This window comes from Cobetia sp. D5 (assembly GCF_035666195.1).
Classification (GTDB): domain Bacteria; phylum Pseudomonadota; class Gammaproteobacteria; order Pseudomonadales; family Halomonadaceae; genus Cobetia; species Cobetia amphilecti.
This window is the reverse complement of the sequence record NZ_CP142020.1, coordinates 2015108-2072778: the sequence shown is the minus strand read 5'-3', so window position 1 is coordinate 2072778 and position 57671 is coordinate 2015108. Positions and strand designations below refer to the sequence as shown.

At 60.8% G+C, this 57671-nt stretch carries 44 protein-coding genes (2 of these 44 running past the window's edge); 30 read left to right on the top strand and 14 right to left on the bottom strand.

Features of this window, described 5'->3' with window-relative positions:
- The 4 genes from U0O11_RS08635 to metH all read right to left on the bottom strand — a co-directional run.
- Positions 1–125, bottom strand: the start of a protein-coding gene (locus tag U0O11_RS08635; RefSeq protein WP_324692453.1) for an ABC transporter substrate-binding protein. 1096 nt of this gene lie to the left of the window's left edge; 125 of the gene's 1221 nt are visible here — the first part of the coding sequence; the start codon lies at positions 123–125; the stop codon falls past the left edge of the window.
- Between the two features lie 76 nt (positions 126–201).
- Positions 202–1500, bottom strand: a complete 1299-nt coding sequence (locus tag U0O11_RS08630; RefSeq protein WP_324692452.1) for an ABC transporter substrate-binding protein — start codon at positions 1498–1500, stop codon at positions 202–204.
- 244 nt (positions 1501–1744) lie between these two features.
- Positions 1745–3073, bottom strand: coding sequence for an MATE family efflux transporter (locus tag U0O11_RS08625; RefSeq protein WP_324692451.1), 1329 nt, complete (start codon positions 3071–3073; stop codon positions 1745–1747).
- Positions 3074–3451: 378 nt separating this feature from the next.
- Positions 3452–7177 (bottom strand): methionine synthase, encoded by a 3726-nt coding sequence (metH, locus tag U0O11_RS08620; protein WP_324692450.1) that lies wholly within the window; start codon positions 7175–7177, stop codon positions 3452–3454.
- A gap of 392 nt (positions 7178–7569) precedes the next feature.
- Here metH and nfuA point away from each other — a divergent pair, with 392 nt between their 5' ends.
- The 6 genes from nfuA to U0O11_RS08590 all read left to right on the top strand — a co-directional run bounded on the left by nfuA (position 7570) and on the right by U0O11_RS08590 (position 15488).
- Positions 7570–8160, top strand: a complete 591-nt coding sequence (nfuA, locus tag U0O11_RS08615; protein WP_054556652.1) for a Fe-S biogenesis protein NfuA — start codon at positions 7570–7572, stop codon at positions 8158–8160.
- 354 nt (positions 8161–8514) lie between these two features.
- Positions 8515–10314, top strand: coding sequence for a sensor domain-containing diguanylate cyclase (locus U0O11_RS08610; protein WP_324692449.1), 1800 nt, complete (start codon positions 8515–8517; stop codon positions 10312–10314).
- Positions 10315–10659: 345 nt separating this feature from the next.
- Entirely contained in the window at positions 10660–11217 is a 558-nt protein-coding gene (gene ectA / locus U0O11_RS08605; RefSeq protein ID WP_442872651.1) for a diaminobutyrate acetyltransferase, read from the top strand.
- 281 nt (positions 11218–11498) lie between these two features.
- Positions 11499–12764: a diaminobutyrate--2-oxoglutarate transaminase gene (gene ectB / locus U0O11_RS08600; RefSeq protein ID WP_043334231.1), complete on the top strand. Its 1266-nt coding sequence runs from the start codon at positions 11499–11501 to the stop codon at positions 12762–12764.
- 159 nt (positions 12765–12923) lie between these two features.
- The gene (locus tag U0O11_RS08595; RefSeq protein WP_043334232.1) at positions 12924–13316 is read left to right on the top strand and encodes an ectoine synthase; all 393 of its coding nucleotides are present in this window, start codon (positions 12924–12926) and stop codon (positions 13314–13316) included.
- A 276-nt stretch (positions 13317–13592) separates the two neighbouring features.
- Complete coding sequence (locus tag U0O11_RS08590; protein ID WP_324692447.1) at positions 13593–15488, top strand: EAL domain-containing protein; 1896 nt, start codon at positions 13593–13595, stop codon at positions 15486–15488.
- Positions 15489–15565: 77 nt separating this feature from the next.
- Here the strand turns inward: U0O11_RS08590 and U0O11_RS08585 are convergent, their stop codons facing one another.
- Complete coding sequence (locus tag U0O11_RS08585; protein ID WP_324692446.1) at positions 15566–16192, bottom strand: DUF3833 domain-containing protein; 627 nt, start codon at positions 16190–16192, stop codon at positions 15566–15568.
- Between the two features lie 1229 nt (positions 16193–17421).
- Between U0O11_RS08585 and U0O11_RS08580 the strand changes: the two genes are divergently transcribed.
- The 3 genes from U0O11_RS08580 (at position 17422) to U0O11_RS08570 (ending at position 20935) form a co-directional block, all read left to right on the top strand.
- The gene (locus U0O11_RS08580) at positions 17422–18252 is read left to right on the top strand and encodes an ATP-dependent zinc protease family protein (RefSeq protein WP_043334233.1); all 831 of its coding nucleotides are present in this window, start codon (positions 17422–17424) and stop codon (positions 18250–18252) included.
- A gap of 102 nt (positions 18253–18354) precedes the next feature.
- Positions 18355–19917, top strand: coding sequence for an inactive transglutaminase family protein (locus tag U0O11_RS08575; RefSeq protein WP_279833638.1), 1563 nt, complete (start codon positions 18355–18357; stop codon positions 19915–19917).
- A gap of 1 nt (position 19918) precedes the next feature.
- Positions 19919–20935, top strand: coding sequence for an alpha-L-glutamate ligase-like protein (locus tag U0O11_RS08570; protein WP_043334235.1), 1017 nt, complete (start codon positions 19919–19921; stop codon positions 20933–20935).
- A gap of 141 nt (positions 20936–21076) precedes the next feature.
- Here U0O11_RS08570 and U0O11_RS08565 read toward each other — a convergent pair whose 3' ends face one another.
- Positions 21077–21790 (bottom strand): DUF1826 domain-containing protein, encoded by a 714-nt coding sequence (locus tag U0O11_RS08565; protein WP_324692445.1) that lies wholly within the window; start codon positions 21788–21790, stop codon positions 21077–21079.
- 283 nt (positions 21791–22073) lie between these two features.
- Between U0O11_RS08565 and U0O11_RS08560 the strand changes: the two genes are divergently transcribed.
- From U0O11_RS08560 to U0O11_RS08520, 9 genes are all read left to right on the top strand, one after another.
- Positions 22074–22541, top strand: coding sequence for a Fur family transcriptional regulator (locus tag U0O11_RS08560; protein ID WP_043334236.1), 468 nt, complete (start codon positions 22074–22076; stop codon positions 22539–22541).
- Positions 22542–22600: 59 nt separating this feature from the next.
- Entirely contained in the window at positions 22601–23938 is a 1338-nt protein-coding gene (locus U0O11_RS08555; RefSeq protein WP_107334788.1) for a dihydroorotase, read from the top strand.
- A 76-nt stretch (positions 23939–24014) separates the two neighbouring features.
- A complete protein-coding gene (locus U0O11_RS08550; protein WP_324692444.1) occupies positions 24015–25187 on the top strand; it encodes a metal ABC transporter solute-binding protein, Zn/Mn family in 1173 nt (390 codons plus the stop codon).
- 112 nt (positions 25188–25299) lie between these two features.
- On the top strand, positions 25300–26130 hold the full coding sequence (locus tag U0O11_RS08545; RefSeq protein WP_082388762.1) for a metal ABC transporter ATP-binding protein: 831 nt from the start codon (positions 25300–25302) through the stop codon (positions 26128–26130).
- Between the two features lie 78 nt (positions 26131–26208).
- Positions 26209–27033 carry a metal ABC transporter permease gene (locus tag U0O11_RS08540; RefSeq protein ID WP_043334239.1) on the top strand — a complete coding sequence of 275 codons (825 nt, stop codon included), beginning with the start codon at positions 26209–26211 and terminating at the stop codon, positions 27031–27033.
- Positions 27034–27129: 96 nt separating this feature from the next.
- Positions 27130–27576, top strand: a complete 447-nt coding sequence (hisI, locus tag U0O11_RS08535) for a phosphoribosyl-AMP cyclohydrolase (RefSeq protein ID WP_043334240.1) — start codon at positions 27130–27132, stop codon at positions 27574–27576.
- Positions 27577–27613: 37 nt separating this feature from the next.
- Positions 27614–27895, top strand: a complete 282-nt coding sequence (yidD, locus tag U0O11_RS08530; RefSeq protein WP_324692443.1) for a membrane protein insertion efficiency factor YidD — start codon at positions 27614–27616, stop codon at positions 27893–27895.
- A gap of 149 nt (positions 27896–28044) precedes the next feature.
- Entirely contained in the window at positions 28045–28446 is a 402-nt protein-coding gene (locus tag U0O11_RS08525; RefSeq protein ID WP_052384668.1) for an MbcA/ParS/Xre antitoxin family protein, read from the top strand.
- Positions 28443–29177: an RES family NAD+ phosphorylase gene (locus U0O11_RS08520; protein WP_324692442.1), complete on the top strand. Its 735-nt coding sequence runs from the start codon at positions 28443–28445 to the stop codon at positions 29175–29177. The genes U0O11_RS08525 and U0O11_RS08520 overlap by 4 nt, the downstream gene beginning before the upstream one ends.
- Positions 29178–29372: 195 nt before the next feature.
- Here U0O11_RS08520 and U0O11_RS08515 read toward each other — a convergent pair whose 3' ends face one another.
- Together U0O11_RS08515 and U0O11_RS08510 are read right to left on the bottom strand one after the other, a co-directional pair.
- On the bottom strand, positions 29373–29804 hold the full coding sequence (locus U0O11_RS08515; RefSeq protein ID WP_054556665.1) for a SufE family protein: 432 nt from the start codon (positions 29802–29804) through the stop codon (positions 29373–29375).
- 111 nt (positions 29805–29915) lie between these two features.
- Positions 29916–31178: a tyrosine-type recombinase/integrase gene (locus U0O11_RS08510; RefSeq protein WP_324692441.1), complete on the bottom strand. Its 1263-nt coding sequence runs from the start codon at positions 31176–31178 to the stop codon at positions 29916–29918.
- A gap of 477 nt (positions 31179–31655) precedes the next feature.
- Here U0O11_RS08510 and U0O11_RS08505 point away from each other — a divergent pair, with 477 nt between their 5' ends.
- Positions 31656–32621: a DNA-binding protein gene (locus U0O11_RS08505; RefSeq protein WP_248378283.1), complete on the top strand. Its 966-nt coding sequence runs from the start codon at positions 31656–31658 to the stop codon at positions 32619–32621.
- Between the two features lie 189 nt (positions 32622–32810).
- On the opposite strand, the gene U0O11_RS08500 is transcribed toward U0O11_RS08505, so the two are convergent.
- From U0O11_RS08500 to gorA, 4 genes are all read right to left on the bottom strand, one after another.
- Complete coding sequence (locus U0O11_RS08500) at positions 32811–34217, bottom strand: PhoH family protein (protein ID WP_324692440.1); 1407 nt, start codon at positions 34215–34217, stop codon at positions 32811–32813.
- 395 nt (positions 34218–34612) lie between these two features.
- A complete protein-coding gene (locus U0O11_RS08495; protein ID WP_324692439.1) occupies positions 34613–37195 on the bottom strand; it encodes a TRAP transporter permease in 2583 nt (860 codons plus the stop codon).
- Positions 37196–37693: 498 nt separating this feature from the next.
- Entirely contained in the window at positions 37694–38677 is a 984-nt protein-coding gene (locus U0O11_RS08490) for a TAXI family TRAP transporter solute-binding subunit (protein WP_215824541.1), read from the bottom strand.
- Between the two features lie 522 nt (positions 38678–39199).
- Entirely contained in the window at positions 39200–40588 is a 1389-nt protein-coding gene (gorA, locus tag U0O11_RS08485) for a glutathione-disulfide reductase (protein ID WP_043334248.1), read from the bottom strand.
- A 399-nt stretch (positions 40589–40987) separates the two neighbouring features.
- Between gorA and can the strand changes: the two genes are divergently transcribed.
- The 10 genes from can (at position 40988) to U0O11_RS08435 (ending at position 54378) form a co-directional block, all read left to right on the top strand.
- Positions 40988–41641 carry a carbonate dehydratase gene (gene can, locus U0O11_RS08480; RefSeq protein ID WP_043334249.1) on the top strand — a complete coding sequence of 218 codons (654 nt, stop codon included), beginning with the start codon at positions 40988–40990 and terminating at the stop codon, positions 41639–41641.
- 956 nt (positions 41642–42597) lie between these two features.
- The gene (locus tag U0O11_RS08475; protein WP_107334799.1) at positions 42598–44193 is read left to right on the top strand and encodes an ABC transporter substrate-binding protein; all 1596 of its coding nucleotides are present in this window, start codon (positions 42598–42600) and stop codon (positions 44191–44193) included.
- A gap of 323 nt (positions 44194–44516) precedes the next feature.
- Entirely contained in the window at positions 44517–45563 is a 1047-nt protein-coding gene (locus tag U0O11_RS08470; protein WP_054556671.1) for an ABC transporter permease, read from the top strand.
- Positions 45560–46543 (top strand): ABC transporter permease, encoded by a 984-nt coding sequence (locus U0O11_RS08465; RefSeq protein ID WP_052384673.1) that lies wholly within the window; start codon positions 45560–45562, stop codon positions 46541–46543. The genes U0O11_RS08470 and U0O11_RS08465 overlap by 4 nt, the downstream gene beginning before the upstream one ends.
- 20 nt (positions 46544–46563) lie before the next feature.
- On the top strand, positions 46564–47616 hold the full coding sequence (locus U0O11_RS08460; RefSeq protein WP_215824418.1) for an ABC transporter ATP-binding protein: 1053 nt from the start codon (positions 46564–46566) through the stop codon (positions 47614–47616).
- A gap of 50 nt (positions 47617–47666) precedes the next feature.
- On the top strand, positions 47667–48692 hold the full coding sequence (locus tag U0O11_RS08455) for an ABC transporter ATP-binding protein (protein WP_240548801.1): 1026 nt from the start codon (positions 47667–47669) through the stop codon (positions 48690–48692).
- 351 nt (positions 48693–49043) lie between these two features.
- A complete protein-coding gene (locus U0O11_RS08450; protein ID WP_107334801.1) occupies positions 49044–49955 on the top strand; it encodes a LysR family transcriptional regulator in 912 nt (303 codons plus the stop codon).
- 133 nt (positions 49956–50088) lie between these two features.
- Positions 50089–51453, top strand: coding sequence for a Xaa-Pro dipeptidase (gene pepQ / locus U0O11_RS08445; RefSeq protein WP_215824416.1), 1365 nt, complete (start codon positions 50089–50091; stop codon positions 51451–51453).
- Positions 51454–51800: 347 nt separating this feature from the next.
- A complete protein-coding gene (locus tag U0O11_RS08440; RefSeq protein ID WP_215824415.1) occupies positions 51801–52859 on the top strand; it encodes a hydrolase in 1059 nt (352 codons plus the stop codon).
- A gap of 349 nt (positions 52860–53208) precedes the next feature.
- Positions 53209–54378, top strand: a complete 1170-nt coding sequence (locus U0O11_RS08435; RefSeq protein ID WP_131432039.1) for a dicarboxylate/amino acid:cation symporter — start codon at positions 53209–53211, stop codon at positions 54376–54378.
- A gap of 164 nt (positions 54379–54542) precedes the next feature.
- Here the strand turns inward: U0O11_RS08435 and msrA are convergent, their stop codons facing one another.
- On the bottom strand, positions 54543–55181 hold the full coding sequence (gene msrA / locus U0O11_RS08430; RefSeq protein WP_153635761.1) for a peptide-methionine (S)-S-oxide reductase MsrA: 639 nt from the start codon (positions 55179–55181) through the stop codon (positions 54543–54545).
- A gap of 49 nt (positions 55182–55230) precedes the next feature.
- On the opposite strand from msrA, the gene U0O11_RS08425 reads away from it, so the two are divergent.
- Positions 55231–55707: a YchJ family protein gene (locus tag U0O11_RS08425; protein ID WP_153635760.1), complete on the top strand. Its 477-nt coding sequence runs from the start codon at positions 55231–55233 to the stop codon at positions 55705–55707.
- A gap of 148 nt (positions 55708–55855) precedes the next feature.
- Here the strand turns inward: U0O11_RS08425 and tamB are convergent, their stop codons facing one another.
- A protein-coding gene (gene tamB / locus U0O11_RS08420) for an autotransporter assembly complex protein TamB (RefSeq protein ID WP_324692438.1) crosses the window boundary here: on the bottom strand, positions 55856–57671 show its end. 2357 nt of this gene lie beyond the right edge of the window; only the last 1816 of its 4173 coding nucleotides appear in the window; the start codon falls outside the window, past its right edge; its stop codon occupies positions 55856–55858.

Genomic DNA, 57671 nt, shown 5'->3' with positions numbered 1-57671 from the left:
AAAGGAATGATGCTCTCCGCCTCTGCCTGATGAGCTAGCAAAGTGGGACATATCAATGTGGTTACGATGCCTACCCTAGCCATTTTGAGGAAGCGTTGCGGGTAGAGTAGGTGCGTTAGTCTCATTATGGCCCCATGATTTCGTCATCGTAGCGAAGACCAATAGCAATAAAATTGCCATGCGACCTATCAGTGATTATTCTCACTGGGAGGCGCCCATTGATTCACTGTAACGTGAAACCTTCTTCTGGGTGGAAGGGGCACGTGGATTCAATTTGGAGGCTTCTTCCTGCTGCCCAGCCATCTGTATCAGTACCGCCATCGGATCGAAGTCATAGATGCCCCGAGACTCTTGTAATCCAAAGGCTTTGAAATTTGCAGTTCTCCAGTCGGGGACTTCCAGAAGAGGGCCGTAAAGCTCTACATTGTCATGGGTGATGGCGCTCATCGGGAAGTTGACATTCCTGGGAGCCCATCCCTCGATATCGGCATGATCCCTCACCATCACCATTGCCCATGCACCAGCCATAAAATGCCCACCGTCCGTTAACAGCATGCGTCGGTCTGACACCATGCTGATGCCCTCCGGCGACCAGTTGAGTCCAGCCACCAATACGTCCTCACCCGGCGTTAGCCCAGCAGCTTCGATCGCAAGGATTGCCCCCTGAGCCATGGCATCGTTCGATGCCCAGACCAGATCATTTTGGCGGCTAGAGCCGTTGATCCACTTGAGATATTCCCCAGTAAGGTGTTGAGCATCCTGAGTATTCCAGCGCGCTTCGAGGATGCGGTCTACCTGAACGGTCTCGTCTAGTGCAAATCCGGCCACCATACCGTTGTTTCGTGCGATCGAGGCCGGGGTCAGTGTATCGCCGATCAGGGCGAGTCCACGCAGCGGCCTCGTGGGGTCTATCTTTCGAGCTTCTTTGATCAGCTGGGTAGCCATGCGCTTGCCAGCAGTATAGTTATCAGGGATGACACTGCCGATCCACGCAGGATGGATAGTTCCAGGCGTTCCATGTACCAGTTCCTGCTCACGTGTTAAGCCATTCAACAGCATTATAACATGCGTGTGATTGCTATCCGCTGTCGTCAACAGCTCAGTCGCAGCCTGCTCTTCATTGACCAGCACCAGATAATCAGGGGGAGTTGGGCCCTCTAAAGCTTCAAGAGCAAGCTTCTTGAGAAGAAATGGGTTGCGCTGTGCATAGACGACTTCCAGGGTGATATTTAGATCGTTGGCAGCTGCCTGCATGGTGTCGGTCACCATATCCCAGAAACGTTCTCCCTGAAGTCCGGGATTGACGAAGGTGACTGCAAGTGAGTCTTGAGGCTTCGTAGCCTTTTTGCCAACTAGGTTAAGTGTGTTGTCTTTGAGAGCAAGCGGGTTGTTTATAGGATAGGCATTGACCATTCCGCTTATGGCCAAACAGCAAAATAGGGTTAAAAGTCGTCGCGAACCTTGCTGCAGCCATCTGGTGCTGTTGGTTAAAGTGGTCATATCCCCCCCCCTCTCTCTCTTTTTGTTACACTTCCTTACATTTCAGTCATGATACGATAACCTGATACCAATTTCTGCCCCATATTGAAGCCTGTCATCTACCAGTCTTCAACGATTAAGAAACGCATATCACTGTATTAGAAATTTACGTTATGATGCAAAAAAGAGAGTTAATCAGGGACATTGTGGAGACACATAGACGGTTGAAGCGTTAGTCAAGAACTGAAGTGGCTCTTGTAAGACCTCAAATGCGCAGTGTCTGCCACGACCTACGCTGCCAGATAAGCCCGAAGACGAGCGAGTTGAGCAGGCGATAGGCGAGCTGTATCGCCCAGATGGCGACGAGGCCACCTTCCTGATGGACGCCCCACCACCAGGCCGCGGGCAGAAAGATCAGCCACTGCAGGCTCAAGGTGGCAAGCATCACGGTGCGATGGGCGCCGGCGCCCAGCAGTGCCTGGGCCAGCACGATGGCGGTGCAGTCGAGCACGATCATGGCGGCCGTCATCTGCAGCGGCAGCAGGCCCAGCTCGATCAATTGGGGGCGATGCAGGAACAGCCCGAGCACGCTTTCCGGCGCGACCCAGAGCGGCAAACCCAGCAACAGCAGACACGGCAGTGCCACGCGCACGGTGTCCCACCCCCAGCGATGGGCCTCTTCATGCTCGCCGCTGCCCAGTGCCTGGCCCACCAGACTCATGGCGGCCAGTCCAAGCCCGACCCCGGGCAAAATCAGCAGCAGGGAGAGATTCACCAGCACATGGCCGACCGCGACACTGGCCGCATCGATCTGACCGAGTATCCAGAACAGCATCGCGTAGCCCGCCGCGAACCATAGCTGCTGAAAGGAGTGGGGCACCGCTAGCTTGAGCAGCGTCAGGTAATGCGTCATCGGCGGCCAGGCATGCAGGACACCGTGCAGACTGCGCTCGCTCAGCGTCGCTTTGATCCACAGTGCCAATGCGACCAGCAGGGACAGCGTCGTACCGGCCCCGGCGCCATCGGCGCCCATCTGCGGGGCGCCGAACAGACCGTGGATCAGAATGATGCTGAGCACGACATTGACCGCCTGGGTGATCAACATGATGCGCAGATAGATGCCGGTGCGCTGCAGGCCATTCCAGAAACCTCGGAAGCAGAACGCCATGGCGATCGGTATCAGCCCCAGCACGCGCCACTGGAAATACGAGGCGGCGGTTTCATGCACGCCGGACTGGTCATTGATCAGCGACAGCAGCGGCTCAGCCCAGTGATGGCAGGCGAGGGTGACGGGGATGCCGATCGACAACGCCAGCACCAGACCGGCATTCAGGCCTTCACCACAACGCTCAGGCGCTTCCTCGCCCAGGCGTCGCGAGGTCTGTGCCTGGACGGCGGAGGACAGCCCGAAGATCAGCGCCGTGACCATGAACATGGCATAGCCACCGATCCCTACACCCGCCAGCGCCGTCTCGCCCAAGCTACCGACCAGTGCCGCGTCGATCAGGTTGAGCAGACTCTGCGACAGCATCGCCCCGATGATCGGCAGAGCCAGCTTCAGAATTCGTGTGTTGCGCGCAAGATCCCCCAGCATCAGACGCTCCCACGCGGGGAGTCGGAAAGGTGACAGGAGCAGGAAGGGGCAAAAGCCTCGAAGGCGGCTGACAAGCGGGAAACCAGTGAACGGGGCTGCGATGAACAGAACAGCGAGAAACCGAGCAGTGATAGACAGGACAGTGACAAACAGTGCAGTGATAAACAAAGCAGCGATAAAAAAAGCAGCGATAAACAAAGCAGTGACAACGGCAGCACGGGCGACTCACGACAGCAGACAAGGAAGAGCGCCATGATAGCGCGCTCGGCAAACTGAAGACATCGCCTCTCAGATGACAGCGCGCCCCATCTCCTGAGAGGTGAGGCGCGTAAAGCTGTCATTGGCTGCATCAACCGGCGGAGCGGCTGATGGAGGGGATCAATCGGCGTCGGGATCGTAGCTCAGCACCGGCGACAGCCAGCGTTCCATCTCGGAAAGCTCCATTGCCTTGCGGCTCGCCAGGGACTGCACCTGATCGCGGGTGATCTTGCCGGTGGAGAAGTATTTCGACTCCGGGTGCGCGAAGTACCAGCCAGAGACGGCGGCCGCCGGCCACATGGCGAAGCTCTCGGTCAGCACCATGCCGACATGGGTCTCCGGTTCGAGCATACGGAACAACGTGGCCTTCTCGGTATGGTCCGGACAGGCTGGATAGCCAGGCGCCGGGCGAATGCCGCGATACTTCTCGGCGATCAATGCCTCGTTGTCGAGCACTTCCTGGCTATCGTAGCCCCAGAACTCCTTGCGTACGCGCTCGTGGAGGCGTTCGGCAAAGGCTTCGGCGAGACGGTCCGCCAGCGCCTTGACCATGATGGCGTTGTAATCATCGCCAGCCGCCTCGTACTCCCCGGCCAGTTCATCCGCGCCATGCCCGGTGGTCACGGCGAAGCCACCGATCCAGTCCGGCTTGCCGCTGTCACGCGGGGCGATGAAGTCGGCGAGACTGTGACAGACGCCATCACGGTTCTTGGTCATCTGCTGACGGATGTGATGCAGGCGCTCGACCACCTGGGTGCGTGATTCATCGGCGTAGACTTCCAGGGTGTCGTCGTCGACACAGTTGGCCGGCCAGAAGCCGATCACGCCACGCGCCAACAGCACCTTGTCATCGATCAGCTTGCGCAGCATCACCCTGGCATCGGCAAACAGCGAACGCGCCGCTTCCCCGACCGTCTCATCCTGCAGAATCTTCGGGTACTTGCCCGCCAGCTGCCAGCTCATGAAGAAGGGCGTCCAGTCGATGCGCTCGACCAGTTCATTCAGATCGTAGTCATCGAAGACCTTGAGGCCGGTGAAGCTGGGTGCCGGCGGGGTGTAATGCTCCCAGTCCGGCTGGAAACGACGCTTGCGCGCCTCGCGGTAGTCGAGATCCGCGGCCTTGGGGCGGCGCTTGGCATTGCGCTCGCGCACCACGGCATACTCGGTGCGAATCTGATCGACATAGGCTGCCTTGAGTTCCGGCGACAGCAGGCGCGAGGCCACGCCCACCGCGCGCGAGGCGTCGGTGACATAGATGACCGGCTGCTCATACTGCGGTTCGATCTTGACCGCGGTGTGTGCCTTGGACGTGGTCGCACCACCGATCAGCAGCGGCAACTCGAAGCCACGGCGCTGCATCTCCCTGGCGACATTGACCATCTCGTCCAGCGACGGAGTGATCAGCCCGGAAAGCCCGATGATGTCGGCCTTCTCGTCGATGGCGGTCTGCAGAATCTTCTCCGCCGGCACCATCACGCCCAGATCGATCACCTCATAATTATTGCACTGAAGCACCACGCCGACGATGTTCTTGCCGATGTCGTGGACATCGCCCTTGACGGTGGCCATGACGATCTTGCCCTTGGCCTGGGTCTCGCCGCTCTTCTCGGCCTCGATGAAGGGGATCAGATGTGCGACCGCTTGCTTCATGACGCGCGCTGACTTCACCACCTGGGGCAGGAACATCTTGCCCGCGCCGAACAGATCGCCAACCACATTCATACCGTCCATCAACGGCCCTTCAATGACCTCGATGGGTCGGGCAGCCTGCAGGCGTGCCTCTTCGGTATCTTCCTCGATATGGACAGTGATGCCCTTGACCAGCGCGTGCTCGATACGCTTGTTGACCGACCAGCTACGCCATTCGAGGTCTTCCTTCTTCTCACCGCTGCTGCCATCGCCCTTGTACTTGTCGGCGATGTCGAGCAGACGCTCTGTGCTGTCATCGCGGCGGTTGAGCACCACGTCCTCGACGGCGTCGCGCAGCTCCCGGGGCAGGTCATCATAGAGCGCCAGCTGGCCGGCGTTGACGATGCCCATGCTCAGGCCTGCCTGGATGGCGTGATAGAGGAACACCGAGTGGATCGCTTCGCGGACCGGATTGTTGCCACGGAACGAGAAGGACACATTGGAGACGCCACCGGAAATCATCGCGTGGGGCAGGTTGTCATGAATCCAGCGCGTGGCCTCGATGAAATCAACACCGTAGTTGTTGTGCTCTTCGATGCCGGTGGCGATGGCGAAGATGTTGGGGTCGAAGATGATGTCCTCGGCCGGGAAGCCGATGTCATCGACCAGCATCCGGTAGGCGCGCTCGCAGATCTCGATCTTGCGCTGATAGGTATCGGCCTGGCCGACATCATCAAAGGCCATGACCACCACGGCGGCGCCGTGACGGCGACAGATCTGCGCCTGCTGCCGGAAGCTTTCCTCGTCTTCCTTGAGCGAGATGGAATTGACCACCGCCTTGCCCTGGATGCACTTGAGCCCCGCCTCGATGATGTCCCACTTCGAGGAGTCGACCATGATCGGCACTCGCGAGATGTCCGGCTCCGAGGCGATCAGATTCAGGAAGCGCACCATGGCCTCCTGTGACTCCAGCATGCCCTCATCCATGTTGACGTCGATGACCTGGGCGCCGTTCTCGACCTGCTCGAGGGCGACTTCCAGCGCGGTGGTGTAGTCCTCCTCCTTGATCAGGCGACGAAAGCGCGCGGAGCCGGTGACGTTGGTGCGCTCACCGACATTGACGAACAGCGAGTCCGGCTGGATGTTGAAGGGCTCAAGCCCCGACAGGCGGCAGGCCGGCGCGATCTCTGGCACCTTGCGCGGCGGGTACTGGGCCACCACACGCTTGACCGCCTGGATGTGCTCTGGGGTGGAGCCACAGCAGCCGCCGATGATGTTGAGCAGGCCTGCCGCGGCGAAGGAACCGATGATCTCGGCCATCTCGTCCGGGGTCTGGTCGTACTCGCCGAATTCGTTGGGCAGGCCGGCGTTGGGGTGCGCGGAGACGAAGGTATCGGCCTTCTCGGACAGCTCACGCAGATAGGGGCGCAGCTCCTCGGCGCCTAGCGCGCAGTTGAGACCGATGCTCAGCGGGCGCGCGTGACGCACCGAGTTCCAGAAGGCTTCGGTGGTCTGGCCGGACAGCGTACGTCCCGAGGCATCGGTGATGGTGCCGGAGATCATCACCGGCAGCCGCGGATGGCCTTCGTCGAACAGCTCCTCGAGGGCGTAGATCGCCGCCTTGGCATTCAGGGTGTCGAAGATGGTCTCGATCAGGATCAGGTCCGCGCCACCCTCGAAGAGCGCCAATGCGGCCTCGCGGTAGTTGTCGCGCAGGATATCGAAGGTGACGTTGCGCTTGGCGGGGTCATTCACGTCCGGCGAGATGGAGCAGGTGCGGCTGGTCGGGCCGAGCACCCCCGCGACGAAGCGCGGGATGCCGGTCTCGGCGGCTACGGCGTCCGCCGTCTTGCGCGCCAGGCGTGCCGATTCGAGATTGATCTCGTGGACCAGCGCCTGCATGCCGTAATCGGACTGCGACAGCTGAGTGGCGTTGAAGGTGTTGGTCTCGACGATGTCGGCGCCGGCCTCGAAATAGGCGCGGTGGATCGCCTCGACGATGTCCGGCCGGGTCAGCGCCAGCAGGTCGTTGTTGCCCTTGATGTCGCTGGGCCAGTCGGCGAAGCGCTCGCCACGGAAGTCTTCCTCCTCCAGCCCATAACTTTGCAACATGGTGCCCATGCCGCCATCTAGGATCAGGATGCGCTCCTGCAGCGCCTGGCTCAGCGCGTCGGCCAGGGGCAGAGAATAGGGAACAGCGGATTGGGCTTGCGCCATGACGGACTCCAGCGTGCGTGACCTGTCGCGTTGTCTCCCGAACGTGTAACTCTCTTTGCCAAGCCAGTACTTTGCCAAGCCAGTACCTTCTGAGCCCAGTACCCTGCCGAGAAAGTCACACGCCACAGGTGCGAACTCATTGCTATTGAGAGGCGCTGGCGAGGGATCCGCTCACGAAATCCTCGCCTGGCCAGATGGAGCTATCGTATCAGACTGCAGAATCGTCACGATGAGCATGATTCATGCGCAACATGAGTCAGTCAGGAGTGCCCGCACGGGAGTGGTCGCTCGCAGGACACCAAACCCGAGTGATTTGCTCAGGATTGCGAGTGCAGCAGGTTTTCCTTAACATGGAGCCATTAGTCACCTGACATCAAGAGAGTCTCTGCGCCATGAGTGAGAGCATCCAGATTACCGATAGCGCCCAGGAGTATCTTGCCGAGCTGCTCGAGAAGCAGAACGTCGAAGGTATCGGCGTGCGCATCTTCATCACCCAGCCGGGCACGCCGTATGCCGAGACTTGTCTCGCCTACTGCCGCCCGGGCGAGGAAGAGCCAACGGATGAAATCCTGGATCTGCCGAAGCTGAAGGTCTATCTCGACACGCACAGCGTGCCGTTCCTGGAAGAAGCGACCGTCGACTTCAATGCCGATCGCATGGGTGGTCAGCTGACCATCAAGGCGCCGAACGCCAAGATGCCCAAGGTCAACGCGGACAGCCCGCTGGAAGACCGCATCAACTACCTGCTCTACAGCGAGATCAACCCGGGTCTGGCAGCTCACGGTGGCGAGATCAAGCTTGTGCAGCTGACCGAAGAGCAGGTCGCCGTTCTGCAGTTCGGTGGCGGTTGCCAAGGTTGTTCCGCCGTCGATCTGACACTGAAGGATGGTGTCGAGAAGACGTTGATGGAGCGTATCCCGGAACTGACAGGTGTGCGTGACGTCACCGATCACACCGACACGACCAACGCCTACTACAGCTGATACCGCTGAGATCGGGCCTGACTTCAGGCTCGTGGCCATGCCCATGATGAGGGCCGAGGCCAGAGTCGATCCAAGTACAGGACAGAAACGCAATCTCCCATCGACTTTCGGTGGGAGATTTTTTTATGGGCGCGACGTCAGCCTTTAACCGCCTGAGTCGACCTGACGCGAGCTTGTGACATCCAGGTCAGGGCATTTGGCGTATGAAGGCAGGCGCGGGGAAGTTGCTGCGTAAAGCATTAGAGTTATCTGGTATCGTGGCAGTATCTTTCTCATGCTGGCCGCGCCCATCGGCTGTCCGGCGTGACGAGTTTTCCGTCGAATGTTTCCTCCCATCGTCAAGAGATAGCCTTCATGAGTCTGGCCAACCTGCGCTTTCGCACCATCAACATCATCATCTGTGTACTCTCTGCCTTGGCGGGCCTGGTGTTGCTGGTCGTGTTGGCATTCATTACCAATAACGTGTCGGACCTGCAGCGCGACTGGCAGGAATATCAGCAGGCGCGCTCTGACAAGCCGCGCCTAGAGGGGCAGCTGACCAAGGCCTTAGGCTATGGCGGCATGGTGCATGATTTCAAGAATCTCGTATTGCGTCAGGACCTTGACTTGCTCGTTGAGATACAAAGTGAGATTGGGGCCGCACGTAGTGCTCTTAACCGCTATCAAAACCTCGGGTTATCACAAGGAGAGGAAATGGCGGTGGCGGGTCTGCGTGCCACCATCAGTCGCTATGAGCAGATGACTCCTAGAATACGCGAGATGATTGAGCAGGGGCGTTCTAGTGCCGATATCGACAAGGTGGTAAAGATCGACGATTTCCAGGCTGTCTCAGGGCTAGATACCTTGCGCCGTATCTCCATCGCGGAGCTGCGTGACAATGACAATCCGCTCGAGAACGGTATGGGCAAGGCTCGCCTGGTGGCCAACCTGCGCCGTGACCTCGGCTATGGCGAGATGATCCACCACTTCAAGAATTACGTGCTGCGCAGTGACGCCATCTACGGTCAGCAGGCGGCGCAGGACATCGAGTCGCTGCGAGCGACACTGGCGGCATATCGTGAGATGGGCATGAATACTGCCGAGCAGCGTGCTATTCGCGATATTGCCGATGTCATCCAGTCCTACAGTGACCACTTGAACAAGGTCAGCCAGTTGCATGACCAGCAGACAGAGCTTTCGCCGCGTGAGATCGATCAGCAAGTCAGGGTCAATGAAGCACAAGCGCTTGCAGCACTGGCGGTGCTGGATCATGAAACCCGCATGCGGATCGGGGCGACCTCTGCCTCGGTAGGCAAGACGCTCAATCTGTTGGCCACGGTGGCGCCGGTCGTCAATGGCCTGGCGTTGGCGATGATCGTGGTGCTGATCGGCATCTCGATGTGGCTGTTTGGACGTTATGTCCTGGTGCCGATACGTCGTCTAACGCAGACCATGAATACCTTGGCCAACGATGATGTGAGCGTGGTGATCGATAGTACTCAGCACACCAATGAAGTGGGCCAGATGGCGCGGGCGTTGCAGAAGTTCAAGTACAACATCATCGAGAGCAACAACTACAAGAAGCGCATCACGCAACTGGCGATGCATGATTCTCTGACGGGGCTGCCCAATCGACAGCATTTCTATGAGCGGGTCGAGCATTGGCTCGAAAGCGTCAGTGACGAAGGCGGGCAGCTGGCGTGTCTCATGCTGGACATCGACAAGTTCAAGCCCATCAATGATACCCATGGCCATGCTGCCGGGGATGTGGCGCTCAAGGTGATCGCGGAGCGACTCAATCAGGTGGTGCGCAAGGGCGATTTCGTCGCGCGTCTGGGAGGCGATGAGTTCGTGGTGCTGGTCCACAATGCCGACATCCAGGCGAATCTGGGTCGCCACGGGGAACTCGCCCAGCTGGCCCAGCGCATCATCGACAGTCTGGGCAAGCCATTCCTGTATGAAGAGCACAAGCTGGAAGTGGGCTGCAGCATCGGGATTGCCATCGCCCCTCAACATGGCGCCGACCGTGAACAGCTATCACACAATGCGGACATGGCGCTGTACGCCGCCAAGCATGAGGGACGCAATTGCGCGGTGCAGTTCAGCCGCCATGATGAGCTGGGCCAGATTGTCGCGATCGCGAGCAAGAAGCGTGATGTGCAGAAACAGCAGTGACGGAAGCCCTAGGGTTCAAGCACTAGTGCAGAAGCCGCCTCAGCGGCATTGGCAACGATAGCAAGGCTAGATGCCGCATGAGCAGGCAATCTAACGGCGCCCCTCGGGGCGCCGTTTTGCGTCTGGTGGGGACAAACCACCTGCGGGCGGTGGGCAAGGGCGAGTATTGCCCGGTACTGGTACTGGCCACGGCCCCGGCTTGCGCGCACCGATACGGGGCTTGGGATAATTCTACGTTATCCATACGCTTCACGAGAATAATTTATGGTTTGCGACATCCATAACGGTTTGTTATGGTTTATAGCGAATTCGCCAACTGCGAAATATTTTATGAAAACCATGACAATGACTTCCACGATTCAGGGCCTGGCCCACCACACCCACGATGCCGTGATCAACCGCGCCAGCGCGCCGTTGTTCATCCGTCAGCCGACTACCGATGATGGTTGGGGCATCTATGAGCTGGTCAAGGCCTGCCCGCCGCTGGACCTCAATTCAGGGTATTCGTACGTTTTGCTGGCCACGCAGTTCCGTGACAGCTGTGCCGTCGCGACAGATGAGGAAGGTGAGGTCGTCGGCTTTGTTTCTGGTTACACCCGCAACGACGCCCCGCAGACCTTCTTCCTGTGGCAGATCGCCGTCGGTGAGAAGGCGCGTGGTACTGGCTTGGCACGTCGTTTGATTGAAGCCGTGATGAAGCGTCCCGAAATGGCGCACGTGCGTCATCTTGAGACCACCATCACGCCGGACAACGAGGCGTCCTGGGCATTGTTCACTCGCCTCGCCGAGCGCTGGCAGGTGCCGCTTCACTCGCGTGAATACTTCTCTTCAGACCAGCTGGGTGGCGTGCACCTAGCCGAAAACCTGGTGCGCATCGGCCCGTTCCTGCCAAGAGACATCTGAGTGCTCGACGCGCTCAAGGCTCTTGTGCAATCAAGGCCCATGCGCAGCAAGGGCGGGTAGCAAACCGCAAGAAGTCCCGGACGGGACGCCGTCATGATTCTTGTGTCGGTCGTCGAGAAGAATCACGTCCCGTTCGGCAGATGTTCACGACAGGAAGGTTGTGACATCTCCTGCTGACCCCATGTGTTAGCTAGGTGGGGGCAGTGTCATTCGTTGGATCGTCTTTACATTCTGGTATGGCCTTTTAGTACGCGGCCATCCATCACCAGGGAGGTGACAGCATGAATACGCAGATTCTCGAACAGATGGAATCCGAGGTACGCACTTATTCGCGTTCTTTCCCGACCGTTTTCACCAAGGCGCAGAATGCCCACCTGTTCACCGAGGACGGCAAGCGCTACATCGATTTCCTCGCCGGTGCCGGTGTGCTCAACTACGGGCATAATCATCCGGTACTCAAGAAGGCACTGGTCGATTACATCAGCAATGATGGCATCATTCACGGTCTGGATATGTGGACTTCCGCCAAGCGCGATTTCCTCGAAGCGCTGGAGGAAGTGATCCTCAAGCCGCGTGGTCTGGACTACAAGGTCCACTTCCCAGGGCCGACCGGCACCAACGCGGTCGAAGCTGCCATTCGTCTGGCGCGCAAGGTTTCCGGCCGCCACAACATCGTGTCGTTCACCAACGGCTTCCATGGTGTGACCATGGGCGCGCTGGCTACCACCGGTAACGCCAAGTTCCGCGATGCGGCAGGCCTGCCGGCGCAGGGTGCGCAATTCGTGCCTTACGATGGCTACATGGGTGAGGGCATCGACACCGTTGCCTATCTCGACAAGCTGCTCAAGGATTCCTCCAGCGGTCTGGATCGCCCGGCAGCAGTGTTGGTCGAGACCGTACAGGGTGAAGGTGGGATCAACCCGGCCTCCATCGAATGGCTCCAGCGTCTGGATGCGTTGTGCAAGGAGCACAAGATCCTGCTGATCGTGGATGATATCCAGGCGGGTTGTGGTCGTACCGGCAAGTTCTTCAGCTTCGAGCACGCCAACATCGTGCCGGATATCGTCTGCAACTCGAAATCGCTGTCTGCCTCCGGTGTGCCGTTCGCGATGGTGATGATGCGTCCCGAGCTGGACCAGTGGAAGCCGAGCCAGTACAACGGCACCTTCCGTGGCCACGCCCTGGCCTTCGTTACCGGCGCCGCCGCGCTGCGCCACTTCTGGAGCGATGACAAGTTCGAGCGCGACATCCAGCGTAAGGGCCGTATCGTCGAAGACCGCTTCCAGAAGATTGCCGCCAAGGCTCGCGAGAACGGCTTCGAAGCGCACGAGAAGGGCCGTGGCCTGATGCGCGGTATCGATGTCCGTGACGGTGAGCTGGCCGATGCCATCACCTCGCGCTGCTTCGAGCAGGGCTTGATCATCGAGACCAGTGGTCATTCCGGTCAGGTCGTCAAGTGCCTGTGCCCGCTGACCATCCGCGACGAAGATCTGCTGGAAGCCCTCGATATCATCGAGGAAAACGCTGCCGCGGTGCTGTCCAAGTAACGTTGTCTTCCCGCGGGGCGCCCGATCATCGGTGCCCCGCGGGTCGTTGGTGAGCCCTTGGCTTGCCATCCACACCGATTGCCCATCCAGGTCATCCCTTCGTTACGGTAATCGCCATCTGTCAGCTGTCGATGTCAGGCAGCCTAGTGAGGAAAACACATGATCGTTCGCAATCTCGAAGAAGCTCGCAGCACCGATCGTCTGGTCAAGGCTGAGAATGGCAACTGGGATAGCACGCGCCTGCTGCTCGATGAAGATGGTGGCAAGTGTTCGTTCCACATCACCCGAATCTTTGAAGGCACCGAGACCCACATCCATTACAAGCATCACTATGAAGTGGTGTATTGCATGGAAGGTGAGGGTGAGGTCGAAACCTTGGCCGATGGCAAGATCTGGCCGATCAAGCCGGGCGACATCTATATCCTCAACGAGCATGACGATCACCTGCTGCGTGCCACCAAGACCATGCACCTGGCCTGCGTATTCACCCCGGGCCTGACCGGCAAGGAAGTCCATCGTGAAGATGGCTCCTATGCACCTGCCGAAGCCTGATCCTGTCATGTCGTGAGTGAGGCGCGAAGCGTCTGACCTCAAAAGGACAAGCGTTATCCAGAAAGCCCCGTAGTCTTGCTGCGGGGCTTTCTGCTTTGTGGTGGTGAGAAACCGCAGTGTGAGGTTGCCGCGCAGTATTGCTCGCTGGATTTTAAACGCTCAATTATCGTTAGTGGTGCGCAGCTTGCCGGCTCTACCAGTCAACAGTCGGGACGAGTATGCTCAAGTACGAACATGCGGTTATATCTCCTGGAAATTCCAACGAGGCAGTAGGCCATGGCAGATTCCACCCCAAAGGCGACCCTCGCGCCAGGTGGCCGGCCCGGCTTCAGGCCGGCGGCGCCTCATCCGCGTGAAGAAGAGCGTCTCAATAGCCTGCATTCTCTGCATGTATTGGATAGTGATCATGAAAAGCGCTATGACGACCTGACACGGCTGGTCGCTGACATCTTTGATATGCCTATCTGCCTCGTGTCGCTGGTGGATGAAGACCGCCAGTGGTTCAAGGCCCATTGTGGGTTGGATGCACGGCAGACGGGCAGGGATCTCGCCTTCTGCGCTCACGCGCTGCATGAAGAGCGCTTTCTGGTCATCAAGGATGCGCGCCAGGATGAGCGCTTCTTTGATAACGCCCTGGTGACGGGGTCACCGCATGTCTGCTTCTACGCGGGTGCCGTGCTGCGCGACAGCAGCGGCCTGCCGCTGGGCACCCTGTGCCTGATCGATCACAAGCCCCGTGAGATGGATGCAGCTCAGCTGGAGCGTCTGGAGCGTTGTGCGGTATTGGTCGAGAACGAACTCATCCAGCGTGATGCGCTGTTGGCAGAGCGCGCACGTGCCACCCTGCAAGCCAATATCGACCCGATCACCGGCTACAGTCTGCGTAGGCGCTTTCTTCAGAAAATGGCTGCTTGGCTAGAAGAATATGCAAGCCAAGGGCCGATACAAGTCATTCTGATTAAGCTACAAAATGCTGAAAGACTGCGCAGGCAGCAGGGTGTCGATTTCTACGAAGGCGTACTGCAATCATTGTCCCACCAGCTCAATGAAAACTTCGATGATGAGAGCCTACTCAAGGGGCGCATTAGCGAAGATACCCTGATGATTTTGTTACCTCGTGACCAGGCCTTACACGGCATGCGCTGGCATCGTTTCGTGGAACAACCTTGGCTATTGCACCTCTCCGCCAACACCCGACCTGATTTACTGATCGGAGCAGGCACCTTCATCAGCGATGACATGTCAGGGGCGGAACTGGTCGACGTGGTGGAAGAGGAGCTTGATTGTGCTAGTGAGTGGGCGCCGAAAGATAAGAGCGTTCAGTTCGCAGATCTTACTAACAATCTCAATCTGCGCTTGGAGATGAACAACCGCTTTGCCCAGGCGCTGCGCGACAATGAGCTTTGCATCCACCTGCAGCCCATCGTTACTGCTGGCCGTCAAAGCCTCAGTGGTCAGGAAGTGCTACTGCGCTGGCAGGACAAGGATCGCTGGATTACACCCCATCAGATGTTGCGCATCGCCAGACACGCGGGGCTGGATGAGGAGCTTGATATCTGGGTCTTGCGCAGAAGTTGCGCTTTGCTGAGCCATTGGGTTTCGACTAGGGAGGAGGGGGCTACCGTGTTGCCGCTGTCGTTGAACGTCACGGCGTCGCGTCTCGTTGAAGCCGAGTATATGGATGTTCTGCGGCGCGTTCTTCGCCTCTACAGACTCAAGGGAGATTGCCTTCGCCTTGATATCAGCGGTGTCGAGAGTTTTGTCGCGACGCCTGAGCCATTGGTCTCGGCGATGAAATCCCTGGCCAATGACGGCATCAGCTTCTGTGTCGATCGTTTCGGCCCTGAGCATGACAGCCTGCGTCTGTTAAGCATGCTGCCCATCGCTAGCGTGAAACTGCATCCTCGCTGGATCAGTCTGTTGCAGACCGATACGCGTCAGGGGCGTCTATTGAAAGCCTGGACGGCGGCATTGCATGCCCTGGATATATCCGCGATCGCAGTTGGCATCGAACACTCACGCCAGCGCCAGGCAATGGTTGATCTGGGCTTTGATCAATTGCAGGGATACGCTTTCGGAGAGCCGATGGCGCCAGATGAAGATTACGGTAAATGGAAGGCTAGGGTGGAAAGCTCTCTTGAGCCGCAAGCTGACAAATCCGCCGACACATGATGGCTAGGCTTTCAGATGCTGGCGCTTATCAAGGACTGGAGCCATTAAGGGCTCAAGTTATTGCCGCGCAAGAGCTGTCATTTCGGCTCAGATGCTGGTGAGTCACAGGGACAGCGCTGAAACGCCAAGGTGATATTGGCGGCTTCGAGGCCCAGTTTGCGCATCGAGGTCCGGTTCAGGATGCGACCATCCGGTTGCAGGTACATCCAGTCATCCATGTTGAACTCCCAGGTACTGTCGTCGATCGGCACCTGGAGCACGTAGTTCATGCGCAAGGCGTTACCGCGGGTCGTCGCCGTCGCTTCGCCCGTCACATCTCCCGCTCGCCCAGTCCATTGGCGATCACCCGCCGGGGTAAAGGTCCAGCGGCGGTGTTGCGTCTCGCCATCGGCATAGACGAAGTCTTCCTCCAGAATCAGCTGGTTGCCTTGCATGCTGCCGATGACATCGACCACGAACCGCCGCGTCACCTCACCACGGTAATCCTGCACCATGCCCCAGCCACGTGTGTGGCCCAGGAAGTAGTCATCGATGCGCAGCTCAGGGCCGCTGCCCGCGTAATCCTCTATCTGAGGCCCGCTACAGGCTGACAATCCCGCTGCCATGATCAACACGGCTGCGCGGCCGCTGATGCGCTGAAGGCGTCGAATGCCGCTGTGCACGAATCCAGAGGTTGCTGACAGGCAGGACGGGAAGGAGGGCATCGCTGACTCCGGTTCGCGCCGACCCGTGAGTCATCACGGTGCGCGGCAAGGTTGAGTGACAAGGTGTGCGGTGTGGGTCACATGTGGCCCGAATTATTCTACAACACTTATGCATGAATACTATCAAGAATAAGTTTGTTCTCGCTCCTGGGCAACGGGCTGTTTGGCACTTGGATCGTGAAACAGGCCATCGCTGATGCAAGCCGACAGGTTCAACTCGCTGGACTTGGCCCGACGACTCGACCTGATTGACCTGACCTGATGGATCAAAGCAACTGACTCTACGGGCGCACAGGATCACTGATGAAACCTGCCTACCCTTTAGTTCGTATAATATATATTATGTTAAATTCAGTAGTTTGTGAGGATGCTCAAGCTGTGTACGTAAATGCTCGTGCGTCGATCGCTAGGTGCCAAGCCTCCTCCGCGCGAATGTCAGCTTCTGCATGCCTGCCTCTGAATCTCAGGTTCTGCCTGTCGATAAAGTCAGCCGATGGAGTCAATCGACGTTCCCGCCTATCTTTTGCTGAGTGTCCTGCATTTGATCAGTTGAGCAACAACCTGCCCATAAAGGGTTTTGGTTGGCATAGTTCTTGGCTGGCATGGCGTGAACGGCAGCCGCTGAGACAGAAAGCGGATGTCATTGAGTGTGCTGACGTCGTCTCTTTTGGCGTGCCTTGTCAGTTTGGCGACAGTCTGACTCCCTGTGTCGGCGTGCTCTCATCCGAGGGTCGTGTCGCTGCCGTGCTGTGATCACGCGCTGAAGTTGCGGTGACACCCTGAACAATGCGCAAACAGTGAGATCTGGCTGTGCAAACTGCCGAGAAGGCTGCTTCTGCCTGGAGGCTGGGTTCCATCAAGGTTTTCGTCACCTGACGGCGACGCAAGCCAAGCTGCCGTTATAGGCCCAGCCGGCTGACAGCGGCCCTGACCCACGCCTGGTGGGCCGTCGTGTGGTCTGTCCTCGACTGGCGACAGAAAGTGATCGCTACGTTGGTGAATCGCAGGAAATGGCTCGGCGTCAGGTGCTGAAACATGGACAGTTACCATTCGGGCTACGTATGATCGCCCCCAGTAACGCTTCGGTGCTAGAACGCCCAAGCTATACAAGGGAATACCCAGGCATCGTCGGGTCAGTGTGCTAACTGACTGACGATGGACAAGAATTATGTCTGCCGTTCACACAGGTTGTAGAGCGGCAGCAAGGCTGAACAGGAACCTTCTCCCCTATGCTGATCCGCAAGCTGCTATTGCCTGTTACCTTGACCAGTGTCGTCGTCATGGCCGGCTGCGTCCCGGCACAACCGCAACCGCAGAAACCGGTATTGACACCAGATGCCTTCTCGCAGCGCATCGACGCCCTGCAGGAACAGCTGGCAGGCCAATGCAACGTCCAACAGCAGCAACTTGCCGACCAGCAGGCGCTGAGCCGCTCTCTGCGTCGCGACGTGCGGGAAGTCGGCAGTCAGCTGCGCCAGATCCATGCCGAGATGGAACAGCCCGCACAGCCGCAGGCCGTGGAAGCCTGCAAGGCCGTGACCGACAACCCCATCCTCGACAAGACCCTGCTTGGGCGCGTCGAGTGGGTCGGCTTCCCGACCATCAGCAGCTACTTCAAGGCACGTATCGACACCGGGGCCAACACCTCGTCGCTGTCCGCGCGTGATATCACCGAATTCGAGCGCGATGGCGCCAAGTGGGTCAAGTTCAAGCTGGCACTGCGGGATGACGGCAAGTATTTCGTGGCGGGCGACCGTGACAAATGGGTCGAAGCCCAGGTCAGCCGCACCGTGACCATCATCCAGGCCTCCGGTCGCGAAGAGCGTCCCGTCGTCAGCCTGCTGATGACGCTGGGTGACATCAAGCAGAAGGTCGAGTTCACCCTCAATGATCGTCGTGATCTCACCTATCCGGTATTGCTTGGCCGTCGCTTCATGATGGACATCGCTGCGGTGGACGTCAGCCGTACCTTCATCAATGCACGTCCGGAATATCCGGGCAGTGCACCCAGTAACGAAGCGGCCAAGGACGAGGACCCGAACGAAGGCAACCGTGACTGAGTGGCAAGCGCCCTCCTGTCTCCTCTGCCCGGCTTCGCTGCCTGACATGGCTCGGTGCTCCACCGAGCCATCATGACTGCTCCAGACATTTCAAGGACTCCCATGTCGCGTTTTGCTTTCTATCTTCTGGTCGGCCTGTTGATGCTGATCGGTGTGGGCCTGACCGCCTATCGTCATATATCGTTTGATGTGCCCTGGGTGCCCGGTGCACAGCAGAAAGTGTGGGATATCGAAGCCCAGGTGGCCTTCACGGCCACTGGCGGCCCGGTCAAGGCGTCGCTGGCGCTGCCGGAAAATCAGAAAGGCTACAGCGTCCTGACCGAGAACACGGCGTCCTCGGGCTTCGGGCTTTCCTATCTGGATGACCTGCCGGGGCGTCGTGCCGAATGGTCGATCCGTGAAGCGGCAGGCTCGCAGCTGCTGTATTACACCGTGACCATGCTGGAGTCCGACAACGCGACGCCTGCGGCCATCAAACGCCTGCCGGCCCCTCAGGAAGTCTCCTGGGAGCGTCCTTACGATACCGCCGCGGCCCAGGTCATCGATCAGGCCCGTGAGCGCAGTGCCGATTCGTTTACCTTCGCCCGCGAGTTGATCAAGCAGTTCGACAATCAGCGTCAGGGCGAGAATGCGCGCCTGCTGCTGACCCAGTTCGAGCGTCCCGAGCTCATGCTGCGCCTGCTCAATGAGGCCGGTGTCAGTGCGCGTCTGGTCAGCGGCCTGAGTCTGGAAGACGGCCGTCGTCGCCAGACGGTCTCGTCCTGGCTGCAGGTCTTCGCCGAAACGCCGCAAGGCAACGAGGCAGTGGATGTCGAGGCCGCCGACGCTGAAAACATCAACACCGACTGGGTGCTGATCAACCCGGAAACCGGCAAGCAAGGTGAGCCGGATAACCTGCTGCTGTGGGAAGGTCGTGGCGCGCCGATGCTGGAAGTCGAAGGCGGCGTGAATTCCCGCGTCAGCTTCTCGATGATCCGTCACAACGAGCCGGCGGCCGTCGCTGTTCGAAACAAGCTGGCCAATGACGAGCTGCTCAACTTCTCGATCCACTCCCTGCCGCTGGAAGAGCAGGCGCTGTTCAAGACCATCCTGCTGATCCCGATCGGCGCGCTGGTCGTGGTGCTGCTGCGTGTGCTGGTCGGTCTTAAGACCTCCGGTACCTTCATGCCGGTATTGATCGCCCTCGCCTTCATTCAGACAAGTCTGGTGACCGGCTTGATCGGCTTCCTGCTGATCGTCGCGACGGGCCTGGTGATCCGCAGTTACCTGTCGCGGCTCAATCTGCTATTGGTGGCGAGGGTCTCGGTCGTGATCATCACGGTGATCGCGATCATCTCCATCTTCTCGGTACTCGCCTATCGCTTCGGCCTGAACGCTGGCCTGACCATCACCTTCTTCCCGATGATCATTCTTTCGTGGACCGTCGAGCGCATGTCGATCCTGTGGGAAGAGGAAGGTCCCAAGGAAGTGCTCAAGCAAGGTGGCGGCAGCCTTCTGACCGCCGTGCTGGCCTATCTGGCGATGAACAATCCGTGGGTGCGTCACCTGACCTTCAACTTCCTCGGTCTGCAACTGGTGCTGATGGCCTTCATCCTGCTGCTCGGCAACTACACCGGCTATCGTCTGCTGGAATTGCGCCGCTTCAAGCCGCTGACGGAGGATTGAAATGCTCTCGTCATGGCTGAATCGCTGGTCGCGCAACTGGACCACGCCGGGCGCCTTGCGCGCCCGGGGGGTTGTCGGCATGAATCGCCGCAACATCGGGTATATCTCGAAATACAACGACCGCCGCCTCTATCCGCTGGTCGATGACAAGCTGCAGACCAAGCTGTTGTGTCAGAAGTACGGTCTGGCCTCGCCGGAGATGATCGGCAAGGTCGCCAGTCAGTTCGAGGTCGAGCGCGTCGTCGACATGGTGCGCGATCACGCAGGTTTCGTGATCAAGCCGGCCAAGGGATCAGGCGGCAAGGGGATCCTCGTCATCGAGCACCATGATGGCGAAGAGTATGTGAAGCCCAGCGGCGCGCGCATAACGCGTGCCGACATGGAGCGCCACGTCTCCAACATCCTGTCAGGGCTTTATTCGCTGGGTGGTTCACCGGATGTGGCGCTGGTCGAAGGCTTGATTTCCTTCGATCAGGCCTTCGCCGAGTTCACCTATGAGGGCGTGCCGGACATTCGTGTCATCGTCTTCAAGGGCTATCCCGTGATGGCGATGATGCGCCTGTCGACAGCAGCCTCGGATGGCAAGGCCAACCTGCATCAGGGCGCGGTCGGTGTCGGGCTGGATATCGGCAGTGGCTGGGCGGTGCGCGGCGTGCAGTACGATCGCCCACAGTTCGCGCACCCCGATACCGGGCACGATATCTTCTCGCTCAAGGTGCCGCAGTGGGACACCCTGCTCGAGCTGGCTGCCGGTTGTTACGAGATGACAGGGCTTGGGTATCTGGGTACCGACATGGTGCTGGATCGTCGCCATGGCCCGATGCTTCTGGAGCTCAACGCCCGACCGGGGCTGGCCATCCAGATGGCCAATGGCGAGGGCCTGCGCAAGCGGCTTGAGCTGATCGAGCGTCAGCCCGACGGCGTGCCGGTCGCCGAGCGTGTCGCCTTTGCGCGCAAGCACTTCTCGCGCAGCAAGGAAGATGTCGCCAATGTCGGCATGGCACCCATCGCGGACTGATGTCGGTCCCCCTAGGCCTGCCGAGCGACGGGGCTGCTGATCGATGCCTTGGCTGATCGACCGCTCCAGCGTATGGAAAGACAGAAACACCCCGCCTTGGCGGGGTGTTTCTGTTTGGTGAGTCGCAAGCGAAGCATTGGCTCAGCCGGGGTCCATGCTCAACATCAGGCGACTACCATTGGGCACCACCGGTGAGCGATGGATCAGCCCTCGCCCTTCGTTGCCCGGCCAGCACTCGCCCTTGAGCAACGCCAGGCTGCCCGGGCGCAGCTCATGTATCTCGCCGGGGGCCAGGCAGATGTCCTGACGGCCGGGTTGGCCGTGGCCCAGCGCCAGTCTGTCGGCGGCATGTTCCGGCAGCCACTGGGTGCCCGGGCCATCGTAGGTCGTCACCAATCTGACCGGAATGCGATCGACATGAAAACGTGGGCACATGGCGCTCTGGGTCATCTCCAGCCGCATGCCGATGTCCTTGACCTCGAAGAGCTCGCCCATGGCCTCACCCAGTACACAGATATCCTCTATCAGCGCAGCCCCGGCATCCGGTGCGGGAAGGTGGCGCTCCAGCGCCTCACGCAGATCACTGATCGGGCCGCGCCAGCGCATGCGCAACGGGTAGGCACCCGAGGATTGAGCCTTGACCGCCATTTTCAATGCCGCATCGATGCGGCGTTGCATCACGGCCAGACTGATGTCGGGCTCGAAGATGGCCCCCAGGTCATGTGCCTCGTGACCGATATGCCAATGGGTTGCGGGCCTTGGCGCCGACGCGAGGGTCGAAGGTGACGAACTGGCTGCCAGGCGTGGCTCGGGCCGTGTGTGAAAGGGTGGGTGCAGCGCCTCGAACTGGGCCATGAAATCCTCCTGTCAGGGATGGGCGCGGGTCTATCACCGCGCCCAATAAGCGATAATTGTTATGTTATATCATATTAGCTGCTTGTCCACGATTTCATGTTGGCTCCGCGACTTGCGTTGCCTTTGAGTGACTCACGCAGCCCCGATGCCTTTGCCGGTGGCCCGTCATGGCCCATTTGCCCTAGAATAAGCATCTGGTCATTCAGGCTGCGCGCTGACGCACTTGCCCTCATCGCGCTTGACGCCTTTTGACATCCGGGATTCACGACACTCAGGATTCTTCATGCCAGAGCCACTTTCGCTGATCGACCAAGCCGAACGTCAATGTCTGGCGCGCGGTGTGCGATTTACGCCGATTCGGCGACGTGTACTGGAAATGATCGCGACCAGTCATGGCGCACTAAAGGCGTATGACCTGCTGGATCAGCTCGCCAAGGAACATGGCGCTGCCCGCCCTCCCACGATCTATCGTGCACTGGACTTTCTGCTCGAACAGGGCCTCGTCCATCGCATTGAATCACTCAATGCCTACCTTGCCTGCCACTGCCCGGAGCATCAGCACGGATTTCAGCTGTTGATCTGCCGCGGCTGCGGTCGTGTCGAGGAAATGCATGATGACGATCTCGGCACCCGGCTTGTCGCCAGCGCCGATCGCCATGGTTTCTCGATCGAACGCCAGACCATCGAACTCGAGGGGCGTTGCCAGGATTGCACCTCTCAAGCAGCTGCCATGGCAGAAAACGCTCAGTGAACGGCGCTTGCGAGCGCTTTTGATACGATATAACATTTGCTTCCCACGGAGGACGTCACATGCTGGACATCCGCATCTCACAGGCGCAAGTCGTCAACGAAGGCACCATTTCCACTCAGGATGTGGGCATCAAGGACGGGCGTATTCACGCCATCGGCAGCGACCTGTCTCACCTTGATGCACGTGAAGTGATTGATGCCGCTGGCCGCCATCTGCTGCCGGGCATGATCGATGATCAGGTGCACTTCCGTGAGCCGGGCCTGACCGCCAAGGGCAACATCGCCACCGAGTCTGCTGCTGCCGTGGCCGGGGGGATCACCACCTTCTTCGACATGCCCAACGTCAAACCGGCGACCCTGGACAGCGATGCACTGGAAGCCAAGTTTGCCGTGGCGGCCGGTCGTGCCCATGCCAACCACGCCTTCTATCTGGGTGCCAGCAACGACAACCTGGAAGCGATCAAGACGCTGGATCCGAACCAGACCTGCGGCATCAAGATCTTCATGGGCGCCTCTACCGGCAACATGCTGGTCGATGATCCGGAGATTCTCGAAGGCATCTTCAAGCATGCACCGACGCCCATCGTCACGCATTGCGAAGACACGCCGATGATTCTCGAGAACGAGGCGCGCTGGCGTGAGCGTTTCGGGGAAGACGTGCCCTTCTCCGAACACGGCCTGATCCGCTCGCGCGAAGCCTGCATCAAGAGCTCGCGTCTGGCGATCGACCTGGCGACCCGCAACGGTACCCAGCTGCATGTCCTGCACCTGACCACCGCCGAGGAAATGGCGCTGTTCAAGGCCGGCCCGATGAAGGGCAAGCAGATCACCGCCGAAGTCTGCGCGCACCACCTGTGGTTCAGCGACGCCGATTACGACACCCGCGGCAGCCTGATCAAGTGCAACCCAGCAGTGAAGACCGCCGAAGACCGCGCCGCCCTGCGCGCTGCCGTGATGGATGGCCGTATCGACATCATCGCCACCGATCACGCACCGCATACCTGGGAAGAGAAGCAGAACCCGTACTTCAAGGCGCCTTCCGGCCTGCCGCTGGTGCAGCATGCCCTGCTGTCACTGCTCGACCAGGTTCAGGATGGCATCTATGACCTGGCGACTCTGGTGCAGAAGACCAGCCACAACGTGGCGGATCGCTTCTCCATCGTCGATCGCGGCTACATCCGTGAAGGGGCCTTCGCTGACCTGGTGCTGGTCGACCTCAATGGCGAGACCAGCGTCACGCGTGACAATGTGCTCTACAAGTGTGGCTGGAGCCCCTTCGATGGCGTGACCTTCAAGGCGCGTATCGATGCGACCTTCGTCAACGGCGTGAAAGCCTATGACGGCAAGACTGTCAATCCGGTGGCCAACGGCCAGCGACTCTCGTTCAACCGCGGCTGATGGCGGTCCTGGCGTGCCGGTTCTCGGCACGCCTTGCCTGCATCATGCCGTGATCACTAGCAAAGGAAGTGGTGTCATGAGTATGCATGCGGGCTCTCCCCTGGCGTCTCGCCAAGTGTTGTGTGAAAAGCTGCTGTCCCGGGTCCAGCGCACGCTGGGTCCGCGGGCTGCGCGTGCCCTGCCGCTGAGTGTGCTGGGCGCGCTTGCCGCGTTCGCGACGCCTGCCGCCCACGCCCAGGACAGCGCCCCTCTGCATGTAGCTGTCAGCGTGCCGCCCGTCGCGTGGATGGTCGATCAGCTGGCCGGTGAGCATGTCGAGATCACCACGCTGGTCAAGCCGGGCGACAGCCCGCACGCCTACGATCCGACCCCGCGCCAGGTGGCCGAGCTGTCGACGGTCCCGCTCTATCTCGCCATCGGTGTGCCCTTCGAACAGGTGTGGTTGCCGCGCCTGGTGAAGAACAACGCCGAGATGCAGGTCGTGCACCTGGAAGAGGGGCTCAACACACGCCACTTCGGCAGTGGTGAGGCGCATGAACACGGTCATGATGAAGCGCATGCTCATGAGCAAGAGCATGATGAGCACCACGGCGCGCACGAAGGTCACGAAGAACATCACGACGAGCATGCTGATCATGAGGCCCACGAAGAACATCATGAGGAGCATGAAGGTCACGACGAGCACCACGCTGAGCTCGCGGATCATCAAGAGCATGGTGCCCAGCATGACGAGGATGAGGACCTCGGCGAAGCCGACCCCCACCTCTGGCTGGACCCGCAGCGCATGCAGACCGTCGTCGAGCGTGCCGCCGAGGTGCTCGAGGCACGCCTGCCGCAGCATGCCAGCGAGATCGATGCCAATGAGCAGCGTCTCCTCAAGACCCTGAGCGAGCTGGATGAGCAGATCGCTCAGACGCTGGCCCCCTACAAGGGCCGCAATTTCCTGATCTTCCATCCCAGCTTCGGCTACTTCGCGGACCGCTACTCGCTCGAGCAGCATGCCATTGAAGTCAGTGGCCGTGAGCCCACGCCGCGCGAGATGGCCTCCCTGATCACGCGTGCCAAGGATGAGAATATCGGCACCATCTTCGTCTCCGGGCAGTTCTCCCAGACGGCGGCCAAGCGGATCGCCAGCTCCCTGGAGGCCGAAGTGGCCGTACTGGACCCACTGGCAGAGGACTATCTCGACAACCTGAAGCATGCCACCGAAGCGCTGAAGGCGGGTTTCGAGTTGACTGACAGCCAGTAATTGCCGGCCGGGTATTGCGCATATCGCCTGATCTTGCACAATGCCCTGCCCCATCGAAAAGTCAGACGGGCGCTCATGCGCCCGTCTGCGTTGCAACGAGGTACCTTACGTCATGGTCAGCCCCATCTCCGTCGCGCGCCCGCGCACGGACAGCCATCCGGAGGCGTCAGCCACCGGGCGCAGTGTCGGACCGGTCTTTCGCCCGGTGCCGGCAGATGCACCGGATGCCATTGATATTCGCGGCGTGACTTTCCGGTATGGCGAGCAGGTCATTCTCGACGATGTCGACTTTCAGGTCGGCGCGCGCGAGATAGTGGGACTGATCGGGCCCAACGGTGGCGGCAAGAGCACGCTGCTCAAGCTGATACTCGGTCTTCACAAGCCGGCGGCCGGCTGTGTCCGGGTACTGGGGCGCACGCCCAAGGCCGCCGCGCGCCATATCGGTTATGTGCCGCAGTTTGCCAACTTCGTGAAGCGCTTCCCCATCCGCGTGGAAGATGTCGTGCTGATGGGGCGCCAGGGGCGTCGTCGCCAGTGGGGCCCCTGGCCACGCGCGGACCGTGAGGCGATCGGTGCGGTGCTGGAGGAAGTCGGCATCAGTCATCTGCGCCGTCGGCATATCGATGCCCTCTCCGGCGGTCAGCTGCAGCGTGTGCTGATTGCCCGCGCCCTGGCGGCCGAGCCTCAGTTGCTGCTGCTGGATGAGCCCACCGCGAGTGTCGACAGCGATGGCGAGCGCTCCCTGTTCGAGCTGTTCAATCGGCTGGCCAATCGCATGAGCGTGGTGGTGATCAGTCACGATCTCGGTTTCATCAGCGATTACGTCGATCGGGTCGCCTGCCTCAACCGCAAGATGATCGTCCATGACACCGAGACGCTCACCGCTGAATCGATCGAGCGGCTCTATGGTGAAAACGTCCAGATGATCCATCACCATCACTGATGTCACGGCCGGTGACTGTCCGTCTGGCCTGTTTCACTTCCTTCACGTCGCCCGCTCTGCGCTCTAGGCTTACATTACATGAATTTCATCACCGCCCTGGGCAGCCAGGATTTTCTCCAGAACGCCCTCTTCGCCGGTCTGCTGGCCAGTCTTGCGGCTGGTCTGGTCGGCCCCTATGTCGTGGTACGCCGCATCGGCTATCTGGCCGGGGGTATCGCCCATACCGTGCTTGCAGGCATGGGGATCGCCTACTTCATGGGCGCAAGCCCGCTGGTCGGCGCCTTCATCAGTGCCATTCTTGCCGCCCTGCTGATCGGTTACATCAGTCTCAAGGGCTTTGATCAGGAAGACACCGTCATCGGTGCGCTGTGGGCCATCGGCATGGCCACCGGCATCCTGTTCATCAGTCAGACCCCGGGTTACAAGGTCGATCTGATGAGCTATCTGTTCGGCAATCTGTTGCTGGTGCCCGCGGATGCCATCGGCACTCTGGCCTGGATGGTGGGAGGTCTGGCGCTGGTGTTGCTGCTGGTGCATCGCCCGCTGACTGCGGTGATCTTCGATGAAGAGTTCGCGCGTCTGCGGGGCGTGCCGGTCAAGACCCTCTACCTGCTGCTGCTGGTGATGGTGGCGATCACCGTCGTGCTGCTGCTGCAGGCAGTGGGCTTGATCATGGTGCTGGCCTTGTTGTCCTTGCCTGCCGCGCTTGCCGGCCATCATGCTCGCTCACTGGGTATGATGATCGTTATCGCGAGTCTGGCGGCCATGGCCTTCACCACCGGCGGCCTGGCGCTCTCCTGGCAGTTCGATCTGCCGGCCGGCGCGACCATCGTGCTGGTGGCTGGTGTCGCCTACCTGCTGTCGCTCATCTGGCGCAGCGCCCGTGGCGGACTGCGTCGCTGATTCGCGGCTTGTGACACTGAATACTGCGTGAGCCCCTGCCGGCGTTACATGACGCTTGAGGGGCTTCGATATGGACTCTGCAAGGAAACACCCTCAATGGCACAGGATGGACTGCTCAAGTCGCTGGAGAATGCCGATATCGGCGAGAAGGTCGCGCTTGAAGCGCTGATCGCCGCCTTGCCCTGGAATGGCGACGGGCTGATTCCCGCCATCGCGCAACAGCATGACAGCGGCGAGGTATTGATGATGGCGTGGATGAACGCCGAAGCCCTGCGCGAGACGCTCTCCACCGGTCGCGTGTGCTACTTCTCACGCTCGCGCAGCAAGCTATGGCGCAAGGGCGAGAGCTCGGGCCAACAGCAGAAGCTGGTCAGTACGCATCTGGATTGCGATGGCGATACCCTGCTGGTCAAGGTCGATCAGACAGGTCCTGCCTGCCATACCGGGCGCAAGAGCTGCTTCTACTGGCGCCTGGATGCTGAAGGTGCCGAGATTACCGATGCCCCGATCATCGATCCGAACACCCTGTATGGCAACGCCTGAACGTCGCCACTCCCTCAGGCGCGGCGTGACGTTGGTCATGACGCGCCTGCTGACCGGCTTGCTGCGCGGCTATCAGCTGGTGCTCAGCCCGCTTCTGGGGCCGCGCTGTCGCTTCTATCCTTCCTGCTCCAGTTACGGACTGGAGGCCATCAAAGTGCATGGGCCCCTCAAGGGGGGTTGGCTCACGGCCAGGCGTCTGTCGCGCTGCCACCCGCTGGGCGGGCCGGGTGGCGTGGACCCTGTGCCACCGCGCAAGGATCACGCCTCGTCTGCCAGCTGCTGCGATGCGCATGATCAGGACGACGCGCCCAGGCCTTGAGGGCATACGCCTTGTGAGTGACTGGGTCGAGTGCCCTGCGAGCGGCGGAGTCTTGCGGCTGGCTGTACGTATGTGAAGTGTTTATGTGTTATCATTCACATGTGTATGGCGTCAGCTGTGACGCCATCGTCAGTCAGCAGGAGAATGTCATGTCCACCGCAGCCGCCCTCGATCGTGTGTCCCCGACCAGCCCCAGTGCGGGCCGTGTCGCCCTCAAGTCCTTCTTCAACATCATGGAGAAGTGGCAGTGCAGCGCGGCGGATCAGCGCGTGCTGTTGGGGGGCATCGGCACCACCACCTATCACAAGTATCGCAAGCTGCCGGAAGTGCGCCTGCCCAACGACACCCTGGAGCGTATCTCCTACGTGATGGGGATCCACAAGGCCCTGCGCATCCTGTTCAGCAATACGCCCGAGATGGCCCATGAATGGGTACGTCGTCCCAATCGTGCGGCGCCCTTCAATGGCCAGAGTGCGCTGGACTACATGCTGGCCGGTCAGGTGGTCTCGCTGGCCGACACTCGCCGCTATCTCGACGGAGTGCGTGGATGAGCGAATGGACGAGCGAAGGCAAGCATGTCGATGACGCCGCCCTGCCCGCGCTGACGCTGCCGGACTGGCAGAACGCCTGGCGCGTGATCTCCAGCGCCTTTCCGCCCATTTCGGTATTCGAGGATATTCTCGAGCCTGATGAGCTGGAGATGGCGTTTGCCATCGAGGCGCTGACCAATGATCGCCTGCGCGAAGAAGCCGGCGAGCTGAGTCGCGTCGCACCGCAAGACCGCATCAGTGGGCCGGGTTCCACGCCGGTGATGGCCGCCTTCACACACATCGGGCGCGCCTCGCGCTTCACCGATGGCAGTTTCGGGGTCTATTACTGCGCCAGTACGCTGGATACCGCGATCAGCGAGACCCGCTTCCACATGGCGCGCTTTCTGGCCGATACCGCGCAGCCCAGTCAGGAAATGACCATGCGCAGTTACGTCAATCGCGTGACGCAGCCACTGCATGACATTCGCAAGGGCCATGACGCCCTTTGCCAGCCAGACATGGCCAGCTACCCTGCCGGCCAGGCCTTTGCCGCCAGGTTGCGAGAAGCTGGCAGCTTTGGCCTTCTCTACCCCAGCGTGCGCCACGCTCAGGTGGATGCAAGCGCTGAGTGCGCTGCCATTCTGCGTCCGCCGGCGGTCAGCATCCCCATTCAGGGGCCACACCTGCGCTATGTCTGGGATGGTCAGCATCAGGCCATGACCCATGTGCTGGAGGTGCGCGAGCATCGCTGAGGGTGTGCAGACGCCCTGCCGAACGACCTGAGAAAGCCCTGAGAAAGCCCTGAGAAATTCTTGAGAAAAGCCCAAAAAAGACGCCCGCCATTCCGCTCGAAATCTCGAGACTGGAATGGCGGGCGTCTTGCGTTACTCGTGTCGGCCCAGACCTGAAGCATCAGAACTAAAGCATCAGAGCTAAAGCGCCAGGCCTCAGGCGTTGGCGTGCAGCTCGGCCACACCGTAGATACGCTTGAGCATCGCATGCAGACCATTGGAGCGCGTCGGTGACAGGTGCTTGTCGAGGCCGAGCTCATTGAGGAAGGTCGGCTGGGTGGCGACGATTTCCTGCGGCGTCCGGTCGTTGTAGATGCGCAGCACCACGGCGATCAAGCCTGCCACGATGGCGGCGTCCGAGGTCGCCTGGAAATGCAGGCGCTGCTCGCTGCCTTCGCCACGCACTTCAGGATGAATCCAGACGTTGGACTGGCAGCCGTCGATCTTGGTCTCAGGGCCTTTCAGCGCTTCCGGGTATTCCGGCAGCGCCTTGCCCATGTCGATGATGTACTGATAGCGGTCCATCCAGTTGTCGAAGAAGCTGAATTCCTCGACCAGTTCCGCCTGCGCTTGTTGCGCGTCGCTCATGCTGACTCCCGATGATGTCACTGCAAAGTGTCTGAAGATACGCTGTCGCCATGATAACGCCTGACCTTGCCTGACGCACGGCGCCTTGGGGTCTGAGCGTGGTGGCAGCGCTCATGGGTCGTGTTCTGGCGCCTTGGGCGGATGGCCTGACGTCGCCAGAGAATGCCTGGCCATCTGCTGTTGCCACTCGCTGTCCTCGGCGTGCAGGTAGCGCGATGTCGTATCCAGTCGCGAGTGTCTGGCGGAGCGCGACAGAAAGCGCAGCTCTACCCCGGCCTGTGCCTGATGGGTGATCGCGGTGTGGCGCAGCCAGTGAGGGCTTGCCTGATCGAGGGTGCGTGCCATCAGTTCACTGGCGTCGCCGGGGCTCTGGATTCGCTGTCGCATGTCGTTAGCAGCTTGGGCAAAAGTCTGCTTGATCAAGCGGTAGAGCTGGTTGTCGCCGAGCGGTGTCGTGCCATCCAGGCGCGCCAGCAGCGGCAGCGACTCATCGGCGGGCAGCGCCTGCGGCAGATCACCGAGTCCGCGCAGGCGTCGCCAGCGGACCAGCGCCTCGAGCATCGGCGGCGGCAACGGAATCTCGGCCAGCTTGGCGCCCTTGCCTATCACGCGCCACCACCACTGGCCTTCCCGCTTGACGATATCGCCCATCCTTGCGGCGGCCATCTCCGCGATGCGTGGCGCCATCAGATAGGCGAATGCGAACAGAAAGCGCTGGCGCTCGGCCACGAAGCGCTCGCGGGACACCCCATCCTCAGGTGAAGCACCGACCGGTGTCAGCTCCTCGCAATGCGCTTCGATACGCCACCACAGCCAGTCCCACAAGGGGCGCTCGAGATAGCGTTCGATGCGCAGCGTGCGGTTGTCCATGCGGCGCTTGTCGCGCATCAGGCGGAACGGGTTGCGTGACAGGTAGCCGGCCTCGATCAGCCAGGCATACATGCCCTGCAGAATCACCAGGCTCTGACGGCGGCTGGCGGGGGCCAGCGGGCCGCGAAAGGGTCGCCACTGCGGATGCTTGCGGGCGCGCACGCTGCCAATCCAGACCTCTGCAGGCTGAGGATCGGCCAGAAACGTCTCGAAGTGCTCGAGGCGTTCGCGATCCAGACTGGCCAGAGCGGATTCTCTGCCCTGCTCTCCCTCGGCCTTGAGCCATAGCAATAGGCGCTCCGCCTCCTTGCGATAGGCACGCAACGTCTGAGCACTGTGCCGGTATTCATTGAGCCAGGCGGCCACAGCTTCGACATCCGTGCGGGCGCGAATTAATGAGCGATCGTCAGCGGCCGTCAGCTGGGCATGCCGCTGCACTCTGGATAGCTCGCCCTCCAGATGCCCGACCAGCGCGGTGATGCCGTCATGCGTGCTTTCTTCCACGGATCAACTCCCGTTGCAGAATCTTGGCCGTATATCGCCCGTCTGGCGCGTCATATCAGGCGTGCGCCGCTCTGTGGCGCCCCTTTCCTGCTCTGTCCTTCCCTGTTCTGACCAGGCTTGGCCTGTCCTCGGGGCTGATTGTGACGTTACGGCCATGATAATTCAAGATAAGGCGCGTAATCATGAATTTATCATCCTTGCTGTATCGTAAATTACGTATTACGTAATATGTAATTATCTTTATCTTGTCAGAAAACATCGCTAAGATGGGCGCCATGCTGATGACAGGCTGACGGCAGAGGAAGGCGAGCGGCATCCACGGTGTTGCTCTCGCCAGATGGCATGGCCCATCCGCTGCCTTTACGTGTACGAGAGTGCGTGCTGGAGAGTGGTAGTTGGCCGCGCTTCGTGGCGTAATGGCGGTCAAGCAGCAACGACTGACGACGTATCAATGACGGACTACGGACGGAGATTCCCATGGCGCGCACTGGCGTCCAGTACGAGGATGTACAACGAGCCATCGAGTCACTGATGGCACGGGGCGAGGCCCCGAGCGTGCAGAAGATTCGTGAAGTGCTGGGGACCGGCAGCTTCACCACCATCAGCGATCACCTGCGTGACTGGCGCCAGCGGCGCGCCGAGAAACGTGACGAACCGCTGAGCCAGGCCATGCCTGACAGTCTCACCGAGACCCTGGCCACGGTCTGGAAGGAGGCGCAGTCACTGGCCAATGAAAGCCTGGTGCACTATCGCCAGGAAGCGGACAAGCAGACCGTCGAGGCGCGTGAGGCCGAAGCGCAGGCACAGCGCCGCGCGGAAGATGCCGAACAGCGCCTCAGCGCCCTGTCAGAGCAATTGGCCCAGGTGCAGGCGCGCCTTGAAGAGCGTGTGCAGGCCCTGGCGACGCTGACCAACGAGCAGGAACATTGGCAGCAGCTGCAGGACAAGCTCGAAAAGCGTCTGACCCTGGCCCAGGAAGATATCGCGGCCATGGAGCGCACGCGCGAAGTGGACCATGAGCGTCATCAGCAGGCGATTCAGGCGCAGGAAAGCGAGTGGAAGGAACGCCTCGCGCAGGAAGAGGCGCGTCATGAAGCCAGTGAAACGCGCCTGATGAAGATGCTGGATGATGCGCGCCTCGAGAAGAGCGAGCTCGACAAGCAGCATCGGCGCCGTCAGGAGCAGCTCGAGAAGCGCGTCGAGCGTCTCGATGCCCAGGCAGCCGAGCAACGCAAGCAGCTGCAGGAAGAAGAACGTCGCCGCTTTGAGGAAACCTCGGCTCGCCAGCAGCGCGAGACGGAGCTCAAGGACATGCGTGCGCAGCTGGAGCACTCCTCGGCGGAATACTCACGCCTGGAGGCCCAGCTCGGGCAGCTGACGCACGAGAACAAGCTGCTCAAGGAACGCCTGGCCTTTGCGCCCTTGCCGCCCTTCGTATGCTGAAAGCCCTTGTCGAGTGATCGCCACGCACTTGCGGCGTGATCTCCATGACTGACATGACGCAATGCACACAAAAACGCCGCCCTGATGGGCGGCGTTTTTTGTCAGTGCTGTTGAGATATCAAAACCGTCAGTGTCGTGATGGCGACGCCATCGGGTGACTATCAGGTTGTCGAAGGTGTGGCGAACATCTCACAGCAGCTCTTCCGCGACCAGCGCCAGACGTGAGCGCTCGACGCACTTGAGTGTCACGTGACTGGCATGCGGCCACGAGCTGAAGCGCTGCACTGCCACCGCAAGGCCGCAGGTGTTGGCGGTCAGATAGGGAGTGTCTATCTGGCCCACATTGCCCAGCAGTACCACCTTGGTGTTGGCGCCCGCCCGTGTCAGCAGCCCCTTGAGCTGCTTGGGTGTCAGGTTCTGGGCTTCATCGATGATCAGGAAAGTATCGCTCAGCGTGCGGCCACGCATGAAGGACGGGGAGCGAATCTGGACGCGATTGCCGATCCAGGCGCGCGTGGCCTCCTCGTTCCAGGCGCTGGTGCCTTCTCCCTCCTTGCGCAGCAGGTTGTCCATGTTGTCGTGGAAGGCCCCCATCCACGGCGACATCTTCTCTTCTTCGGTGCCGGGCAGAAAGCCGATCTCTTCGCCCATCGCGATCGGCGCGCGGGTGAAGATGATGCGTTCGAAACGCTTCTTCTCCAGTGTCTGCTCGAACGCGGCAGCCAGCGTCATGTAGGTCTTGCCGGTGCCTGCACTGCCCGCGATCGACACCATGTCGACGCTGTCGTCCATCAGCAGATTGAGGGCGAAGTTCTGGCGACTGTCATGGGCATTCACCCCCCAGGCGCTGCGCTCGTTGCGATAGTTCTGCAGCACTTCCAGGCGTGCATAGTCGTGCTCCAGCTCGCGCACGATGGCCTCGAAGCTGGCGCCATCATCCCCATCGCAATCCGCGATCAACATGCCCGGGTACCAGTCCTTGGGCATCTGGCCTGACAGTTCATAGAAGGTGCGATGGTGCTCGCGTGTGACGGTGACATCGACCTGCATGTCGTCCCAGACGCCCTGGCCGTCGTGGCCGGCCTCATGAAAGAGCTTGACGCCCTCGATCATGGCGTCGCTGTCGGTGAAGGCGCGATCCGTCAGATAGTCTTCCACCGCCATGCCCAGGGCGGCGGCCTTGATGCGTAGGTTGATATCCTTGGTCACCAGGATGACCGAGGCGTCCTGACAGCGTGCAGACAGGCTGCGAGTCTCGGCGAGAATACGATTGTCGGCACAGGCGTCGCTCTGATCGACATGGCCGGAGAGGAAGTGAAGGTTGCCCGCGCCATTCATGGAAGGCGGGAGCTGAATTCCACGCAGGATTTCCTGAGGTGTGACATCCGCGGTGAGATCGGACAGCGTACGGCTGATCTGGCGGGCGGTATGGGCAATCTCCTTGTTGCCATTCTTGTGCTTGTCCAGCTCCTCCAGCACCGTCATCGGAATGACGACATCATGCTCGTCAAACTGGAACAGGGCTGAGGGGTCGTGAATCAGCACGTTGGTATCGAGGACGTACAGACGACGGGACTGCTTCTCGACTCTTACCATTGGCGACATGCCTTCCGTTGGAGTGTGCCCCTTGAAGCTAGCATGATGAATATGTCGATCGTGTTGCAAAAACGCGTTCATATTTCACGCTAGCCTTGCAGACAGGTCACGCAAGGCAGGCGCATACTGTTGCTCCCTCATGAAATGCCCTCTTGCCTGATGCCTGACAGCATCATGCTGAGCAGCGCCACCTGGCAGCAGAGAGAGCCAGTCGCGCCGCACGCAAAGTCAGCGCCTCAGGTATAAGTCAGCGCCGCAGGCATAAGTCAGCGCCGCAGGCATGAAAAAGCCGCCCACCGAGCATCTCGGGGGCGGCTTTTGTTTATCCCCTCACGGCATCCGCCGTGAGGGTTGGTGCTCAAACGCTATCTTGTCGCGCGGATAGCGCTTGGGCGTCAGGCAACGGCGGGTTGCTGACGACGTCGACGCACCTGCAGGAAGCCGATCAGCCACAGCAATGCCAGTGCCGGCAGCATGGCGATTTCCTTCGGCGGACGCTCAGCCGTCTGCTGGATGCCATCGATGGTGTAGTCGAAATCGATGCCGGCCTGCTGTGCCACGCTGCCGTACTCGATCATGCTGACCAGCACCTGCTCGTCGCTGATATCCAGCGTCAGGCCGACATCGGTCAGACGGGCTTCGCCACTCTCGGCGTCAGAGACCGGCAGCAACACGGTCTTGGAGACCTCGTCGCCATCCAGATTGATGCCCGAGACGTGAATCGGCAGCTTGCTGTCCACCGGCGCTTCGGCGATCAGCGCCTCGATCTGCTGCGGCGCGGCCATGGTGGTGGGCGGATAGATCATGTCCCACCAGTAGCCCGGACGGAACAGCGTGAAGGTGATCAGCAGCAGACCGATGGTCTCGTACCAGCGCGTGCGCGTCAGCCAGTAGCCTTGCGTCGCCGCCGCGAAGACCAGCATTGCCGCGACGGCCGAGGCCACCGTGATCGCCAGGTGCCAGTAGCTGTCGATGTTCATCAGCAACAGGTTGGTATTGAAGATGAACATGAACGGCAGGATCGCGGTGCGGATATCGTAGGTGAAACCCTGGATACCGGTCTTGATCGGGTCTGCCTTGGCGATCGCGGCCGCCGCGAAGGCGGCTAGCCCCACCGGTGGCGTGTCATCGGCCAATATCCCGAAGTAGAACACGAACAGGTGCACGGCGATCAGCGGCACGATCAGGCCGTTTTCCGCGCCCAGATTGACGATGACCGGTGCCATCAGCGTCGAGACGACGATGTAGTTGGCGGTCGTCGGCAGGCCCATGCCCAGAATCAGGCTGATCACGGCGGTGAAGAGCAGGATCAGCATCAGGTTGCCGGCCGAGATGAACTCGACGAAGGCGGTCATCTTGAGGCCCAGCCCGGTCAGGGTCACGGTGCCCACGACGATACCTGCCGCCGCGGTGGCCACGCCGATGCCGATCATGTTCTTGGCGCCGATCACCAGGCCATGGAAGAGGTCTTCGCCACCGCGTTGCGCGGCGCCGCCGACATTGCCTTCCTTGCGGAAGATGGCCACCAGCGGACGCTGGGTCACGGTGATGAAGATCATGAACAGCACGGCCCAGAAGGCCGACAGTCCCGGTGACATGCGCTCGACCGTCAGGCACCACACCAGCACCACGACCGGCAGCAGGAAGTAGAGGCCGACCTTGACGGTCGGGCCGACCGGCGGCAGTTCATCGATGTCGCCTTCCCCAAGTTCCGGGAAGCGTGCCGAATAGGCGATCAGTGCCACATAGGAGGCCAGCAGCAGCGGCAACACGATCCAGACTGCGCCATCCCCCGCCAGGGTCTTGATCCAGCCGATGCCGTAGTAGACGACCAGCGTGAGTATGCCCATGCCGATGAAGACGGTCAGGAAGGTTAGCAGAGTCGCGATCATGCTGGTCTTCTGGGTGCGCTTGAGGCCTTCCATGCCGGCCTTGCACGCTTCCAGGTGCACGATGTAGATCAGGGCGATGTAGGAGATCAATGCCGGCAGCAAGGCATGCTTGATGACGTCAAGGTAAGGAATGCCGACGTATTCGACCATCAGGAAGGCCGCGGCGCCCATGATCGGCGGCGTCAGCTGGCCATTGGTGGACGCGGCCACTTCCACGGCGCCCGCCTTGGTGGCCGGGAAGCCGACCTTCTTCATCAGCGGGATGGTGAAGGTGCCGGTGGTGACGACGTTGGCGATGGAGGAGCCGGAGATGATGCCGGACAGACCAGAGGCGACGACGGCGGCCTTGGCCGGTCCGCCCCGCATGTGGCCGAGCATGGAGAAGGCCATGCGGATGAAGTAGTTGCCGGCGCCAGCACGTTCCAGCAAGGCACCGAACAGCACGAACAGGAACACGAAGTCGGTGGAAACGCCGAGCGCGACCCCGAACACCCCTTCCGTGGTCAGCCACTGGTGGCCGAGCAGCTTGTTGAGACTGGCCCCGGCATGTGCGATGACGTCGGGCATGTAGGCGCCGAACAGGCTGTAGAGCAGAAAGACGCTGGCGACGACCGCAAGGGGCGGCCCGAGTGCGCGACGCGTGGCTTCCAGCAGCAGGACCAGGCCGATCCCCGAGAACACCAGATCCACGGTGGTATAGGCGCCAGCGCGACGTGCCAGTTCATCACTGAAGATCAGCACATAGGCGACACCCGCCACGGCGAAGATCGCCAGGGCCCAGTCATAGAGGGGAATGCGGTTGGCCGGTGCACCCTTGTAGGCCGGGTACGCTACGAAGGCCAGCGAGATGGCAAAACAGAGATGCACGGCGCGCGCGGTGTCGGAATTGAGCAGTGACAGCGGCGAGGCGTGGTAAAGCTGAAACAACGACCATGCCAGTGGAATCAGCCACATGAAGTGGCGGCCCACGAAGCCCACGGGATGACGGCCGCCGGTTTCCGACTCCAGCATCTCGAGGACTTCAGCATCATGATGCGTCTCGGCGTCTGGCGCCTGAGACGTTGCTGCAGTTTGGGTTTTGGTCATTTTTTGTGATCCGGTACGCGAGTCAGGCGATGGCTGACAGGTCACCTTCTTGCTCGACCAGAAGGCCCTGCTCAACCACATGCTTATCAAGCTGGTTACGTCTTCAGTATGTCCGGCCTGACAGATGTTTCCATTGATTCACCCGATCAGGGCGTAAATTTCCTGAACGATGTCCTGAACGGGTAGTGAGCTAGGCTCGTGACGAGCGTGAGACCTTGCCTGGTCACGCTTGTCCATGCTGCGGCTGCCGTCACGCCACTTGCCACTCGCAGGCAAGTCTTGATTGCGCAATGACGGCGGGTGTCTCTGCTGCGCTTTCCCTGCTTGGCCCTTTCCTGCTCGACCTGAGTGGCCGCCCGGGAATGCAGACTTTCCACAAGCACGGAGACCGCAACGAGTGCGGTCTCCGGGAATTCCCTGTGCTCCCTGTGCTCGGATCCCTGAGCGCAGGATGAGCGTTCATGCACGGCGCCTCGCAGGCGAGGCGCGCAGGGCATATCACTCGCTCAGCAGGCCAGCTTCCTTGTAGTACTGCTTGGCGCCATCGTGCAGCGGCGCCGTCAGGGAAGCATTGACCATCTCTTCCTTCTTCAGGACCTGGAACGCCGGGTGCAGGCGCTGGAACTGATCGAAGTTGTCGAACACGGCCTTGACCACTTCGTAGGCGACGCGGTCTTCGACTTCGGCACTGGAGACGATGGTCGCGCGGACACCGAAGGTGGTCACGTCGTCATCATTGCCGCGGTACATGCCACCCGGGATGGTCGCGACGGAGAAGTAAGGCTTCTCTTCGACCAGCTTGGTGACGGCGTCGCCGGTGACATTGACGATGTTCGCGTCACAGGTGGTGGTCGCTTCCTTGATGGAACCGGACGGGTGACCCACGACGTAGACGTAACCGTCGATCTTGTTGTCACACAGTGCGGAAGACATCTCGGAGGCCTTGAGCTCGGAGGCCACGGAATACACGCTGGTGTCCTTGTCCTGCGAGGACAGCAGAGTGTCGATGGTCGAGCGCTGACCGGAACCCGGGTTGCCGATGTTCATGCGCTTGCCTTCCAGCTGGTCGAACTCGGTCACGCCGCTGTCCTTGCGAGCGACGACGGTGAACGGTTCCGGGTGCAGGGAGAACAGTGAACGCAGGTCCTTGTTCGGGCCGAAGTCTTCGAAATCGCCCTTGCCTTCATAGGCATTGTAATGCGCGTCAGACTGGGCAACGCCCATGTCCAGCTCGCCGGTACGGATGCTGTTCAGGTTGTAGCCCGAACCGCCCGTGGACTCGACGCTGCAGCGAATGCCGTGTTCGGCCTTGCCACGGTTGACCAAGCGGCAGATTGCACCACCAGCCGGATAGTAAACGCCTGTTACACCGCCGGTGCCGATGGTTACGAAGGTCTGCTCGGCGGCGCTGGCGCCTCCGGAGATCCCCATCAGGCCAAGACCTGCGGTCGCGACCGCCGCTGTCAGCGACTTCTTGATCATGGTCATGTTGAAACTCCCTTTGCTGGCTTGTTATTGGTCTTGCCGTCATGCACCTCGATACCGGCCAGGCCCTTGCTTGTATCGCGTGTGAAACAGGCCGATTTTCAGGCTTATCCACTGCCACATGGCTGATATTTCAGTAATTTGAGGTGCATAACGCTGCACTGAGACTAGCATAGCTGAAGTGCGCGAGTACCAGCTTGTCATGCTTTATGCTACGAAAGGTGTAGGTGTTGGCAGTGAACTGCGCAGACAGCGACTTGTCCCTCGCCAAACGAGGATTGCCGCTTCCTCATTGCGTGCAACTTTCAGCGCGGATTCAGATGGTCGCTGATGATGACTGTGTAACCTGCATCGTTACTCAGTAACCATGACTCCCCTTTCGCAGTTGATTTGCGCCTGGGAGCACGCAGAAGACGCATGCAAAAACGCCCCACGGCAAGGCCGTGGGGCGTTCTGTTTTCGACGTTCAGTCTTTTCGAAGCTCAGTCATTTCGACGAGCCGTCTTTGCGACTGGCTTGTCAGGTGCGCGTGACACTGCGCATGGTGACGAACTCTTCCGCTGCCGTCGGGTGAATGCCCACGGTCAGGTCGAAGTCGGCCTTGGTCAGGCCGGCACGCACGGCGATGCCGATGCCCTGCATGATCTCACCGGCTTCATCACCGACCATGTGCACGCCGACGACCTTGTCGCTGGCGTCATCGACGATCAGCTTCATCAGGCTGCGCTCATCGCTGCCGGACAGGGTGTGCTTGAGCGGACGGAAGTCAGCGGTGTAGACGCGGATGCTGTCGAACTTCTCGCGCGCCGCTTCCTCGCTGAGGCCGACGGTACCGATGTTCGGATGACAGAATACCGCTGTCGCGATGCTGTCGTAGTCCAGACCACCCACGACGCCGTCGCCGAAGTGCGCACGCACCAGGTGCATGGCTTCTTCAAGCGCCACCGGCGTCAGTTCCGGGCCACCGATGATGTCGCCAAGCGCGAGGATGGACGGGGTGGTGGTCTCGAAGCGCTCGTTGACGCGTACGGTGCCATCGACATTCAGCGCCACATCGACATTCTCCAGCCCCAGGCCTTCGATGTTCGGCTTGCGACCGGTGGCGGCGAGGATGCAATCCACTTCCAGCACCTGGCCATCGCTCAGGCGCACGCTGTAGACGTCGCCTTGCTTGTCGATGGACTCGACCGTGGTGTTGAAGTGCAGGTTGACGCCCTTCTTGGCCATCTCGTCACGCGTGAACTCGCGCACTTCGTTGTCGAAGCCGCGCAGGAACAGGTCACCGCGATAGCTCAGGTGCGTCTCGGCACCCAGACCATTGAAGATGCTGGCGAACTCGACGGCGATATAGCCGCCACCGATGACGAAGAAGCGCTTCGGGAAGCTTTCCAGATCGAAGATGCGGTTGGAATCCAGCGCATGTTCACGACCCGGGAAGTCCGGCAGGAACGGCCAGCCACCGGTGGCGACCAGAATCTTGGCCGCAGTGTGACGCTCGCCATTGACGACGACGGTGTTGGCATCGGCGATGCTGGCACGGCCTTCGATCAGCGTGGCGCCGGAATTGTTGAGCAGATTGCGATAGATGCCGTTCAGACGAGAGATCTCGGCGGTCTTGCGATCACGCAGGGTCGCCCAGTCAAAGCGCGGGGCGTCGCCCAGATCCCAACCGAAGCCGGCGCTGTCCTTGAAGGAATCATGGTAGTGGGCAGCGTAGGAGTAGAGCTTCTTGGGCACGCAACCGACATTGACACAGGTACCGCCGAGGTAGCGGTCTTCTGCCACAGCAACGCGGGCGCCGGTCGCGGCGGCGGTCCGGGCAGCGCGAACGCCGCCGGAGCCGGCACCAATGACGAACAGGTCGAAGTCAAACTGGCCTGTCGCAGGCTGATGGGTCTGATCGGTCACGGGAATCTCCTTGATGAATTGGCCACATGGTATCAGGACTCGCGCGCCCTCGGGAGTCCCGTGTCGCTGGGCGCGGTTACCCGCGTATCGGCCTTCAGGTTGACCCTGTGGCCTCTGACACGGTAAATATGTCCAACAAGCATGTTAGACAAAAGTTACAACGTGCTGGCACAGGGGCTAGCACCGTCATTGGCGAAGCGCTCCGCGGGCGCGTAACATTGTTGCTCGTAACACTGTCGCTCGTAGCATTAGCGCTCTGACGTCTTGCCTGACGCTGCCGTGAATGCCTGCCTGATGGGTCTAAGCCAAGAGGCTCTGCGCCCGAGAGGCACCACGGCCAACGCCTCTGTGCGACAACCGTCCCCTGCCCCCGTCATTTGAAAAAGTGGTCTCCCTGCCATGAGCAATATCGAAAAGCTGCTTGAGCAAAACAAGGTCTGGGCTGAATCCATGACCGAGCGCGACCCTGAGTTCTTCAAGCGCCTCTCGGACCAGCAGAATCCTGACTTTCTGTGGATCGGCTGCTCGGATTCCCGCGTACCGGCCAACCAGATCATCGACCTGCCGCCCGGCGAAGTCTTCGTACATCGCAATGTCGCCAACCTGATCCACTACAACGACATGAACGCGTTGTCGGTGATTCAGTACGCCGTCGATGTCCTGAAGGTCGAACACATCATGATCGTCGGCCATTACGGTTGTGGTGGCGTGCGTGCCTCGATCACCGGCGGTGACAATGGCATGGTCGACTACTGGCTGCACACCCTGCGTGAGCTCTATAACCTGCACTATGACGAGCTCAAGGACCTGCCGCTGGATGAGCAGGTCGACCGCATGTGCGAACTCAATGTCCGCTCTCAGGTGCAGAACCTGGCCAGAACCAAGATCCTGCAGCGTGCCTGGGAGCGCGGTCAGAAGCTGGAAGTGCATGGCTGGGTCTACGGCCTGTCCGATGGTCGAGTGAACAACCTCGATTGCACCATCAGCAACCTGTCACAGGTGCCGCAGCTGTATCGTGTGGACCGCATCGAGCCTTTGCCGCAGCAGGACTGATCAGGCCGACCTGATCAAGCTGTCGGTGCTGCTGGATGCCGGTAGCAACATTAGTGGCCTCCAACGCGCCTCCCACCTGGGAGGCGCGTCGCGTTTCAGGCCTCCCTCTTATCAAGACCGACTCTCCAGCGCCTTTCTCCCTCTGTCAGTGCTTTCCTGCATCGACTGCCTTGGCGTCCATTGAATGGAATCAGGCCTGGCAGCCACCGGCGCTGGAAAGTCTTTCACGTGTTTTCAGCGCAGCGTTCGGGAATTTTACAGTGCAGTATCGATCTTTCAGGCCTTCGTGGAGGGCCTCTGAGGCGCAACTTTGGTCGCAGAACGCCATGCGCACCAATCAGGTGCAGAGACTGCACGCAGTGGAGAATCACCGCCTATCCTGTCGGCTTTTCTACCGCTGATGGTGTCTGTTTATCGCCAGGTGGCGTGAAGCCGGATTGGCGCTATTCAGCGTACGCAATGTCTCTCAACCAGGCGCCGTCGGCTGACGGAACTGATACACACCACGGCCATGCAGCGCCCGGGAATTCCCCAGACCTCGATCATCAATTTTGATTCAAATAGTTGATTCTATTGGAATTGAATTGTAGTCATGGCTTGCAATGTGAACGAGGCAGGTCAGTATCACGGCGGCTTGCCCAGCATATGACAGGACTGAATCGTACCGCATTGCCTCGACAGGAAACGCCCTCAGCTCACGGCTTTGTTGATGTGAGAGATGGCGTTGTCGTGTGACATTCGGCGTGTCGCCTGGTCCACCCCGCGCCCTGCACCAGCCTGGATGACGTTGCGTGGTCAGGAAAAGGCTATTCACCACCTGCATCCGGCTACTCAACATTTCGATTGTCCCGCGACCAAGTGACTCTCTACTGTTAGAACGCATCCTGCGTGTCTGCCTCGACAGCCGCGCAGGATCGCCACAACAACAATCAAACTACACAAGCAAAGGGATGCTCATGACCCGTCAGAATGCCCTCCAGTCTTTCTTGCCCAAGAAGACCCTGTGTGCGCTGATCGGCAGCGCGACATTGGCCATGGCGGCTCCGGCAATGGCCGAAGACGTCACCCTGCGCATGGCCTACGACGCTGACCCCGTGACCCTCGATATCCACGAACAGCTCTCCGGCGGCACCCTGCAGCTGTCGCACATGGTCTACGACCCGCTGATTCGCTGGAACAAGGACCTCGGCTTCGATGGCCGCCTGGCCAAGAGCTGGGAGCGTGTCGATGACAACACCATGCGCTTCCATCTGCGCGAAGGCGTCAAGTTCCACTCCGGCAATGACTTCTCCGCCAAGGATGTGGTCTGGACCATCGAGCGCCTCAAGAAGAGTGCCGACTTCAAGGCCATCTTCGCACCCTTCACCGACGTCAAGGCCGTCGATGACTACACCGTGGACCTGGTGACCGACAAGCCGTTCCCGCTGGTGCTGAATGCCGCCACCTACATCTTCCCGATGGACAGCGCGTTCTATTCCGGTGAGACCGAAGACGGCAAGGCCAAGGATGAGATCGCCAAGGCGGCCAACACCTTCGCCTCACGCAACGAGTCCGGCACGGGCCCCTACAAGGTCGCGGACCGTCAGCAGGGCGTGAAGATCAGTTTCGAGCGCTTCGAGGATTACTGGGATACCGAGTCGCCGGGTAACGTCGATGACATCGTGCTGACGCCGATCAAGGAAAACGCCACGCGTGTCGCGGCGCTGCTGTCGGGTGACATGGACTTCATCGCGCCGGTACCGCCGACCGATCTGGAACGCATTCGCAAGCAGGACGGCGTGCACCTGGTCGAGATGGGCGGCACCCGCATCATCACCTTCCAGATGAACCAGGAGCGTGTCGAAGCCTTCAAGGACAAGCGCGTCCGTCAGGCCGTCAACTACGCCATCAACCAGGAAGGCATCGCCCAGAAGCTGATGAAAGGCTTCGCGACCCCCGCCGCCCAGATGTCACCGGATGGCTATCAGGGCCACAACCCCGAGCTGACCCCGCGCTATGACGTGGCCAAGGCCAAGGAGCTGATGAAGGAAGCCGGATACGAGGATGGCTTCGAGATCAGCATGATGGCGCCCAACAACCGCTATGTGAACGACGCCAAGATCGCCCAGGCCGTGGCCTCGATGCTGGCCAGGATCAACATCACGGTCGACCTGAAGACCCTGCCCAAGGCCCAGTACTGGCCGGAATATGATGCGCGTGCTGCCGACATGATGATGATTGGTTGGCACTCGGACACCGAAGACAGTGCCAACTTCTTCGAATTCCTGACCTTCTGCCCGGATGCCGACAGCGGTGTCGGTCAGTACAACTCCGGCAACTACTGCAATCCGGACGTCGACAAGATGGTCACCGAGGCCAACCTGGAAACCGACACCGAGAAGCGCGCCAAGATGCTGCAGGCCGCCGAGAAAGCCGTCTACGACGATGCCGGTTTCGTGCCGCTGCACTGGCAGAACCTGGCCTGGGGCGCGCGTGATGGCGTCAACATCGAGCCGGTGCTGAACGTAATGAACTTCCCGTATCTGGGGGATCTGGTCATCGACCAGGAGTGATCCCGCCGCGTGAGTGAGAGACAGGCACTGAACCGCCTTGCATCGTTCAGTGCCATGTTTCTGGCCACTCACCCCTCGCGACAGGCAAGTCAGGCAACCGGAGATAGCCTGAGCGAACTCTCTGGTTGCCCTGCTGACCTGAACGCGACGACTTACCCCCGCCTGTTGTTTTCCTCGCCATCGCCTGTCGGTGATGGGTTGGGGAGCCTGTGCCCGATGGCAGGCCAGCGACAGGCGGGATACCTGACACCCAGCGTGATCGGCCAGCATGGATAGGGCCGACACGCGCGAGACCGTGATGTTCACGAGGAAGGTGGCGATCCATGATTGCCTTTCTGATCAAACGCCTGATGCACGCCGTACTGGTCATGTTCGTGATCAGCATCATCAGCTTCGCCATCCAGGACAACCTGGGCGACCCGCTGCGCGAGATGACCGGCCAGGCCGTGTCGGAAGCCCAGCGTGAGGTCATGCGCGATGAAATGGGCCTCAACGACCCCTTCATCACCCAATATCTGCGTTTTGCCGGCAATGCCCTGCAGGGCGATCTCGGCAACTCGTACTTCTACAAGCAGCCAGCGACCGAGGTGATTCTCAAGCACCTGCCCGCCACGCTAGAACTGGTGATGGCCTCGAGCCTGATCATCATCCTGCTCTCGGCGCCCATCGGGGTGTTCGCGGCGATTCGCCCGCGCAACTGGCTGTCACGCCTGTTCATGGGTACCTCGATCATCGGTATCTCGGTGCCGGTCTTCCTGACCGCCATCGTGTTGATCCAGCTGTTCGCGATCGGCGTGACGGTGGACTGGTTCCCCAGCGACACCACCTGGGGCAGTGTCCTGAACGGCATGCTGTCCACCGATGGCGGCATGCCCTCCTACGGGCGCGGTGAGCTGGTACACGTCGCGGGCACCTGGTCGAGCGGCTTCTTCACCGCCGACGGCCTCTGGCACCTGGTGCTGCCGGCCATCTCGCTGGCCTCGATCATGCTGCCACTGTTCATCCGCCTGATTCGTGCCGAGATGATGGAAGTGCTGCAGTCGGACTACATCAAGTTCGCGCGCGCCAAGGGTATCGGCCTCAAGCGTATCTACTTCCTGCACGCACTGAAGAACACCATGCTGCCGGTGATCACCGTCGGCGGCGTGCAGATCGGCACCATGGTCGCCTACACCATCCTGACCGAGACCGTCTTCCAGTGGCCGGGCATGGGCCTGATGTTCCTCGAGGCCATTACCCGCTCCGACATCCCGCTGATCGTGGCCTACCTGATGATGGTCGGCGTGATCTTCGTGATCACCAACACCCTCGTCGATCTGATCTACGGACTGGTCAACCCCACCGTCAAGCTTGCGGGGAAACCGGCATGAGCCAATCCAATACCCAATCGAGCAACGCGCCCGTCACCCCGAAGACCAGCTCCATCGTGGTCCCAGGCCGTTGGCAGCGATTCCGCGAGTCCTACCTGGTCTACAGCTTCAAGCGCGACTGGATGGCTCAGGCCTGTCTGCTGGTGTTCATCGCCATGGTGCTCGGGGCCTTCCTCGCGCCGTGGATCGCCCCGGCCGATCCCTATGACCTGGCCAGTATCGACATCATGAACTCGGAGCTGCCGCCGGCGTGGATGGCGGGCGGCGATCCGGCCTTCCTGCTGGGCACCGATGCCCAGGGGCGTGATCTGCTCTCCACCATTCTCTACGGCACGCGCGTGTCGCTGTTGATCGGCTTCGGCGCTGTCATCCTGCAGGCACTGCTCGGCGTGACCTTCGGGCTGCTGGCGGGCTATCTGGGCGGGCGTATCGATGCCTTCCTGATGCGCATGGCCGATATCCAGCTGTCGTTCTCGACCCTGATGGTCGCCATCGTGGTGGGCGCCATCATCAAGGCCACCTTCGGCGGCGCCGCCTTCTCGGATTACGCGCTGATCCTGTTGATCCTGATCATCGGGCTGGCGGAATGGCCGCAGTATGCGCGTACCGTCCGCGCCTCGGTGCTGGCGGAGAAGAACAAGGAATACGTCGATGCCGCGCGGGTAATGGGCTTCCGCTCCCGTCGCATCATGTTCCGTCACATCCTGCCCAACACCCTGTCGCCGATCTTCGTCATCTCCACGGTGCAGATCGCCAACGCGATCATCTCGGAGGCGGCGCTGTCCTTCCTCGGTCTCGGCATGCCGGAGACCCAGCCGTCGCTGGGGTCACTGATCAAGTCCGGCTTCGACTACCTGCAGTCAGGCAGCTGGTGGATCACGCTGATCCCCGGTGGCGTGCTGATCGTGCTGGTCCTGGTCATCAACCTGCTGGGCGACTGGCTGCGTGATGTCATGAACCCGCGTCTCTACAAGGGCTGAAGCCGAGAGGAGTCAAGACAATGGCACTACTTGAAGTCAAAAACCTCGACGTCCGCTTCGCCATGCGAGGCGGTGAGGTCCGCGCCCTGCGCGACGTCAGTTTCACCCTAGAACGCGGTGAGCGCCTGGGGATCGTCGGTGAATCGGGGGCCGGCAAGTCGGTCGCGGCCTTCACCATCCTGAATCTGATCGCCAAGCCCGGCTACATCGCCGGCGGCGAGATCAAGTTCGATGGCGAGGTGCTCAACACCCTCAAGCCCAAGGCGATGCAGTCGATTCGCGGCAACCGCATCTCGATGATCTTCCAGGACCCGATGATGACGCTCAATCCGGTGCTGACCATCGGCGAGCAGATGATCGAATGCCTAAAGGCGCACCGCCGCATCTCGCGCAAGGATGCGCGCGCCATCGCCCTGCACAAGCTCAATCAGGTCTTCATTCCCTCTCCGGAAAAACGCCTGGATCAGTACCCCCATGAGCTGTCCGGCGGCATGCGTCAGCGCATCATCATCGCCATCGCGCTGCTGCTGGACCCGGATATCATCGTCGCCGATGAACCGACCACCGCGCTGGATGTGACCATCCAGGCCGAGATCATGGAGCTGTTGCTGCTGCTGTGCGAGAAGCACAACGTCGGGCTGATCCTGATCACCCACGACCTGGGCGTGGTCAGCCAGGTCACCCAGCGCACCCTGGTGATGTATGCCGGGCGCGTCATCGAACAGGGGCCGACCCGCGAGATCATCAATGATGCTCAGCACCCCTACACCCAGGGGCTGATCAACGCCCTGCCCCAGATGGCCACTCCGGGCAGCCGTCTGAACCAGATTCGTGGCTCGATGCCGACCCTGACCAAGATTCCGGCCGGCTGCGCCTTCAATCCGCGCTGTGACTTCGCGGCGAATATCTGCCTCGAGAAGGTGCCGGCCTTTGCCCATTCCGGCAACTGCAAGGTGGCCTGTCATATGGTCGATGCCATGGTGGCCGGCGAGCGCTGGACCCCGATCATCACCGATGCCTACGGCAATGGCGCCACTCCCACTGACAGCCACCGCACGGAGGTGAACGCATGAGCGCGGCAATTCTGAAGGACGCTCAGTCCTCCTCCCAGGCCTCCCCCCGTATGGATAGCGCCGAGCTTGGCGAAACCCTGGTAGAAATTCGTGATCTCGAGAAGCGCTTCTCGTTGTCCGGCGACTTTCTCGAACAGCTGACCTTCGAGAAGGGACGCCTGCGTCGCAAACAGGAATACGTGCACGCCATCAATGGCGTCACACTGGACGTCAAACGCGGTGAGGCGCTGTGCGTGGTCGGGGAATCCGGCTGCGGCAAGTCGACGGTCGCGCGGACCGTGATGGGGCTGCTCAAGCCCAGCGGTGGCGAGGTCCGTTTTGACGGCACCCGCATCGATGACATGGCCCCGCGTGACCTGCTGCCCTACCGCCGTCGCATGCAGATGATCTTCCAGAATCCCTATGCGTCGCTGAATCCGCGCATGACCATCCAGCAGACGCTGGAGGAGCCGCTGCGCTTCCATCAGCCGACGCTCAAGGATGGCGAGGTGCGCGACAAGATCGAGGAGGTGATGCGCTCGGTGGGCATCGACCCCGACTGGGGCAAGCGCTTCGCCCACGAATTCTCCGGCGGCCAGCGTCAGCGTATCTCGATCGCCCGCGCGCTGGCGGTGGACCCGGAATTCATCGTCGCCGATGAGCCGATCTCGGCGCTGGACGTGTCGATCCAGGCGCAGGTGCTCAACCTGATGATGGAGGCGCAGGAGCAACGCAACCTGACGTATCTGTTCATCACCCACGACCTGGCCGTGGTCGAGCACTTCGGCACCCGCGTCGCGGTGATGTATCTGGGCACGCTGTGCGAGCTGGCGGACACCCGTTCACTGTTCGCCCGCCCGCGTCACCCCTACACCCAGGCATTGATGTCGGCGATCCCGCGTCTGCACGATGACAAACCCAATCACATTCGCCTCGAGGGTGAGGTGCCGACGCCGGTCAATCTGCCTTCGGGCTGCGTCTTCCATGGCCGTTGTCCGCATGCCAATCAGCGTTGCCGCACGGAGATTCCGCGCCTGATCGCCACGGACACCGGTCAGGTCGCCTGCCACGCCGTGGAAGAAGGCCGCATCGACTGATGTGATGGCAGTGACGAAAGTGATGACGGCGATGTGATGGGCGCCATCGATCATTGCGTTTCCGGCCCCAAGCAAGGAAAGACCGCGTAAGGTTGCCATTGTCATCGGCAACCTTGCGTCTTGCGCTCATTGACGATTGCATCTCGCGTTTTGTATGGGCAAGATTTCGCTCATCCGCTACTGACCAACAGGTCAATTGGCGCCATTGCCCACGATGCTTGAAGAAGATTCAGCGTGGCACCGGGCCCCGATGACGCATCCCCAAGATACTCTGGTGTGACACGTCCGAAGAGATGTGCGCCCGACCTCCTGACATGGCCTTCTCCCAGGCCGACGAGGCACTCCGATTACATGGAAATTCGCTGGCTCGAAGACTTCATCGTTCTGGCTCAGACCCGGCATTTCTCGCGGGCAGCCGATGCACAGAATGTCTCTCAGCCCACCTTTTCCCGCCGCATCAAGTTGCTGGAAGAGGAGATGGGCACCACCTTGATCAATCGTCAGACCCTGCCGCTGTCGCTGACTCCCGCCGGAGACGAGTTTCTCCAGCTGTGCGAGCAGATCACCGAGCGCGTGCGCATCACACGCGAACGCCTGCAGGACATGGCCCAGCAGCAAGCCAGCAAGATATCGCTGGGGGCACCGCAGTCTCTGGTGTCCCACTTCCTGCCTGATTGGCTCGATCAGCTTCAGCTGCGTGAACAGGTGCTGCCCTATCTGCGTGCCACCGGCTGGCTGGCGGCCGACTATTTCCACGGGCTGGATCGCGGCGAATGTGATCTGGCGCTGTGCTATTGGCCCCAGGCACGTGTGGATCTGGGCTTTGAGCTGGACAGTTACCAATACCTGGTGGTCGGCGAAGAAACCTTCATCCCGCTGTGCGCGCCCGGCGCGGATGGCAATCCCCGCCATCAGTTGCCGGGCACGCGGCGCAATCCGCTGCCGTTCATCAGCCCGCATCCGCGCGCCGTCATCGCCACCTCGCTGATGGCCCATCTCGCTCAGGTCCCGATTCAGGCGCATCTGGTCACCATGAACGAGAATATTCAGGCGGCCAACATCAAGGCGCTGGTCTTGCAGGGCTATGGCATCGGTTGGTTGCCGCAGCGGCTGGCCGCAGAGGAAATCGCCAGCGGCAAGCTGGTACGTGCCGGTGACCCGCGCTGGGACCTGAGTCTGCATATCCGCCTGTATCGCCCGCGCGTGCCGCGCCACGACAGTGTCAGTGAACTCTGGCACCAGCTGGAAGCCCATTTCTCGTGAGTCATCCGGGCAGGAGGGTCGACAGCGCCGGCTCAGCGACGCTCTCCCCTTCATTCCTACATTCTCCATTACCTCACGCCATTGACGTTCACTCATCCAGGTCAGGCGTGCCGACCGTTTGCAAGGAAACATGATGTCTGACAGCCAGCTCAACGACCCGACTATCACCCACGCCGCGGCACACCGCGCGCATCTGGCGGCGCTGCAATCCGGCTACGAAATCGCCATGCAGCAGCATGATCTGGACGCCATCGTGCTGCACAGTGGCAAACCGAAGCGGCATTTCGCCGATGATCAGGATGCCAGCTTCAAATCCCATGCCCATTTCCTGCACTGGGTGCCGATGGCGGGCCTCAGCGATAGCTGGCTGGTGATTCGTCCGGGTGAGCGCCCGACGCTTTACCTCTATGCCCCTGATGACTTCTGGCATCTGTCACCCAGCCTGCCGACGCCGGACACCGCGCCCTGGGCCGAGCAGTTCGAGATTGTCCATCTGCGCAAGCCGACACTGCCACAGCGCCCTGAGGGCCGCGTGGCGCTGCTGGGCGAGATCGCCGAACTCCAGCCGCAGGTGGTCAGCGAACTTGAGGCACTGCCCAACCCGGTCGGCCTGGTGCGCCAGCTCGACGAGGGGCGCGTCTGCAAGAGCGAATTCGAGATCGCCTGTCTGCAAGAAGCCAGCCTGCGCGCCGCGCGTGGCCATCTGGCTGCCCGGCGCACCTTCATGGAAGGCGGCGCGGAGCTCGATATCCAGCTGGCCTATCTTGGCGCGTCGCGGCAACGAGAATCGGATGTGCCCTACGGCAACATCGTCGGTCTCAACGCGCATGCCGCCGTCCTGCATTACCAGCATTATGGCTTGCAGGCCCCCGCCGCCCGTCACAGCCTGCTGGTGGATGCCGGCGCCAGCGTGCACGGCTATGCCTCTGACATCACACGCAGCTGGGCGGGCGATGATGCCCTGCCGCTCTATCGCTCGCTGATCGAGGGCGTGGAGGCGCTGCAGAAGCGTCTGATCGCAAGACTCGCGCCCGGGGTGGACTACGTCGACCTGCACCTCGAGATGCATCGTGAGCTGGGTGAGCTGCTGCGGGAATTGGGCGTGGTGTCCCTGCCCGCCGAGGATCAGGTCGCACAAGGCATCACGGCAGCCTTCTGCCCGCATGGTCTCGGGCATCTGCTGGGACTGCAGGTCCATGATGTGGCGGGTCGCATTCCTGATCACACCACCGGCGATATCCGTCATCCGCCGCAAGGTCACCCGATGCTGCGCCTGACGCGTGTGCTCGAGACCGGCATGGCCATCACCATCGAACCGGGTTGCTACATCATCCCCATGCTGCTGGAGCCGCTGCGCAACGATGCACGCGGTGAGCATATCGACTGGAAGCTGGTCGAGGCGCTGGCACCGCATGGTGGTGTGCGTATTGAGGACAATCTGGTCATCACCGCAGACGGTGCCCTCAATCTGACACGCAGCCCGGCGACGGGTCTGTAATCAGGCCTGTCACAACACTGTCTGAGCCTCTCGCTGTGACGCTTGCCGTCACATGCCTGCCTCACGCCGCCATGGGCCCTGTGCCGATGGCGGCTTTTTGTCGCGTAACCCGGGGCTAAGTATTTGAGCGCCAGGCCAGGAATGTGATCCAGGGTCGAGCTATCACCATTGGCGTCGATGCGTATGCTGCACTGCGACTAGCGATTGGCGTCGCCAAGTGAAATGATGCCAACGATATCCGTGCAGAAATTTCTGTCAGATCTTGCTGCAGGCCACCGCCATCAAGGGCATGTCCATCACCCGACCACCAACGTCATCGCCCTGGCCTGCCACTGGAGCTACCTCACATGCCGCACTCCATCTTCACGTCAGAGTTTCGCCCTGCCCTTGGCCTGCGCAATCGCCATGTCCAGACCTTGTTGCCGCGATTTCTGCCCCGCGCGCCCCTGAGTCGACGCACCGAGATTCTCAATCTTCCCGATGGTGACTTCGTCGAGCTCGCCTGGGTCATCAGCGACGGTCATGAAAAGCGGGAGCGTACGACGACCCTGAGCGACGATGCGCCCCTGTTCGTGCTGTTTCATGGCCTTGAGGGTGACTTGAGTTCGCCCTACGCCCGTGAGCTGCTCAATGCGGCCGCCCGGATGGGCTGGCGACCGGTGATGATGCATTTCCGTGGCTGCGGGCAATCTCCCAACCGCCTGCCACGCGCCTATCACAGCGGAGATACTGCAGACGCCTATTGGGTGCTCGGCGAGCTGGGGCAACGCTATCCGCACGCCATCAAGGTCGCCTGTGGCGTATCGCTGGGCGCCAACATGCTGCTCAAGCTGGTGGCGGAGCAAGGCGGTGATGGTCTGGACCTGGCCGGCGCGATCGCCATCAGCGCCCCGCTGGACCTGGCAGCCAGCGCGGACGTGCTCAACCAGGGCTTCTCGCGCCTCTACCAGCGCCATCTGCTCAAGGGCTTGAAGGCCAAGGTGGCAGCGAAGCTTGCCAATGGTCCGTTACCCATCTCGATCGGAGCGCATCAGCTGACCCAGCTCAACAGTTTCTGGGCCTATGACAACGAAGTCACCGCACCCCTGCATGGCTTCACCTCGGCGAGTGATTACTACACGCGCTCCTCGGCGGGCCGTCTGCTGAGCGAGATCGAACTGCCAACGCTGATACTGCAGTCGCTGGATGACCCCTTCATGCCACGCGATCTCTTCGCACGATTCCACCAACCCTCCGAGGCCGTGCGTATCGAGCTCAGTGAGCGCGGTGGGCATGTCGGCTTCGTCGAGTGGCGCCGTGGGCGACTGAGCTCCTGGTTGGCTCGCCGTGTCAGTCAGCAACTGGATGCCTGGAGCGGGCTGCCCAAGCCGCAAGCGCAGGCAGAGGTGCAGAGCGAAGCGCACTGAGCTGCCTGTATTTAACCGGCTGCATTGAACTGTCGTGCATCGAACTGGCGGCATTGTCCGCCATTCAGACGCCAACACGCTTTCCCCTCCCTGGCTTTCTTGTCCTTGGCTTTCCATGCCTCTTTTGCTTCTTCCACCCTTGCTCGCCTTCCCACCTTCAAGTTCGGTGGGAAGCCCTGAGCCCTGACTACGACCGTATGCGTTTTGGGATGGCTAAATTTAGAGCATTAAAAAATGATAACGGTATACAGGATGTATGGTGTGAAGGGTGACACGGATCACTGTCACGATTCAGGGAGAATGGTAGACTGCGCGCCCATCCTACGTTCAAGACTCTACTGGCCTGATAATGAACCTGATTTTTCGCCTGGTGCTCGGCATCGTGGCTGGCATACTGCTGGGACAATGGGCTCCCGAATCCCTGATCCGCGCCCTGCTGACCTTCAAGGTACTGTTCGGTGAACTGCTGGAATACGCCATTCCGCTGATCATCCTGTTCTTCATCATGAGCGGGATCGCACGTCTCGAGCGCTCCTCGGGCCGTCTGCTGACCCTGACCATCGTGCTGGCCTATGCCTCGACCACGCTGGCAGGACTGTTGGCGGGCATCGTCGGGCTGGAGGTCGTGCCGCATATCGTGCAACAGGACCAGCTGCCGGTCAGTCATGCCATCAAGCACTTGAGCCCCTACTTCACGCTGGATATTCCGCCGCTGACCGATATCAGCACCGCCCTGGTGACGGCCTTCCTGTTCGGCATCGGCATTTCCGCCACCGAGCATGACGGCATGCGCCAGCTGGCCGACGGCGGCCGCGACATCGTCGAGCGCTTCATCGCCAAGGCGTTGATTCCTGCCCTGCCGTTCTATATCGCCGGCCTGTTCTGCGAGATGACGATCGCCGGCACGGTAGCCAACACCCTCAAGAGCTTCGGCATGATCCTGCTGCTGGCACTGACCCTGCACTGGCTGTGGCTGAGCTTGCTCTACGTCACCAGCGGCACCAGCACCGGCCGCTCGCCCATGAAGGCGCTGGCCCACATGCTGCCCGCCTACTTCACCGCCGCTGGCACCATGTCTTCCGCGGCCACGATTCCGGTCACCGTGCGCCAGATGCACCTCAATCACATCTCGCCGTCCGTGGCGAGCTTTGCAGTGCCGTTACTGGCCACCATCCACATGTGCGGCAGTGCCATCACGCTGACCGTGTGCGCCATTGGCGTGATGCTGGTCACTCCCTCACTGGCAACGCCCGAGCTCACCACCCTGCTGCCGTTCATCGCCGCACTGGGTGTGACCATCATTGCCGCACCCGGCTCGCCCGGCGGGGCCGCGATGACCTCGGTGGGCGTATTGCAGAGCCTGCTGGGCTTCGATGCCGCCGCCGTCGGCCTGATGATGGCGCTCTATCTGGCGCAGGACAGCTTCGGCACCGCGTGCAACGTCACCGGCGATGGTGCCCTGGTGCAGTGGATCGATCGCTTTGCAGAAGCCGAGCAGGATCGACAGCGCTACCGCTGACACTGTGCCTCGCAGCGCCTGACCGAAGGCTGCTCCAGACAGAAAAAAGCCTCATGGCGGCCGTGAACTTCGCGGCGACCATGAGGCTTTCGTGTCTCTCAGCGGCAATCTGTCACCAACAGTCTCATGACGGCATGCCCTGCCTGTCATGACTGCCGAGGCTATCAGCCGATGGGGCAGCTGATTCCCGTGCCTTTCAGGCCGCAGTAGCCGCCCGGATTCTTGGCCAGATACTGCTGGTGGTATTCCTCGGCGTAGTAGAACTCGCGCAGCGGTGCGACCTCGGTGGTGATGCGGCCGAGACCGGACTGGTCCAGCGCCTGCTGGTAGTCGGCCATGCTCTTCTCGACGATGGCGCGCTGGTCATCGCGGGTGTAATAGATCGCGCTACGGTACTGGTTGCCGATGTCATTGCCCTGACGCATGCCCTGGGTGGGGTCATGGGCCTCGAAGCTGGCCCGCAGGATCTCCGGCAGGCCGATCACCGTCGGGTCAAAGATCACGCGTACGACCTCGGTGTGGCCTGTCTTGCCGGTGCAGGTCTCTTCATAGCTCGGATTCGGCGTATGGCCGCCGGCATAACCGACCGCCGTCACCTTGACGCCCGGCAGCTGCCAGAAGAGGCGCTCGGCTCCCCAGAAGCAGCCCAGCCCCAGCACGATCTCCTCACACTCACTGTCGAACGGCGGTACAATCGAGCGGCCATTGACGTGATGAACGCCGCTGATGCGAACCGCTTCACTGCGCCCTGGCAAGCTGTCCTGCGCTGAAGGAATGGTCTGCTTATCTTCCGTTATCCACATGGCGGACTCTCTCCTGTGTCGCGTCGTGCAATCGTGTATAGGTTCAATGATGTCATCTCTGCCCCCCAAGATCTGCCCCTGCCAGCCCAACAGCGCCCAGGCGCGACGCTACGCCGATTGCTGTCAGCCGATTCATGCTGACATCACCCGCGCCGAACGCCCCGAGCAATTGATGCGCGCCCGCTACAGTGCCTTCTGCCTGTCGCTCGCCGACTTCCTGATCGACAGCTGGGACCCGGCCCATTGCCCGGCACGCGCCGACCTCGAAGGTGCTGGCCCGCAGTGGCTGGCATTGGAGATTCTGGACAGCGGACAAGACGCCGATACCGGCATGGTACGCTTTCATGCCACCTTCTTCGAGCAGGGAAAGTTCCAACAATTGCAGGAACTTAGCCGCTTTCATCACGATGGCCATCACTGGCGTTATGTCGACGGTGATGCCGAGTGGCAGACACTGACGCCGGGGCGCAACAGCCTGTGTCCCTGTGGTAGCGGCAAGAAGATCAAGCGTTGCTGCACTGCGTGACCGTCAGCGTCTTGTGCTGTCGCGCGTGCGCTTGAGCTCTCAAGCATAAGCGAAACTAGCACCTCTGAAATGCCCCTCCATAACGAGACAGCCCCCACCGAACCTGTCGATGGGGGCTGAACCTGTGGCAATCAATTGGCCTGACGTGTCATCTGTCCTTGCCGACTCTGGGCGCCAGCTCGCTGCGACCCAGCGAGAAGCTGTAGAGCAGATCCACGGCCTGCGCCGTGCCGGACACCGCTTCGGCATACAGATTGCGGAACAGCTTGTAGCGCAGCGTCAGCTCCGCGATCGGCGAGAACAGCCCGACGCCGTAACTGAGCTTCAGGTCCGGAGCGATATAGCCGCTGACCACCACCTGGCTGTCATCCCCGCTGCCGGAGCTGTCCAGACTCAGGTCGCGCACACCGAAGGTTTCCCCGATCTGGCCGACCACCTGGCCACTTTGCGCCAATGACATGCCGATCAAGGCGGACGTGACCGCACTGTCACTGCTGGTGTCGCTGTCCAGGCCCTCACCGCGCAGCAGATAACTCAGTGCCGAGGACTCATCCATCGACGGGTCCGAGAAGATCTCGACGCTGGGTGACGAGGCAAGCCCCGTCACACGCACCCCTGCGGTCACGTCGTCCTCGGTGTTGTCAGGATCACGGATCGCCTCGATATTCAGACGCGGGCTCGAGGGCGGCCCGGCCAGCAAGACTTGTCCCTTGCTGATCTGCAGGTCCTGCCCGAAGCTCTTGTAGGTTCCGTCGACCAGATTGACCTCACCGAAGACCTGCACGCCGCCCTTGGACTGACGCACATCGAGATCGCCTCTGAGCTTGGTCTTGAGCCCCATTGCCTCCAAGCGCGCATCCGGTCCGATATGGATGCCGATACGCACATCCAGCGCCATGCCGGCCTCGTTGAGCGCCTTGGCGGTATCGCTGCCATCGGCAAGCTCGGCCGGGTTGGAGGTGGCCTCATCACTGGGACGCTCGATGATGATGGTGTCACTGGAGGGTGACACGGCAGACGGCGGCACCTGGTCCACTTCGATGCGTGTCCACGGCACCTTGACGTCACCCCGGAGCTTGAGCAGCGTGGGGCTGGCATTGATCTCGAGATCCGGCGCGACGCGCATGCGGCCGATCCCGGCGATATGCAGCTCGAGCGGGTTCTTCGCGCCGTCGAGGTTCAATGACGCCGTCCAGTCCTCAAGCGTCGGCCAGGCCGCCTCGCCATCGATGCCCCAGCGCGCATCATTGCCCACCAGATAGCCATCGATATCGGCATTGTTGCCATCGAAGTCAACGGAGAACTGGGCATCCGACAGCGACACCGGCAGGCCTTCGCCCTGCACCTTGACACCGGTCAGCGCGATTGGGCCGGTCAACGACGGTAGGCTCAGATTGCCGCCGACCTCGACGTCACCCGCCAGCATGCCTTCCAGCTGAGTCATGCCCGCCACCAGCGGACGATACGGCGAGAGGTCGATGTCGCGGATGGCCAGCGAGCCATCCAGCTGGCCTGCGCCCGCCGGGTCGAGGACCGACACGGTGAGACCGATGCCGCCAGCGCTGTCGAGGCGAATCTGGGTATCGAGATCAGCCTTGTCGGGCGTGGCCTCCAGCGCCAGTTGCAGGGTGGTCTCCGGCAGTGACCAGGCATTGCCGTCGGCGTCTTCGCCGGCCAGCGTCAACTTGCCCGCCAGCTCCGCGTCAGCATTCCAGCGTTGGCCACCCTGCTTCCAGCTTGCCGTGATCTTGCCGCCCGTGGCACCGCCGATGGTCCAACTCTCCGGCATGGCGCTCTGGGCCATGTCCAGCGGTATCCCCTCGAGAGTCACCACGGCCTGACCGTCATTGCCCGCGCTCAAGGGTTCGGCGACACAGATCTGGCCGCCCTGTTCGCGACTCAGACAGAACGGCTGCACCAGCACGCTGCCCTTGGCGAGATTGGCATCGAAGCTCGCCGGTGTG

Excerpts from the sequence above, each read along its gene's own strand:
- U0O11_RS08630 (WP_324692452.1), bottom strand. The coding sequence starts at position 1,500 with ATGACCACTTTAACCAACAGCACCAGATGGCTGCAGCAAGGTTCGCGA.
- U0O11_RS08625 (WP_324692451.1), bottom strand. The coding sequence starts at position 3,073 with ATGCTGGGGGATCTTGCGCGCAACACACGAATTCTGAAGCTGGCTCTG.
- metH (WP_324692450.1), bottom strand. The coding sequence starts at position 7,177 with ATGGCGCAAGCCCAATCCGCTGTTCCCTATTCTCTGCCCCTGGCCGAC.
- nfuA (WP_054556652.1), top strand. The coding sequence starts at position 7,570 with ATGAGTGAGAGCATCCAGATTACCGATAGCGCCCAGGAGTATCTTGCC.
- U0O11_RS08610 (WP_324692449.1), top strand. The coding sequence starts at position 8,515 with ATGAGTCTGGCCAACCTGCGCTTTCGCACCATCAACATCATCATCTGT.
- ectA (WP_442872651.1), top strand. The coding sequence starts at position 10,660 with ATGACTTCCACGATTCAGGGCCTGGCCCACCACACCCACGATGCCGTG.
- ectB (WP_043334231.1), top strand. The coding sequence starts at position 11,499 with ATGAATACGCAGATTCTCGAACAGATGGAATCCGAGGTACGCACTTAT.
- U0O11_RS08595 (WP_043334232.1), top strand. The coding sequence starts at position 12,924 with ATGATCGTTCGCAATCTCGAAGAAGCTCGCAGCACCGATCGTCTGGTC.
- U0O11_RS08590 (WP_324692447.1), top strand. The coding sequence starts at position 13,593 with ATGGCAGATTCCACCCCAAAGGCGACCCTCGCGCCAGGTGGCCGGCCC.
- U0O11_RS08585 (WP_324692446.1), bottom strand. The coding sequence starts at position 16,192 with ATGCCCTCCTTCCCGTCCTGCCTGTCAGCAACCTCTGGATTCGTGCAC.
- U0O11_RS08580 (WP_043334233.1), top strand. The coding sequence starts at position 17,422 with ATGCTGATCCGCAAGCTGCTATTGCCTGTTACCTTGACCAGTGTCGTC.
- U0O11_RS08575 (WP_279833638.1), top strand. The coding sequence starts at position 18,355 with ATGTCGCGTTTTGCTTTCTATCTTCTGGTCGGCCTGTTGATGCTGATC.
- U0O11_RS08570 (WP_043334235.1), top strand. The coding sequence starts at position 19,919 with ATGCTCTCGTCATGGCTGAATCGCTGGTCGCGCAACTGGACCACGCCG.
- U0O11_RS08565 (WP_324692445.1), bottom strand. The coding sequence starts at position 21,790 with ATGGCCCAGTTCGAGGCGCTGCACCCACCCTTTCACACACGGCCCGAG.
- U0O11_RS08560 (WP_043334236.1), top strand. The coding sequence starts at position 22,074 with ATGCCAGAGCCACTTTCGCTGATCGACCAAGCCGAACGTCAATGTCTG.
- U0O11_RS08555 (WP_107334788.1), top strand. The coding sequence starts at position 22,601 with ATGCTGGACATCCGCATCTCACAGGCGCAAGTCGTCAACGAAGGCACC.
- U0O11_RS08550 (WP_324692444.1), top strand. The coding sequence starts at position 24,015 with ATGAGTATGCATGCGGGCTCTCCCCTGGCGTCTCGCCAAGTGTTGTGT.
- U0O11_RS08545 (WP_082388762.1), top strand. The coding sequence starts at position 25,300 with ATGGTCAGCCCCATCTCCGTCGCGCGCCCGCGCACGGACAGCCATCCG.
- U0O11_RS08540 (WP_043334239.1), top strand. The coding sequence starts at position 26,209 with ATGAATTTCATCACCGCCCTGGGCAGCCAGGATTTTCTCCAGAACGCC.
- hisI (WP_043334240.1), top strand. The coding sequence starts at position 27,130 with ATGGCACAGGATGGACTGCTCAAGTCGCTGGAGAATGCCGATATCGGC.
- yidD (WP_324692443.1), top strand. The coding sequence starts at position 27,614 with ATGACGCGCCTGCTGACCGGCTTGCTGCGCGGCTATCAGCTGGTGCTC.
- U0O11_RS08525 (WP_052384668.1), top strand. The coding sequence starts at position 28,045 with ATGTCCACCGCAGCCGCCCTCGATCGTGTGTCCCCGACCAGCCCCAGT.
- U0O11_RS08520 (WP_324692442.1), top strand. The coding sequence starts at position 28,443 with ATGAGCGAATGGACGAGCGAAGGCAAGCATGTCGATGACGCCGCCCTG.
- U0O11_RS08515 (WP_054556665.1), bottom strand. The coding sequence starts at position 29,804 with ATGAGCGACGCGCAACAAGCGCAGGCGGAACTGGTCGAGGAATTCAGC.
- U0O11_RS08505 (WP_248378283.1), top strand. The coding sequence starts at position 31,656 with ATGGCGCGCACTGGCGTCCAGTACGAGGATGTACAACGAGCCATCGAG.
- U0O11_RS08500 (WP_324692440.1), bottom strand. The coding sequence starts at position 34,217 with ATGGTAAGAGTCGAGAAGCAGTCCCGTCGTCTGTACGTCCTCGATACC.
- U0O11_RS08495 (WP_324692439.1), bottom strand. The coding sequence starts at position 37,195 with ATGACCAAAACCCAAACTGCAGCAACGTCTCAGGCGCCAGACGCCGAG.
- U0O11_RS08490 (WP_215824541.1), bottom strand. The coding sequence starts at position 38,677 with ATGATCAAGAAGTCGCTGACAGCGGCGGTCGCGACCGCAGGTCTTGGC.
- can (WP_043334249.1), top strand. The coding sequence starts at position 40,988 with ATGAGCAATATCGAAAAGCTGCTTGAGCAAAACAAGGTCTGGGCTGAA.
- U0O11_RS08475 (WP_107334799.1), top strand. The coding sequence starts at position 42,598 with ATGACCCGTCAGAATGCCCTCCAGTCTTTCTTGCCCAAGAAGACCCTG.
- U0O11_RS08470 (WP_054556671.1), top strand. The coding sequence starts at position 44,517 with ATGATTGCCTTTCTGATCAAACGCCTGATGCACGCCGTACTGGTCATG.
- U0O11_RS08465 (WP_052384673.1), top strand. The coding sequence starts at position 45,560 with ATGAGCCAATCCAATACCCAATCGAGCAACGCGCCCGTCACCCCGAAG.
- U0O11_RS08460 (WP_215824418.1), top strand. The coding sequence starts at position 46,564 with ATGGCACTACTTGAAGTCAAAAACCTCGACGTCCGCTTCGCCATGCGA.
- U0O11_RS08455 (WP_240548801.1), top strand. The coding sequence starts at position 47,667 with ATGGATAGCGCCGAGCTTGGCGAAACCCTGGTAGAAATTCGTGATCTC.
- U0O11_RS08450 (WP_107334801.1), top strand. The coding sequence starts at position 49,044 with ATGGAAATTCGCTGGCTCGAAGACTTCATCGTTCTGGCTCAGACCCGG.
- pepQ (WP_215824416.1), top strand. The coding sequence starts at position 50,089 with ATGTCTGACAGCCAGCTCAACGACCCGACTATCACCCACGCCGCGGCA.
- U0O11_RS08440 (WP_215824415.1), top strand. The coding sequence starts at position 51,801 with ATGCCGCACTCCATCTTCACGTCAGAGTTTCGCCCTGCCCTTGGCCTG.
- U0O11_RS08435 (WP_131432039.1), top strand. The coding sequence starts at position 53,209 with ATGAACCTGATTTTTCGCCTGGTGCTCGGCATCGTGGCTGGCATACTG.
- msrA (WP_153635761.1), bottom strand. The coding sequence starts at position 55,181 with ATGTGGATAACGGAAGATAAGCAGACCATTCCTTCAGCGCAGGACAGC.
- U0O11_RS08425 (WP_153635760.1), top strand. The coding sequence starts at position 55,231 with ATGTCATCTCTGCCCCCCAAGATCTGCCCCTGCCAGCCCAACAGCGCC.